49 protein-coding genes and 1 riboswitch (2 of these 50 running past the window's edge) are annotated in these 57,671 nt (G+C 53.7%); of the genes, 18 read left to right on the forward strand and 31 right to left on the reverse strand.

Annotated features, from left to right (window positions below; genetic code table 11):
- The 3 genes in view from coaE to yacG are tightly spaced (at most 9 nt apart) and all read left to right on the forward strand, a layout consistent with a single transcriptional unit that may run on beyond the window.
- Nucleotides 1-607, forward strand: partial view of a dephospho-CoA kinase gene (coaE, locus tag OGX89_RS03170; protein WP_003829511.1) — the 3' portion only. 14 nt of this gene lie to the left of the window's left edge; 607 of the gene's 621 nt are visible here — the last part of the coding sequence; its start codon lies beyond the left edge, outside the window; it ends in the stop codon at nucleotides 605-607.
- Nucleotides 607-1,350 (forward strand): cell division protein ZapD, encoded by a 744-nt coding sequence (gene zapD / locus OGX89_RS03175; protein WP_003829513.1) that lies wholly within the window; start codon nucleotides 607-609, stop codon nucleotides 1,348-1,350. The genes coaE and zapD overlap by 1 nt, the downstream gene beginning before the upstream one ends.
- A gap of 9 nt (nucleotides 1,351-1,359) precedes the next feature.
- The gene (yacG, locus tag OGX89_RS03180; protein WP_003018740.1) at nucleotides 1,360-1,554 is read left to right on the forward strand and encodes a DNA gyrase inhibitor YacG; all 195 of its coding nucleotides are present in this window, start codon (nucleotides 1,360-1,362) and stop codon (nucleotides 1,552-1,554) included.
- A gap of 173 nt (nucleotides 1,555-1,727) precedes the next feature.
- On the opposite strand, the gene mutT is transcribed toward yacG, so the two are convergent.
- The 23 genes from mutT to leuO all read right to left on the reverse strand — a co-directional run bounded on the left by mutT (nucleotide 1,728) and on the right by leuO (nucleotide 28,940).
- Nucleotides 1,728-2,117, reverse strand: coding sequence for an 8-oxo-dGTP diphosphatase MutT (gene mutT, locus OGX89_RS03185; protein ID WP_063941107.1), 390 nt, complete (start codon nucleotides 2,115-2,117; stop codon nucleotides 1,728-1,730).
- A 56-nt stretch (nucleotides 2,118-2,173) separates the two neighbouring features.
- Nucleotides 2,174-4,879, reverse strand: coding sequence for a preprotein translocase subunit SecA (gene secA, locus OGX89_RS03190; protein ID WP_008786199.1), 2,706 nt, complete (start codon nucleotides 4,877-4,879; stop codon nucleotides 2,174-2,176).
- A 60-nt stretch (nucleotides 4,880-4,939) separates the two neighbouring features.
- Complete coding sequence (secM, locus tag OGX89_RS03195) at nucleotides 4,940-5,446, reverse strand: secA translation cis-regulator SecM (protein WP_126956890.1); 507 nt, start codon at nucleotides 5,444-5,446, stop codon at nucleotides 4,940-4,942.
- A 283-nt stretch (nucleotides 5,447-5,729) separates the two neighbouring features.
- Entirely contained in the window at nucleotides 5,730-6,647 is a 918-nt protein-coding gene (lpxC, locus tag OGX89_RS03200) for a UDP-3-O-acyl-N-acetylglucosamine deacetylase (RefSeq protein WP_006686706.1), read from the reverse strand.
- Nucleotides 6,648-6,747: 100 nt separating this feature from the next.
- Nucleotides 6,748-7,899, reverse strand: coding sequence for a cell division protein FtsZ (gene ftsZ / locus OGX89_RS03205; protein ID WP_003018753.1), 1,152 nt, complete (start codon nucleotides 7,897-7,899; stop codon nucleotides 6,748-6,750).
- Nucleotides 7,900-7,961: 62 nt separating this feature from the next.
- A complete protein-coding gene (gene ftsA, locus OGX89_RS03210) occupies nucleotides 7,962-9,224 on the reverse strand; it encodes a cell division protein FtsA (RefSeq protein WP_003018755.1) in 1,263 nt (420 codons plus the stop codon).
- The gene (gene ftsQ / locus OGX89_RS03215; RefSeq protein ID WP_003018758.1) at nucleotides 9,221-10,054 is read right to left on the reverse strand and encodes a cell division protein FtsQ; all 834 of its coding nucleotides are present in this window, start codon (nucleotides 10,052-10,054) and stop codon (nucleotides 9,221-9,223) included. The genes ftsA and ftsQ overlap by 4 nt, the downstream gene beginning before the upstream one ends.
- Nucleotide 10,055: 1 nt before the next feature.
- Nucleotides 10,056-10,976, reverse strand: coding sequence for a D-alanine--D-alanine ligase (locus tag OGX89_RS03220; protein WP_003829526.1), 921 nt, complete (start codon nucleotides 10,974-10,976; stop codon nucleotides 10,056-10,058).
- Nucleotides 10,969-12,444 (reverse strand): UDP-N-acetylmuramate--L-alanine ligase, encoded by a 1,476-nt coding sequence (murC, locus tag OGX89_RS03225; protein WP_003018763.1) that lies wholly within the window; start codon nucleotides 12,442-12,444, stop codon nucleotides 10,969-10,971. The genes OGX89_RS03220 and murC overlap by 8 nt, the downstream gene beginning before the upstream one ends.
- Before the next feature lie 51 nt (nucleotides 12,445-12,495).
- Complete coding sequence (murG, locus tag OGX89_RS03230; protein ID WP_003829528.1) at nucleotides 12,496-13,563, reverse strand: undecaprenyldiphospho-muramoylpentapeptide beta-N-acetylglucosaminyltransferase; 1,068 nt, start codon at nucleotides 13,561-13,563, stop codon at nucleotides 12,496-12,498.
- Nucleotides 13,560-14,804: a cell division protein FtsW gene (ftsW, locus tag OGX89_RS03235; RefSeq protein ID WP_003829529.1), complete on the reverse strand. Its 1,245-nt coding sequence runs from the start codon at nucleotides 14,802-14,804 to the stop codon at nucleotides 13,560-13,562. The genes murG and ftsW overlap by 4 nt, the downstream gene beginning before the upstream one ends.
- Entirely contained in the window at nucleotides 14,804-16,120 is a 1,317-nt protein-coding gene (murD, locus tag OGX89_RS03240; RefSeq protein ID WP_003829532.1) for a UDP-N-acetylmuramoyl-L-alanine--D-glutamate ligase, read from the reverse strand. The genes ftsW and murD overlap by 1 nt, the downstream gene beginning before the upstream one ends.
- A 2-nt stretch (nucleotides 16,121-16,122) precedes the next feature.
- Entirely contained in the window at nucleotides 16,123-17,205 is a 1,083-nt protein-coding gene (gene mraY / locus OGX89_RS03245; RefSeq protein WP_003018774.1) for a phospho-N-acetylmuramoyl-pentapeptide-transferase, read from the reverse strand.
- Nucleotides 17,199-18,557, reverse strand: coding sequence for a UDP-N-acetylmuramoyl-tripeptide--D-alanyl-D-alanine ligase (gene murF, locus OGX89_RS03250; RefSeq protein ID WP_126956892.1), 1,359 nt, complete (start codon nucleotides 18,555-18,557; stop codon nucleotides 17,199-17,201). Before murF ends, mraY begins: the two co-directional genes overlap by 7 nt.
- A complete protein-coding gene (gene murE, locus OGX89_RS03255; protein WP_126956894.1) occupies nucleotides 18,554-20,041 on the reverse strand; it encodes a UDP-N-acetylmuramoyl-L-alanyl-D-glutamate--2,6-diaminopimelate ligase in 1,488 nt (495 codons plus the stop codon). The genes murF and murE overlap by 4 nt, the downstream gene beginning before the upstream one ends.
- Complete coding sequence (gene ftsI / locus OGX89_RS03260; RefSeq protein WP_003829538.1) at nucleotides 20,028-21,794, reverse strand: peptidoglycan glycosyltransferase FtsI; 1,767 nt, start codon at nucleotides 21,792-21,794, stop codon at nucleotides 20,028-20,030. The genes murE and ftsI overlap by 14 nt, the downstream gene beginning before the upstream one ends.
- A 15-nt stretch (nucleotides 21,795-21,809) precedes the next feature.
- Nucleotides 21,810-22,175, reverse strand: coding sequence for a cell division protein FtsL (gene ftsL, locus OGX89_RS03265; protein ID WP_000625651.1), 366 nt, complete (start codon nucleotides 22,173-22,175; stop codon nucleotides 21,810-21,812).
- Nucleotides 22,172-23,113, reverse strand: coding sequence for a 16S rRNA (cytosine(1402)-N(4))-methyltransferase RsmH (gene rsmH, locus OGX89_RS03270; protein WP_003018789.1), 942 nt, complete (start codon nucleotides 23,111-23,113; stop codon nucleotides 22,172-22,174). The genes ftsL and rsmH overlap by 4 nt, the downstream gene beginning before the upstream one ends.
- Nucleotide 23,114: 1 nt before the next feature.
- A complete protein-coding gene (gene mraZ, locus OGX89_RS03275) occupies nucleotides 23,115-23,573 on the reverse strand; it encodes a division/cell wall cluster transcriptional repressor MraZ (protein ID WP_003018792.1) in 459 nt (152 codons plus the stop codon).
- A 613-nt stretch (nucleotides 23,574-24,186) separates the two neighbouring features.
- Entirely contained in the window at nucleotides 24,187-25,191 is a 1,005-nt protein-coding gene (gene cra, locus OGX89_RS03280) for a catabolite repressor/activator (protein ID WP_003018794.1), read from the reverse strand.
- A 264-nt stretch (nucleotides 25,192-25,455) separates the two neighbouring features.
- Entirely contained in the window at nucleotides 25,456-25,947 is a 492-nt protein-coding gene (gene ilvN, locus OGX89_RS03285; protein WP_003829566.1) for an acetolactate synthase small subunit, read from the reverse strand.
- A 2-nt stretch (nucleotides 25,948-25,949) separates the two neighbouring features.
- The gene (gene ilvI / locus OGX89_RS03290; RefSeq protein ID WP_126956896.1) at nucleotides 25,950-27,674 is read right to left on the reverse strand and encodes an acetolactate synthase 3 large subunit; all 1,725 of its coding nucleotides are present in this window, start codon (nucleotides 27,672-27,674) and stop codon (nucleotides 25,950-25,952) included.
- Between the two features lie 318 nt (nucleotides 27,675-27,992).
- Nucleotides 27,993-28,940, reverse strand: a complete 948-nt coding sequence (gene leuO, locus OGX89_RS03295) for a transcriptional regulator LeuO (RefSeq protein ID WP_020996231.1) — start codon at nucleotides 28,938-28,940, stop codon at nucleotides 27,993-27,995.
- Nucleotides 28,941-29,594: 654 nt separating this feature from the next.
- Here leuO and leuL point away from each other — a divergent pair.
- From leuL to leuD, 5 genes are all read left to right on the forward strand, one after another.
- Nucleotides 29,595-29,681: a leu operon leader peptide gene (leuL, locus tag OGX89_RS03300; protein WP_048998978.1), complete on the forward strand. Its 87-nt coding sequence runs from the start codon at nucleotides 29,595-29,597 to the stop codon at nucleotides 29,679-29,681.
- Nucleotides 29,682-29,771: 90 nt separating this feature from the next.
- Nucleotides 29,772-31,343, forward strand: coding sequence for a 2-isopropylmalate synthase (gene leuA, locus OGX89_RS03305; protein WP_003829569.1), 1,572 nt, complete (start codon nucleotides 29,772-29,774; stop codon nucleotides 31,341-31,343).
- A complete protein-coding gene (gene leuB, locus OGX89_RS03310) occupies nucleotides 31,343-32,434 on the forward strand; it encodes a 3-isopropylmalate dehydrogenase (RefSeq protein WP_003829570.1) in 1,092 nt (363 codons plus the stop codon). The genes leuA and leuB overlap by 1 nt, the downstream gene beginning before the upstream one ends.
- Nucleotides 32,435-32,436: 2 nt before the next feature.
- Nucleotides 32,437-33,837 carry a 3-isopropylmalate dehydratase large subunit gene (leuC, locus tag OGX89_RS03315; protein WP_063941101.1) on the forward strand — a complete coding sequence of 467 codons (1,401 nt, stop codon included), beginning with the start codon at nucleotides 32,437-32,439 and terminating at the stop codon, nucleotides 33,835-33,837.
- Nucleotides 33,838-33,847: 10 nt separating this feature from the next.
- Complete coding sequence (gene leuD, locus OGX89_RS03320; protein ID WP_003829572.1) at nucleotides 33,848-34,453, forward strand: 3-isopropylmalate dehydratase small subunit; 606 nt, start codon at nucleotides 33,848-33,850, stop codon at nucleotides 34,451-34,453.
- Between the two features lie 45 nt (nucleotides 34,454-34,498).
- Here the strand turns inward: leuD and idnR are convergent, their stop codons facing one another.
- The 5 genes from idnR to sgrT all read right to left on the reverse strand — a co-directional run bounded on the left by idnR (nucleotide 34,499) and on the right by sgrT (nucleotide 39,373).
- A complete protein-coding gene (gene idnR / locus OGX89_RS03325; RefSeq protein WP_126956898.1) occupies nucleotides 34,499-35,491 on the reverse strand; it encodes a DNA-binding transcriptional regulator IdnR in 993 nt (330 codons plus the stop codon).
- A gap of 82 nt (nucleotides 35,492-35,573) precedes the next feature.
- Complete coding sequence (locus OGX89_RS03330) at nucleotides 35,574-36,857, reverse strand: MFS transporter (RefSeq protein WP_003829574.1); 1,284 nt, start codon at nucleotides 36,855-36,857, stop codon at nucleotides 35,574-35,576.
- Nucleotides 36,858-36,914: 57 nt separating this feature from the next.
- Nucleotides 36,915-37,679, reverse strand: coding sequence for a gluconate 5-dehydrogenase (idnO, locus tag OGX89_RS03335; protein ID WP_003829575.1), 765 nt, complete (start codon nucleotides 37,677-37,679; stop codon nucleotides 36,915-36,917).
- 278 nt (nucleotides 37,680-37,957) lie between these two features.
- Nucleotides 37,958-39,136, reverse strand: a complete 1,179-nt coding sequence (locus tag OGX89_RS03340; protein WP_003829576.1) for a sugar efflux transporter — start codon at nucleotides 39,134-39,136, stop codon at nucleotides 37,958-37,960.
- Between the two features lie 108 nt (nucleotides 39,137-39,244).
- Entirely contained in the window at nucleotides 39,245-39,373 is a 129-nt protein-coding gene (gene sgrT / locus OGX89_RS03345; protein ID WP_003829577.1) for a glucose uptake inhibitor SgrT, read from the reverse strand.
- Nucleotides 39,374-39,472: 99 nt separating this feature from the next.
- On the opposite strand from sgrT, the gene sgrR reads away from it, so the two are divergent.
- The 4 genes from sgrR (at nucleotide 39,473) to thiQ (ending at nucleotide 44,555) form a co-directional block, all read left to right on the forward strand.
- Nucleotides 39,473-41,128 carry an HTH-type transcriptional regulator SgrR gene (sgrR, locus tag OGX89_RS03350; protein ID WP_148362453.1) on the forward strand — a complete coding sequence of 552 codons (1,656 nt, stop codon included), beginning with the start codon at nucleotides 39,473-39,475 and terminating at the stop codon, nucleotides 41,126-41,128.
- Nucleotides 41,129-41,175: 47 nt separating this feature from the next.
- A riboswitch (TPP riboswitch) is annotated at nucleotides 41,176-41,273 on the forward strand.
- 30 nt (nucleotides 41,274-41,303) lie between these two features.
- The gene (gene thiB, locus OGX89_RS03355; RefSeq protein ID WP_063941099.1) at nucleotides 41,304-42,287 is read left to right on the forward strand and encodes a thiamine ABC transporter substrate binding subunit; all 984 of its coding nucleotides are present in this window, start codon (nucleotides 41,304-41,306) and stop codon (nucleotides 42,285-42,287) included.
- Entirely contained in the window at nucleotides 42,263-43,873 is a 1,611-nt protein-coding gene (gene thiP, locus OGX89_RS03360) for a thiamine/thiamine pyrophosphate ABC transporter permease ThiP (RefSeq protein ID WP_003829581.1), read from the forward strand. The genes thiB and thiP overlap by 25 nt, the downstream gene beginning before the upstream one ends.
- Entirely contained in the window at nucleotides 43,857-44,555 is a 699-nt protein-coding gene (gene thiQ, locus OGX89_RS03365) for a thiamine ABC transporter ATP-binding protein ThiQ (protein ID WP_003829583.1), read from the forward strand. The genes thiP and thiQ overlap by 17 nt, the downstream gene beginning before the upstream one ends.
- Before the next feature lie 85 nt (nucleotides 44,556-44,640).
- Here the strand turns inward: thiQ and OGX89_RS03370 are convergent, their stop codons facing one another.
- Together OGX89_RS03370 and araC are read right to left on the reverse strand one after the other, a co-directional pair.
- Nucleotides 44,641-45,408, reverse strand: coding sequence for a DedA family protein (locus OGX89_RS03370; RefSeq protein ID WP_003829584.1), 768 nt, complete (start codon nucleotides 45,406-45,408; stop codon nucleotides 44,641-44,643).
- Nucleotides 45,409-45,527: 119 nt separating this feature from the next.
- Nucleotides 45,528-46,373, reverse strand: a complete 846-nt coding sequence (gene araC, locus OGX89_RS03375) for an arabinose operon transcriptional regulator AraC (RefSeq protein ID WP_126956902.1) — start codon at nucleotides 46,371-46,373, stop codon at nucleotides 45,528-45,530.
- 339 nt (nucleotides 46,374-46,712) lie between these two features.
- Here araC and araB point away from each other — a divergent pair, with 339 nt between their 5' ends.
- The 6 genes from araB (at nucleotide 46,713) to rluA (ending at nucleotide 56,933) form a co-directional block, all read left to right on the forward strand.
- Nucleotides 46,713-48,422 carry a ribulokinase gene (gene araB / locus OGX89_RS03380; protein ID WP_003829588.1) on the forward strand — a complete coding sequence of 570 codons (1,710 nt, stop codon included), beginning with the start codon at nucleotides 46,713-46,715 and terminating at the stop codon, nucleotides 48,420-48,422.
- A 10-nt stretch (nucleotides 48,423-48,432) separates the two neighbouring features.
- Complete coding sequence (araA, locus tag OGX89_RS03385; RefSeq protein WP_126956904.1) at nucleotides 48,433-49,935, forward strand: L-arabinose isomerase; 1,503 nt, start codon at nucleotides 48,433-48,435, stop codon at nucleotides 49,933-49,935.
- Between the two features lie 105 nt (nucleotides 49,936-50,040).
- A complete protein-coding gene (gene araD / locus OGX89_RS03390) occupies nucleotides 50,041-50,736 on the forward strand; it encodes an L-ribulose-5-phosphate 4-epimerase (RefSeq protein ID WP_003829593.1) in 696 nt (231 codons plus the stop codon).
- Nucleotides 50,737-50,826: 90 nt separating this feature from the next.
- Nucleotides 50,827-53,178, forward strand: a complete 2,352-nt coding sequence (polB, locus tag OGX89_RS03395) for a DNA polymerase II (RefSeq protein ID WP_126956906.1) — start codon at nucleotides 50,827-50,829, stop codon at nucleotides 53,176-53,178.
- A gap of 177 nt (nucleotides 53,179-53,355) precedes the next feature.
- Nucleotides 53,356-56,262 carry an RNA polymerase-associated protein RapA gene (rapA, locus tag OGX89_RS03400; RefSeq protein WP_063941096.1) on the forward strand — a complete coding sequence of 969 codons (2,907 nt, stop codon included), beginning with the start codon at nucleotides 53,356-53,358 and terminating at the stop codon, nucleotides 56,260-56,262.
- Between the two features lie 11 nt (nucleotides 56,263-56,273).
- Nucleotides 56,274-56,933: a bifunctional tRNA pseudouridine(32) synthase/23S rRNA pseudouridine(746) synthase RluA gene (gene rluA, locus OGX89_RS03405; RefSeq protein ID WP_003829598.1), complete on the forward strand. Its 660-nt coding sequence runs from the start codon at nucleotides 56,274-56,276 to the stop codon at nucleotides 56,931-56,933.
- Between the two features lie 95 nt (nucleotides 56,934-57,028).
- Here rluA and djlA read toward each other — a convergent pair whose 3' ends face one another.
- Nucleotides 57,029-57,671: the 3' portion of a co-chaperone DjlA gene (djlA, locus tag OGX89_RS03410; RefSeq protein ID WP_008786173.1), read on the reverse strand. The gene runs 173 nt beyond the window's last position; 643 of the gene's 816 nt are visible here — the last part of the coding sequence; the start codon falls outside the window, past its right edge; it ends in the stop codon at nucleotides 57,029-57,031.

The raw sequence follows: 57,671 nt of genomic DNA on the forward strand, positions 1-57,671 counted from the left end.
AGCCTTAACCGGCGGCATTGGCAGTGGTAAAAGCACCGTTGCAAATGCGTTCGCTGACCTCGGAATAAACGTCATTGATGCAGATATTATTGCGCGCCAGGTGGTTGAACCCGGCACACCTGCTCTTAAGGCGATCGAAGAACATTTTGGTTCCGACGTTATAGCCGCAGACGGATCGTTGCAGCGACGCATTTTACGCGAACGCATTTTTTCCAATCCTGAGGAGAAAAGCTGGCTGAATGCCCTGCTCCATCCGCTTATTCAGCAGGAAACGCAGCGTCAGTTTCAGCAAGCAACCTCTCCTTATCTGCTATGGGTTGTCCCTTTGCTGGTGGAAAATTCGCTGTATAAAAAAGCCGACCGCGTACTCGTGGTGGATGTCACCCCCGAAACCCAGCTCAGACGCACCATGCAGCGTGATGACGTCACGCGTGAGCATGTTGAACAAATTCTTGCTGCCCAGGCAACGCGTGAAGCGCGGCTGGCCGTGGCAGACGATGTTATTGATAATAATGGCGCACCGGAAGCCATCGCCTCGGATGTCGCCCGCCTGCACGCGCTCTATTTGCAATGCGCGTCGCAGTTTGTCTCACAGGAAAAACCGTAATGCACACCCAGGTCCTTTTTGAACACCCTCTCAATGAGAAGATGCGCACATGGCTGCGCATTGAGTTTTTAATCCAACAGCTCTCCGTTAATTTGCCCATTGCTGACCATGCCGGCGCTCTGCATTTTTTCCGCAATATCGGAGATTTACTGGATGTATTTGAACGCGGCGAAGTCCGCACCGAACTCCTCAAGGAACTGGAGCGACAGCAGCGTAAACTCCAGGCCTGGGTCGAAGTTCCCGGCGTCGATCAAAGCAGAATCGACTCTTTGCGTCAGCAGTTAAAAAGTGCAGGCAGCATTCTGATTTCTGCCCCGCGTATTGGACAGACGCTGCGCGAAGATCGTCTGATTGGTCTCGTCCGTCAGCGTTTAAGTATTCCTGGCGGGTGCTGCAGTTTCGATCTGCCGACCCTGCATATCTGGTTACACCTGGCACAGTCGCATCGTGACGCGCAGGTTGAAACCTGGCTTGCCAGCCTGAATCCGCTCAATCAGGCGCTGTCGCTGGTACTGGATTTAATTCGCAACTCAGCGCCGTTTCGTAAGCAAACCAGCCTGAATGGTTTTTATCAGGACAACGGCGAAGATGCAGATCTGCTACGCTTGCAGCTGCCGCTTGATTCGCTGCTTTATCCGCAAATTTCTGGTCATAAGAGCCGTTTTGCCATCCGTTTTATGCCGCTGGATAGCGAGAATGGTCAGGTGCCTGAGCGCCTCGATTTTGAACTGGCGTGCTGTTAAGGAGTCAACATGTCTGAACAAACCATCGTCAACTGCCCAACCTGCGGCAAGCCTGTAGTATGGGCTGAGGTCAGTCCGTTTCGCCCATTCTGCAGCAAGCGCTGCCAGTTAATCGATCTGGGAGAGTGGGCCGCAGAAGAGAAACGCATCCCAAGCTCTGGCGATCTGTCAGAAAGCGACGACTGGAGTGAAGAGCAGAAGTAATTCTGCTAAAACGGTAGGTCGGATTAGGCAACGCCGCATCCGGCATTTTATGTTGTTTTGCCTGATGGCGCTGCGCTTATCAGGCCTACGAACTAAAACGTTGGGCGGGCAAGCGTAGCGCCCCCGCCATAATTTGCCGGATGCGGCGTTGCCTAATCCGGCCTACAGCACCATTAGCCAGCTATCAGCTTTTCAATGACCGGTGCATTCGCGGGCGGGAAATCCTGCGCATTCAGAGCATCTTGCGCAATCCACTGCGCCGGTTGCCCCTCTTTTCCCCACGGCTCGCCTTCCCAGCTTTCAACCAGCCAGAACCACAGAGTGATATGCCTGTCCGGAAACTGATACTCCAGCTTTTCGAACAATGAGCTTTGAGTCGGCGTGATCCCCACTTCTTCCTGTAGCTCGCGAATCAGCGCCTGCTCCGGTGTTTCGCCCGCTTCAATTTTCCCGCCGGGGAACTCCAGCTTATTGGCCATGTGGGCATCAGCCGCACGCTGGGTGATAAAAATTTCATGTTGATGATTACGAATAATCCCGACGGCGATTTGCAGTATTTTCATCTTTATCGTCCATAAAAAAGGCGCAGAATTCTGCGCCTTTTCAGTAAGTTATTTTCTTAGCTCAGACGGCCGTGGCACTGTTTGTATTTTTTGCCAGAGCCGCAAGGACACGGATCGTTACGACCCACTTTACGATCGCCAGTTTGTGCTGCCAGCTCTTCTGCCGCGGCAGAATCGTCGCCTTTATGGCTCAATTGCTGCATCTGCGCTAAGCGCTCAGCTTCTTCACGACGCTGCTGCTCCATGGCTTCGACTTCTTCAGGCATACGCACCTGAACTTTGCTCAGGGTGCTGATCACTTCGTATTTCAGTGATTCCAGCATTGACGCAAACATAGAGAAAGATTCACGCTTGTATTCCTGCTTCGGATCTTTTTGCGCATAACCACGCAGGTGGATACCCTGGCGCAGATAGTCCATCGCAGCAAGGTGCTCTTTCCACAGGGAGTCGAGAGTTTGCAGCATCACGCCTTTTTCGAAGTGACGCATCATCTCCGCGCCCACAACTTCCTCTTTACGCTGATAAACTTCGATGGCGTTTGCCAGGATACGTTCACGCAGCGTTTCTTCGTGCAGCTCAGGCTCTTTATCCAGCCACTCTGAAATCGGCATCTCAAGATCGAAGTCGTTTTTCAGACGTTCCTGCAGACCCGGGATATCCCACATTTCCTCCAGAGACTGCGGCGGAATATAGGCATCAATAGTTGCTTTGAAGACATCTTCACGGATGCTGTTGATGGTTTCGCTAACATCAGTTACGTCCAGCAGTTCGTTACGCTGGGTGTAGATAGCACGACGCTGATCGTTGGCAACGTCATCATATTCCAGCAGCTGCTTACGAATATCGAAGTTGCGGCTTTCCACTTTACGCTGCGCGTTAGCAATTGCTTTGGTCACCCATGGGTGTTCAATGGCTTCGCCAGGCTTCATACCCAGTTTACGCATCATGCCTGACACGCGGTCAGAGGCAAAAATACGCATCAGCGCATCTTCCATCGACAGATAGAAACGGGAAGAGCCCGCATCACCCTGACGACCCGAACGACCACGCAGCTGGTTATCGATACGGCGAGATTCGTGACGCTCGGTACCGATAATATGCAAGCCACCGGCAGCTAATACCGCGTCATGGCGAACCTGCCAATCGGCTTTAATCTGCGCGATTTGTTCCGGAGTTGGGTTTTCCAGCTCGGCAACTTCCGCCTGCCAGCTACCGCCCAGCACGATATCGGTACCACGACCTGCCATGTTCGTCGCGATAGTCACGGCTGACGGATAACCCGCCTGGGCGACGATTGCAGCTTCGTTGGCGTGGAACTTGGCGTTCAGAACGTTGTGTTTGATACCCGCTTTGCTCAGCTCGTTAGACACTACTTCCGATTTTTCAATGGAGATAGTACCTACCAGTACCGGCTGGCCATTTGCAGTACGCTCTTTAATATCTTCAATGATCGCCTGAATTTTTTCCGCTTCGGTCATGTACACCAGATCCGGTAAATCCTTACGGATCATCGGACGGTTGGTCGGCACAACCACGGTATCCAGTTTGTAGATGGAGCTAAATTCAAACGCTTCAGTGTCGGCTGTACCGGTCATACCGGCCAGTTTTTCGTACAAACGGAAGTAGTTCTGGAAGGTAATAGATGCCAGCGTCTGGTTCTCGTTCTGGATCTCTACGCCTTCTTTAGCTTCAACAGCCTGGTGCAGACCATCGGACCAGCGACGCCCCTGCATGGTACGACCGGTGTGTTCATCGACGATGATAACTTCGCCGTCTTTCACGATGTAATCTACGTCGCGGGTAAACAGCACGTGCGCACGCAGTGCGGCAGTCACGTGGTGCATCAGCATAATGTTACCAGGAGAGTACAGTGACTCGCCCTCGTCCATAATGCCTTCGTTAACCAGCAGCTCTTCAATCAGTACCAGACCACGCTCGGTCAGGTTAACCTGGCGCGCTTTCTCATCAACAGAGAAGTGGCCTTCGCCCTGGAACGTGTCGGAATCTTCCTTCTCCTGACGGATCAGGTGCGGGATGATTTTATTAACTTTTTTGTACATTTCCGAGCTGTCTTCAGCCGGGCCGGAAATGATCAGCGGCGTACGCGCTTCATCGATCAGGATGGAGTCGACTTCATCGACCAGCGCATAGTGCAGTTTACGTTGAACACGCTCTTCCGGACTAAACGCCATGTTGTCACGCAGGTAGTCAAAGCCGTATTCGTTATTGGTACCGTAAGTAATATCGGCGTTATAGGCTTCACGCTTGGCTGGCGCAGGCAGGCCAGACATGTTGATACCAACGGTCATGCCGAGGAATTCAAACAGCGGGCGGTTATTTTCGGCATCACGCTGAGCCAGATAGTCGTTCACGGTAACCACGTGTACGCCCTTCCCGCTTAATGCGTTCAGGTAGGCTGGCAGCGTCGCGGTCAGGGTTTTACCTTCACCAGTACGCATTTCCGCGATGCAGCGATCGTTAAGCACCATACCGCCCAGCAGCTGAACGTCGAAGTGACGCATACCGAACACGCGCTTACTCGCTTCACGCACTACTGCGAACGCTTCCGGGATCAGGCTCTCAACGCTGGCACCTTTTTCCAGACGGGCGCGGAATTCAGCGGTCTTCGCTTTCAGTTCATCATCGGAGAGTTTTTCCATCTCCGGTTCCATCGCATTGATGACATTGACCACTTTACGCATACGACGCAGCGTACGCTCGTTACGGCTACCGAATACTTTCGTTAATAATTTGATTAGCATAATAAAATCTCAAACGCCCCGCGGTGCGGAGTCAAAAATTATAAGTTGGAAGGTTCTTTTTTAGCTGAGGCGTTGAGGACCAGCGCGGATACCCTGCTGCTGGCTAATCCAGACCGGAACGCTAAACGCGGCCTGAGAGGTAAAGTGTGCGTATGTCACGCGACTTACTGTCGCGGGCGGAGTGCCTTCTTGCGTCAGCATCGCGCTGAGCGTATTCAGTAACGCAAGATGGTGCGCCTGGATTGGCAATGGCTCTTCGGCAACGGGCAACGCCTGAGGTGCCATGGCAAAAGAAAGATGGCGGATAACCGTACGAATGGCATGTTGATGCCAGTAATCGACGGTAAAATTTGGGCGCCGATTGGTCGCTTCCAGCAAAGCAAGCTGGCTAAAGTTAACTTTAGCACCTTGATCGTGATTGCTGGCGGTCGCCTTCGCGGGAGTATTAGGTTCAGCAGCATTACCGAGCGCGGGCAGGCCAAAACTAGCCGCGACCATCCCCAACAGGAGATGCGGCCAGAAGTACCGTCTGCCTAACTGTCGCCAGCGCGTCAGTATTCCACTCACGTTATTGCCACCTGATATACCCTGCGTTTGGGGTTACAAATGCAAAACCATTTTTTGCGCACAAATCTTACCATTAATGCGTTCGCACCACAGCAGTAATGACAGCAAGTCGCGGGTAAATATGCTTAAGAAAGCAGCGATCGAACGGTATTTTAATCTACCTGTGGGGAAAAAGTCGCTTCAGATAAGGTGGTTTGCACTCGGAAGATAAAAAAACGACTGGCTCACCTGGCCGGAGAGAGTGCCAGATTTACCAGTCGAATTTATGCGACAGCGTATGTCGTTATGCCAGTACGGTCGATGGTGCTTTGAACGCCAACGGCAGTTCTGCATCGTCCTGGAAGGTCACATATTCCCAGGCTTCCTGTTTTGCCAGGACCGCCTGCAGCAGTTTGTTATTCAATGCATGACCGGATTTATATGCGGTAAATGCACCAATAATGTTGTGACCACACATGAACAAGTCACCGATCGCGTCGAGCATTTTGTGACGAACGAATTCATCTTCAAAACGCAGGCCGTCTTCGTTCAATACGCGATAATCGTCAACAACGATGGCACAATCGAAGCTGCCGCCCAGGCACAGGCCGCGGGACTGCAGATATTCGATATCACGCATGAAGCCGAAAGTACGCGCACGGCTGATCTGACGCATGAACGCATCCGCAGAGAAGTTCATCGCGTAGCGCTGCGTGCTGGAGTCGATCGCCGGATGGTTAAAGTCGATGGTGAAATCCAACGTAAAACCATTATACGGCTTAAACTCAGCCCACTTATCGCCATCTTCGACACGAACGGTCTCTTTAATGCGAACAAATTTTTTGGCGCTGCTCAGTTCTTCAATACCTGCATCAAGCAGCAGATAAACGAACGGAGCGGCACTGCCATCCATGATCGGGATTTCCGGTGCGTTAACTTCAATAACGATGTTATCGATACCTAAACCCGCCAGAGCAGCATTAAGGTGCTCTACGGTTGAAATCCGTACATCATGCTCATTGACCAGACACGTACAGAGCATGGTATCACGCACAGATTTGGCATCGGCCGGGAAATCTACCGGAGGATTCAAGTCGGTGCGACGATAGATGACCCCGGTGTTGGCCGGCGCAGGGCGTAATGTCAGGGTGACTTTTTTGCCGGTATGCAAACCGACGCCAGTCGCCTGAACGATACGTTTAAGAGTCCTTTGTTTGATCATCGTATAATCTCGCCAAATTACCTATCCAACCGAAGTGTACTATACATTCGGTGGGCCAGTTTAGCACAAAGAGCCACAATTCCCAAATTCCAGCTAATTCTTAATCAGCTTGCTTACGCAGGAATGCTGGGATATCCAGATAATCCGGCTCTTTGGTGGTTTGCGGCGTATTGTCGTTAACCACTTTCGCTACCGGTTTCTGCTCTTGCGTCAACGGCGCCATGCCGTGCTGCTGGTAACGATCCATTACCGGCTGCTGTACCTGCTTGTTGGTCACCAGAGTGATTTCAGGACGTTTGTCCATACCAATTCCAGTCGCAACAACGGTGACGCGCAGTTCGTCGTTCATATCCGGGTCCAGGGAGGTACCGATAACCACGGTCGCATTATCCGATGCAAAGGCACGAATCGTGTTACCGACGGTTTCGAACTCATCCAGACGCAGGTCGAAGCCCGCAGTAATGTTGACCAGCACGCCGCGCGCGCCAGACAGATCGATGTCTTCCAGCAGCGGAGAAGAGATAGCCATTTCAGCCGCTTCTTCTGCACGGTCTTCACCGCTTGCCACGCCTGAACCCATCATCGCGTAGCCCATTTCGGACATCACGGTGCGCACGTCTGCAAAGTCGACGTTCATCAGGCCCGGACGAGTAATCAGTTCAGCGATACCCTGGACTGCGCCTTTCAGCACGTCGTTCGCTGCGCCAAACGCATCCAGCAGGGAGATTCCGCGACCCAGCACTTTCAGCAGCTTGTCATTCGGAATAGTGATCAGAGAGTCCACATGTTTGGACAGCTCGGTGATACCCTGCTCCGCGAATGCCATACGCTTCTTACCTTCAAAGTTGAAAGGCTTAGTCACTACAGCTACGGTCAGAATACCTAAATCTTTTGCTACTTCAGCAACCACTGGCGCTGCACCGGTACCGGTACCGCCGCCCATGCCTGCTGCGATAAACACCATGTCTGCGCCGTCAAGCGCTGCACGCAGAGCTTCACGGTCTTCGTCTGCCGCATTACGGCCTACTTCCGGGTTTGCACCCGCGCCCAGACCTTTGGTGATGCCGCTACCAATCTGAATGGTCTGTCCAACCGCCGTTTTACGCAACGCCTGAGCGTCGGTATTCACCGCGAAGAATTCAACACCTTCGATGCGCTCGCGCACCATGTGTTCAACGGCATTACCGCCGCCGCCGCCGACGCCGATGACTTTAATCACCGCGTCATTGGTTAGTTCCATAGGTTCAAACATAGTTTCTCTCTCCGTTGTGCCTGTCGCCTGAGACCGTTAATGTGCGTTGGTCTCTTTAAAAATTAAAACTCTTTTCGCAGCCAGCTATTGAGTCGTTTGATCCACGAGCCAACTGATGCCGTAACGCGTTTTTCAACTTCAGCCTCACCACTCAAATGGGATTCTTTCCCGTAGTGAAGCAGCCCCACTGCCGTTGAATAATAAGGCTCCTGGGCATAATCCGTCAGACCAGTGATATTCAGCGGTGCGCCAATACGTACTTGCGTATGGAACACGCGCTGTGCGCAGGCCGCAAGACCTTCAATTTGCGCAGCGCCACCGGTTAACACAATCCCCGCCGCCAGATGATGTTTCACACCCTGCTGGCGAAGCTGTTCTTGTAATTGCAAAATTTCTTCGTTGACCAGGTTGAGCAGCTCGGTATAACGCGGCTCAATGACCTCTGCCAGGGTCTGACGTTGCAGGCTACGCGGTGGACGACCACCTACGCTTGGCACTTCAACGCTTTCGTCTTTACCCACGATGGAGCCCAGCGCGCATCCATGACGCACTTTGATGGCTTCAGCATCGCTCGGCGGCGTACCAAAGGCATACGCGATATCGCTGGTCACTACATTCCCTGCATAAGGGATCACTTTAGTGTGGCGCAACGCCCCGCCAGTATAAACGGCGATGTCCATTGTACCACCACCAATATCTACCACGCAGACACCCAGCTCACGTTCATCTTCCGTCAACACGGAATAACTGGCTGCCAACCCGGCAAAAATCAGTTGGTCAACTTTCAGACCACAACGTTCAACGGCTTTGACAATGTTCTTCGCCATGTCGTTGTGGCAGGTAATAAGATGGACTTTTGCCTGCATACGCACGCCGGAAAGACCGACCGGATTTTTAATACCTTCCTGGTAGTCGATGGCGTATTCCTGCGGAATAACGTGCAGAACACGATGTTCATCGCGAACGCGTACGGATTTTGCCGTATGTACTACGTTTTCCACATCTTCCTGCGTCACTTCCTCTTCGGAAATGGGCACCATACCAATTTCATTTTGACAGCTAATATGTTTACCGGAAAGTGCCAGATACACCGAGGAAATCTGGCAATCTGCCATCAGTTCAGCCTGGTCAATGGCGCGCTGTACGCACTTCACCACTGACTCAAGGTCATTCACCCCGCCTTTATCCATACCTCGCGATGGGCAACTGCCCACGCCAATGATATTGACCATACCGTCGGGCAGAACTTCCCCTACTAAAGCGGCTACCTTCGCGGTGCCAATCTCCAGTCCAACTACCAGTTTTCTGTCCGTCGCCTTGATCATTGTTGTTCTGCCTGTGCCTGATTCTGTTGCTGATTAGATTCCTCAGGAGGCAAGGGAACCCAGCCTACTGCCGCTCCTGAGTCATAACGCAAATCAACGTAGCTAATCCGTTTGCCATCGGTTTGCGCCTGCTGCTGTAAAACCGGGTAGAGTTCCACAAAGCGAGCCAAACGTTTTATCGTATCGCCCCTGCCCAGATTCAGCTTAATATCGTTATTCAGCGTCAACTGCCAGGAACGACGAGCGGTCATCGCCGCTTCCTTCAGGGTGAATCTATCCTTAGCCAGCACCTGCCCCATATCGCGGAACCCTTGCAACACTTCACTTGCGCTGCCTTCCGGTCCATACAACATGGGTAATACCTGCTTATTGGCCCGACCGGTTGGAACACTGAACGTATTTCCTTCAGCATCCACCATATGTTGGTCATTCCAACGCGCAATGGGCACATATTCAACCAGATGAATCTTCAATTCATCGGGCCATTGCTTTCTGACGCTCGCCTGTTTAATCCAGGGGAGGCGTTCAATTTGACTCTGAATGATGTTCACATCCTGAGTCATAAAGGTTCCCGGAGCGCCCAGCGCCAGAATGGACTGACGAATATCGTCATTGCGCGTGTAATGCCGTTCGCCGGTTAACACCAGTTTCGATAAAGGCAAACGTTGCGCATCTTCCATCCATCCCAACACTACCCAGCCGCTGACAAACACGGTGCACAGCACTGTCAGCAGGAATAATATTCCTGCAAGACGCGTTCCATTATTGCGGCGTGAGGAGTTTACTTCTTCTTCATCACCGTTTCGCGTGTTCAGCGCAGCCTGCGACATATCAGTCCGCCAACTCCAGAATTCTTACCACCAACTGCGAGAAGCTCAGCCCCGCCTGACGCGCCGCCATCGGCACCAGACTGTGGCTGGTCATACCCGGAGAGGTATTCGCTTCCAGCAGATAAAACTGGCCATCGCTGTCCAGCATGACGTCAATGCGACCCCAACCTTTACAGCCCAATGTGGTCCACGCTTTCAGGACTAATTCCTGTAAACGTGCCTCTTGTTCGACTTCCAGACCGGCAGGGCAGAAATATTGTGTCTCATCAGAGAGATACTTCGCCTCATAATCATAGAAGGTTCCCGCGGGTTGGATACGTATTGACGGTAAAATTTCTTCACCAAGCATCGCAACTGTAAATTCCGGGCCACTGAGCCATTTTTCGATCAGTACTTCTTCATCATGCTGAAAAGCCAATGCTAATGCACCATGCAAAGCATTTTCTTCTTCAACTTTTGACATCCCTACGCTTGAGCCTTCACGGCTTGGCTTCACAATCAGCGGCAAACCTAACGCAGAAATCTCCGTAACCACCTCATCGCTAAGACCTTTTTCGAATTCAGCGCGAGTCAATGCGACCCAAGGCGCGACCGGTAAACCAGCCCCCTGCCACAACAGTTTGCTGCGCAGTTTGTCCATCGAAATGGCAGAAGCCATGACGCCACTACCGGTATACGGCAGACCAATCAGCTCCAGCATGCCCTGCAACGTGCCATCTTCACCACCACGACCGTGCAGCGCAATAAACACCTTTTGAAAACCCATCGATTTCAAAAGCGTGACATCAACCTCTTTTGGGTCAATTGGATGAGCATCCACACCACCTTCGCGTAACCCTGCCAGTACGGCCGCGCCGGAATTCAGCGAAACGTCACGCTCTGCGGAGGTTCCCCCTAACAGGACCGCGATTTTATCAGCCATGTTGTTCTTCCTCCGGGTTTTGCGGCTTCAGTTTGATTTCAGCTAAGGAACGCGCGATTTTGCCGATATTTCCAGCGCCCTGCACCAAAATCAGATCGTTGCCGGTTAATACCGGCGCCAACATGTCTGCCACCTGAGCCGGATCTGATACCAGAATCGGGTCGATCTTACCGCGACCACGGATCGTACGGCACAGCGAGCGGCTGTCAGCCCCCGGAATCGCAGCTTCACCCGCGGCGTATACATCCAGCATCAACAGCGCATCGACCTGAGTCAGCACGTTGGCAAAGTCGTCATACAAATCGCGTGTACGCGTAAAGCGGTGCGGCTGGAACAGCATTACCAGATTTTTGTCCGGCCAGCCCGCGCGAGCAGCTTTAATCGTGGCATCCACTTCCGTTGGGTGATGACCATAATCATCCACCAGCATCGCCGTCCCGGCTTTACCGTTTACCGGCTCCAGCGGGAATTCGCCGAGGAAGTCAAAACGGCGCCCGGTGCCCTGGAAACTTTCCAGCGCGCGCAGAATTGCGTCGTCTTCAATGCCTTCTTCTGTTGCCACTGCCACCGCCGCCGCCGCGTTCAGCGCATTGTGACGGCCCGGTGCGTTCAACGTCACGCGTAAATCGGCCATCCCCTGACGCAGCAGCGTGAAGTGCCCTTGTGGACCAATCTGCTGGTAATCTTCGACGCGCACATCAGCATCATCGCTGAAACCATAGGTTGTGGTTTGACGACCAACTCGCGGCAACAACTCGCGGATCACCGGGTCGTCAACGCACATAACCGCACGACCATAAAACGGCAAGTTATGCAGGAAATTAATAAACGTCTGCTTTAAATTTTCGAAGTCGCCATGGTAGGTATCCATATGATCGGCTTCGATATTGGTAACAATCGCTACCATCGGCTGCAAATGCAGGAACGACGCATCGCTCTCATCCGCCTCCGCAATTAAATAACGGCTATGACCCAGACGCGCATGGACGCCTGCGGCCTTCACCAGACCGCCGTTGACAAACGTCGGATCCAGCCCCGCTTCTGCGTAGATACTGGAGACCATCGCTGTGGTCGTGGTTTTACCGTGCGTCCCGGCAATGGCGATACCGTGACGAAAACGCATTAACTCCGCCAGCATTTCAGCACGACGGATCACCGGAATACGCGCTTCATGCGCCGCAACAATTTCCGGGTTATCCGCAGAAATCGCGCTGGATACCACCACCACGCTCGCATCACGCACATTTTCAGGGCGATGGTTGAAGAAAATCGTGGCGCCCAGATTCGTCAACTGCTGCGTCACCGGGTTCGGCGCCAGGTCAGAACCACTGATCTGATAACCTTCGTTGGCCAAAACTTCGGCAATACCGCCCATACCAGCACCACCGATGCCGACAAAGTGAATGTGCCGAACGCGACGCATTTCGGGCACGATGGAACGCAGTTTTGCCAGTTGTTGTGTATTCATTCTTTAGCCATTAACTTCTTAGTTCATGCGATGCAAAAGGCATCACCACAATTACGCCCGGGCAGCCCGGCTCACTTCATTAGCAACACGCTCTGTGGCATCCGGTATGGATGCGGCGCGCGCACGTTCTGCCATGGTTAATAAGGTTTCTCGCGACCACCCGGAAAGGGTGTTCGCGACGGCATCCACAGTAAACTGCGGCTGCTCAAGAATTTTAGCGGCGCCCGCTTTCTCAAGCGGCAGCGCATTCCAGTACTGCTGTCGGTCTTTGTGCTGGAAAGGCACAAACAGCGCAGGCAAACCCGCAGCGGCAATTTCGCTTACCGTCAGCGCGCCGGAGCGACAAACTACGACATCCGCCCACGCGTAGGCGGCTGCCATATCATCAATAAACTCAGTGACCTTGTGCTGCGGTTGTCCCGCGTCGGCATACGCCTGTTCAACGGTTTGCTGCGCGCCTTTGCCACTCTGATGCCAGATAGTCACCGCGTCACCAAGCTTTGCGGCAACCTGCGGCATCGTCTGGTTCAATACGCGTGCGCCCTGAGATCCCCCGACGACCAGCACGCGAACCGGGCCTTCACGCCCCGCCAGACGCGCTTCGGGCAACGGCAGCGCCAGAACGTCGGTGCGTACCGGGTTACCCACCACTTCCGCATTCGGGAAAGCGCCAGGAAAAGCCTGCATCACCTTCGTTGCAATCTTCGCCAGCCACTTGTTGGTTAATCCCGCAATGCCGTTCTGCTCATGCAGGACAACCGGGATGCCTAATGACCAGGCAGCCAGACCGCCAGGGCCGGACACATAGCCGCCCATCCCCAGCACCACATCAGGCTTAAACTGCTTCATAATGGCGCGCGCCTGACGCCAGGCATTAAAAATACGCACGGGGGCGGCAAGCAGCGCGTTGACACCTTTGCCACGCAAACCGGAGATGCGAATAAAGTCAATTTCAATGCCATGCTTCGGCACTAAGTCCGCTTCCATACGATCGGCGGTGCCCAGCCAACGAACCTGCCAGCCCTGGGCCATTAAATGGTGCGCGACCGCCAGCCCAGGGAACACATGCCCACCGGTACCGCCTGCCATCACCATTAACCGCTTCGGTTGACCACTCATCGTGCACCTCGTGTAAACGCCTGGGCTTTTTCCAGACGCGTTTCATAATCAATACGTAACAAAAACATGATGGCCGTCGACATAATCAACAAACTGGAACCACCATAACTGATCAGCGGTAACGTCAGACCTTTTGTTGGCAGCATACCTGCTGCCGCGCCGACGTTTACCAGGGCCTGGAAGCTGAACCAAATCCCGATGGAGCAGGCTAAAAAGCCTGAAAAACGGTGGTCAATTTCCAGTGCTTTGCGACCGATCGACATCGCGCGAAAAGCGACGAAGAATACCATTAAAAGTGCCAATACCACACCGATATAACCCAGTTCTTCCCCAATGATGGCGAAGATGAAGTCGGTGTGCGCTTCCGGTAAATACTCCAGTTTTTGCACTGAATTACCTAACCCCTGACCCCAAACCTCACCGCGACCAAAAGCCATCAGCGATTGCGTTAACTGGTAGCCGCTGCCAAACGGATCTTCCCATGGGTTCCAGAAGGAGGTTACGCGGCGAATACGATACGGTTCGGCAAGGATCAGCAGCACCACCGCCGAAATCCCCATGCCGATAATGGCAATGAACTGCCACAGTTTCGCACCAGCGAGAAACAGCATCGCCAGCGTCGTGACAAACAGCACCACTACAGTACCAAGGTCAGGCTGCGCCAGCAGTAAGACTGCCAGCACCAGAATCACACCCATCGGTTTTAAGAAGCCGCGCAGGTTGTTACGCACTTCATCGACTTTACGCACCAGGTAGTTAGCGAGATAACAGAACAGCGACAGCTTGGTGAATTCCGCAGGCTGAATACGCAGCGGCCCCAGCGCGATCCAGCGCGATGCCCCGTTAACGGAGCTCCCCACCACCAGAACGATCAACAACATGATGATCGAGGCGATCAGCATCGTCGTGCTGTACTTCTGCCAGAACTCCATCGGCAGACGCAGCGTCACCATCGCCAGACAGAACGCGAGGAAGATATACAGCGCGTCACGCTTAGCAAACAGGAAGGGATCGCCTGCCAGACGTTGCCCTACGGGCATTGATGCCGATGTCACCATCACAAAACCGATCGCTGCCAGACCAAAAGTCAGCCACAGCAGCATGCGGTCATACATGATCAGGCTGTCCGCGTCTTTATCACGCGAAGCCATCACCCAGCCTTTAAGTGCCGCGAAGATCCACGCCAGGACACCCAGTCCCGGTACGCGCGGCATTTTCAGACGAGGGAGAGAGAATCGCATCAACCCAACTCCTTCGCTAAACGGGTAAAGACGTCACCGCGTTGCTCAAAGTTCTTGAACTGGTCAAGGCTGGCGCAGGCTGGCGACAGCAGCACCATATCACCCGACTTCACACGCGGTGCGAGCAGACGCATTGCCTGCTCCATGGTTTCAGTGTGTTCCGCAACCTCAGGACGCAGAGCGGCAAGCTGCGCGCCATCGCGACCAAAGCAGTACAGACGAATGTTGTTGCCAGTCAGGTAGCGTTGCAGCGGCGTAAAGTCGGCCGATTTCCCATCGCCGCCCAGCAGCAGGTGCAACGTACCGTCAACGTGCAGACCATTCAGTGCCGCTTCTGTGCTGCCAACGTTGGTGGCTTTTGAATCGTTAATCCAACGCACACCGTTATGATTCAGTACCAACTGGAAACGATGCGCCAGACCGGTAAAGGTAGTCAGCGCTTTCAGGCTGGATGCCCGCGGCAGACCCGCAGCATCCGCCAGCGCCAGCGCAGCCAGTGCGTTGGTATAGTTATGCTGGCCGGTAAGCGTCATCTCTTTCACGTTCAGGACTTTTTCGCCCTTCACCCGCAGCCAGGTTTCACCCTGCTGACGATTGAGATGATAGTCACCCATGTTGATGCCAAAGCTCACGCAGCGCTCATCCGCCCCGCGAATCGGCATGGTCAGCGCATCATCGGCATTAACCACACACACTTTCGCATTCTCATAGACGCGCAGTTTGGCCGCACGGTACTGCTGCAAGCCAAACGGATACCTGTCCATATGATCTTCGGTGACGTTCAAAATGGTGGCGGCTACAGCCTGTAAGCTGGAGGTTGTCTCCAGCTGGAAGCTCGACAGCTCCAGTACATACAGCTCACGTTCGTCATCCAGCAGCATCAGCGCGGGCAGGCCGATATTTCCGCCAACACCCACGTTCACACCAGCCGCTTTCGCCATTTCTCCCACCAACGTGGTGACGGTGCTTTTCCCGTTGGAACCGGTGATCGCGACGATCGGCGCCTGCGCTTCACGACAGAACAGCTCGATGTCACCGACAATTTCGATCCCTGCATCAGCAGCGGCGCTCAGCGAAGGATGCGCCAGGGCAATACCAGGGCTGGCGACGATGAGATCGGCGGCCAGCAGCCAATCATCATTCAGGCTGCCAACATGACGCTCAACCGCTTCCGGCAATTTATCCAGGCCAGGTGGCGTTGCGCGGGTATCCATCACACGCGGCGTCACACCACGCGCCAGAAAGAAATCCACGCATGACAGCCCGGTCAATCCCAGACCGATAATGACGACTTTTTTACCCTGGTAATCAGCCATGATTAACGTACCTTCAGCGTTGCCAGGCCAATCAGCACCAGCATCAGCGAAATAATCCAGAAGCGCACAATTACGCGCGGTTCCGGCCAGCCTTTCAGTTCATAGTGATGGTGAATCGGCGCCATACGGAAGATGCGCTGTCCGCGCAGCTTAAAGGAGCCAACCTGCAAAATGACCGACAGCGTTTCCACAACAAATACGCCGCCCATGATTACCAGCAGGAACTCCTGACGCAGCAGCACGGCAATAATGCCCAGCGCGCCGCCCAGCGCCAGCGAACCGACGTCGCCCATAAAGACCTGCGCCGGATAGGTGTTAAACCACAGGAAGCCTAACCCCGCGCCGACAATCGCCGTACAGACGATCACCAACTCACCGGCATGGCGTAAATAGGGAATGTGCAGATAGTTGGCAAAGTTCATGTTACCGGTCGCCCATGCCACCAGCGCAAAACCCGCTGCCACGAACACGGTCGGCATAATCGCCAGACCATCCAGGCCATCAGTGAGGTTTACCGCGTTGCCAGTACCCACAATCACGAAGTACGCCAGCAGCACGTAGAACAGCCCCAACTGCGGCATGACATCTTTAAAGAACGGCACCACCAGCTCGGTAGCCGGGGTATCTTTACCGGCGAGGTACAGCGCAAAGGCTACACCCAGCGCAATCACCGACATCCAGAAGTACTTCCAGCGGGCAATCAGGCCCTTGGTATCTTTTCGCACCACTTTGCGGTAGTCATCGACAAAACCGATAATGCCGTAGCCAATCAATACCACCAGCACGCACCATACGTACGGGTTCGACGGATATGCCCACAACAGAACGGAGATAACAATCGCGGTGAGGATCATGATCCCGCCCATGGTTGGCGTACCACGTTTACTAAAGTGCGATTCAGGACCGTCGTTACGTACAACCTGTCCAAAGGACATTTTTTGCAAGCGGGCAATCATGCGCGGGCCCATCCACAAAGAGATGAACAGCGCGGTCAGCAGGCTGACGATGGCGCGAAACGTCAGATAGGAAAAGACGTTAAAGCCGGAATAATATTTGACCAAATGTTCGGCCAGCCAAACTAACATGTCCCATTCTCCTGTAATGCGCGTACTACCTCTTCCATGGCGGCACTACGTGAACCCTTCACTAAAATCGTCATGACCTGATGTTCTGCAATCAATGCTTTAAGATGCGCGGCCAGCACGCTTTTATCCGCAAAATGTTCGCCAACGCCACTGGCGTCGCTAATTGCCTGACTCAGTTTTCCTGTACTCAGTACACGGTCGATACCTGCTGCTTTCGCAGCAACACCTACCTGTACATGGCATGCTTCACTTTCTGCGCCAAGCTCAGCCATATCGCCAACGACCAGTACGCGATAGCCCGGCATTTCAGACAGCACCTGCACCGCTGCGGTCATCGAACCGACGTTCGCGTTATAGGAGTCGTCCAGCAGCAGCTGATTTTCTGCGAGTTGAATCGGGAACAGACGTCCTGGTACCGCCTGCAGATCTTTCAAACCCGCTTTGATCGCCTCGTGCGTCGCGCCTACCGCTATAGAAAGCGCCGCCGCCGCAAGGGCGTTAGCGATATTGTGGCGACCCGGCAACGGCAGCAGGACATCAATGCTTCCGGTCGGCGTTTGCAGAGAAAATTCCGTGCCATGCGAGGTCACATGAACGTTGGTCGCAGAAAAGTCGCTGTTGGCCGCATTCGGGGAGAAGCGCCAGACTTTGCGATCGCCGATGATGCTTTGCCAGTTCAACCAGTCGTTGTTGTCGGCATTCATAATGGCGATACCGTTCGCAGACAGGCCGGTAAAAATCTCACCTTTTGCCTTCGCAACGCCCGCCAGAGAGCCGAAGCCTTCCAGGTGCGCGGCGGCCAGGTTGTTCACCAGCGCCGCTTCCGGACGCGTCAGGCCGACGGTCCAGGCGATTTCGCCCTGATGGTTGGCGCCGAGCTCAATCACGGCATAGTCGTAATCGTTGTTTAAGCGCAGCAGCGTCATCGGTACGCCGATGTCGTTATTCAGATTGCCCGCGGTATATAGGGTGTTACCACACTGGCTAAGAATGGCAGCCGTCATCTCTTTGACGGACGTTTTACCGGATGAGCCGGTCAGCGCGACAACGCGCGCCGGAACCTGAGCGCGAACCCACGCCGCCAGTTCACCAAACGCCAGACGCGTATCTTTAACAATCAGCTGCGGCAGGTTGGTGTCCAACGGGCGGCTGACCAGCAGCGCACCCGCCCCGCTCTCTTGCGCTTTGTCTGCAAAATCATGGGCATCAAAGCGTTCGCCTTTCAGCGCCACAAACAGGCAGCCCGGCGTCACTTTACGCGTATCGGTTGTTACGGCATCAAGGGTCAGATCGGCCCCTTTCAGTTCGCCACGGAGGATCTCCGCCAGTTGGCTGAGCGTTACGCTAATCATGCGATAACCCCCAGCAGACGCGCTGCGGTCACGCGGTCAGAATAGTCGAGACGCTGCGAGCCAACGATCTGGTAATCTTCGTGACCTTTCCCGGCCACCAGCACCACGTCGTTTTCTTTCGCCTGCATAATGGCGTTTGTCACGGCTTCTGCGCGCCCTTCCATCACCTTCGCCTGTCCGGCATCCAGCATACCCGCCAGAATGTCGTTAATAATGGCGCGTGGCTCTTCGGTACGTGGGTTGTCATCAGTCACCACGACAACATCTGCAAACTGCTCGGCGATTGCGCCCATCAAAGGACGTTTGCCTTTGTCGCGATCGCCGCCGCAGCCAAAGACGCACCACAGTTTGCCTGTACAGTGCAAACGTGCCGCCTGCAGCGCTTTTTCCAGCGCATCTGGCGTATGGGCGTAATCAACCACCACGGTGGTTTTACCCGGCGCGCTGAACACTTCCATACGTCCGCAAACCGGCTGCAATTGTGTCGCCGTTTTCAGTAAATCAGCTAACGGATAGCCCAGTGCCAACAGCGTTGCCAGCGCCAGCAGAAGATTGCTGACGTTAAACGCCCCCATCAGGCGGCTTTCAATTTCGCCGTCGCCCCATGAGGAGGTAAAACGAATCGTTGCCCCGCTGTCGTGATACTTCACGTCAACCGCTTTTAACCAACGACCATGACAGTTCGGGTTGATGTGGTCTTCCATCGAAACGGCAACCGCATCCGGGAGTTTCACCAGCCAGCGACGACCGACGTCATCATCCGCATTGACGATGGCCTGACCGCAATGGTGCGTGGAATACAGCAGCCATTTCGCGGCTTCGTAATGTTCCATGTCGCCGTGGTAGTCGAGATGGTCACGGCTTAAGTTAGTAAATACTGATGCGGCAAACTTCAGCGCCGCCACGCGATGCTGAACCAGACCGTGTGAAGAGACTTCCATCGCGCCAACCGTTGCGCCCTGCGCTGCCAGCCCCGCCAGCACATGCTGGACATCAACTGCTGAACCGGTGGTATTTTCCGTCGGGATCACTTTGCCCAGCAGGCCATTGCCTACTGTTCCCATTACCGCGCTGGTTTCGCCAAGCAGTTGGCTCCACTGTGCCAGCAATTGGGTGGTGGTAGTTTTACCGTTGGTCCCGGTCACACCGACCAGACGCATTTTCTCAGAAGGCTCGTGGTAAAAACGGCCTGCCAGTGCAGATAAACGTTCGTTAAGCTGACTGAGATAGATGACCGGAACGCCGTGCATTTCACGGATTTCACCATCAGTAGCTTCATCTTTTGCTTCTGCAATAATGGCAGCCACACCTTGCGCTATCGCCTGCGGGATATACCGACGCCCGTCCGCCTGATGACCCAATACTGCGACAAAGAGATCGCCCGATGCAGCCACACGGCTGTCAAGCGTCATCTCCCGCAGTGCTCGCTCCGGTGCACCCGGCACCCATGGAGCAAGAAGGTCGCGCAAATTACGATCTGCCACCTGTTGCCTCGCCTTGATTATTCACAAATTCATTTTTATCGCCCGTTGTCAGCGCATCCGGCTCGATGTTCATGGTACGCAGTACGCCGCCCATGATGGCACCAAAGACCGGCGCGGAAACGGCGCCACCGTAGTATTTACCCGCCTGCGGATCGTTGATAACAACAACCAGCGCGAAGCGCGGCTGACTCGCAGGCGCAACACCTGCGGTATAAGCAATGTATTTGTTGATGTAGCGGCCATCTGGCCCTACTTTTTTCGCTGTACCGGTTTTAATGGCGATACGATAGCCTTTAATCGCCGCCTTCACGCCGCCGCCGCCGGGCAGCGCCACGCTTTCCATCATATGCACGACGGTACGCACGGTATCTTCCGGGAAGATACGCTCGCCCGGAACAGGAGGGTCAACTTTGGTAATCGACAGTGGACGATAAACGCCGTAGCTGCCGATCGTTGCATAGACTCGCGCTAACTGTAACGGTGTTACCATTAGCCCGTAGCCGAAAGAGAAGGTGGCCCTCTCTATGTCAGACCACCGTTGTTTTTGAGGATATAAGCCACTGCGTTCTCCGACCAACCCCAAATTGGTCGCTTTTCCCAGCCCAAAACGTGAGTAAGTATCTACTAACGCTGAGGACGGCATCGCTAACGCCAGCTTGGAAACACCGACGTTACTCGACTTCTGCAAAACCCCGGTGAGGGTTAATTCGCTATAACGCGCCACGTCTTTGATTTCGTGACCATTAATTCGGTAAGGGATAGTGTTGAGGACGGTATTTTCGCGTACCACGCCACGCTGCAGCGCGGTCATCACCACCATCGGTTTAACGGTAGAACCCGGTTCAAACACGTCGGTGATGGTACGGTTACGCATCGCGTCTTTTGGCGTACCGGTGAGATTGTTCGGGTTGTAGGACGGACTGTTGGCCATGGCCAACACTTCACCGGTGTTTACATCCACCAGTACCGCACTGCCTGACTCCGCCTTGTTGAACGCCACGGCGTTATTCAGTTCGCGGTAAACCAGCGCCTGTAAACGCTCATCAATGCTCAATGCGAGGTTATGCGCCGCCTGGCTGTCGGTAGAGGAGATATCTTCAATGACGCGGCCATAACGGTCTTTACGTACAATACGTTCACCCGGTTGTCCGGTGAGCCACTTATCGAAGCTCTTCTCAACACCTTCAATCCCCTGGCTGTCAACGTTAGTAAAGCCTATGAGGTGAGCAGTCACTTCTCCGGAAGGATAGTAACGGCGGGATTCTTCGCGCAGGTGGATACCCGGCAGCTTCAGTTTTTTGATGTAGTCAGCCATGTCAGGGTTTACCTGACGCGCCAGATAGATAAAGCGCCCTTTCGGGTTGGCGTTAATGCGGGAAGCCAGTTGATCGAGCGGGAGATTCAGCGCGGTTGACAGCGCTCTCCAGCGTTCGCCAACGCTCACGCCGCCTGCATCATGTACTTCTTTCGGGTCGGCCCATATAGCTTTAACCGGAACGCTCACCGCCAACGGGCGACCAGAGCGGTCGGTAATCATTCCGCGTGATGTAGACACTTCCTGGACGCGTAGAGAGCGCATATCACCCTGACGCACCAGCATGTCTGGCGCGATGATTTGCAGCCAGGCAACGCGACCCAGCAGAAAACCCAGTGCCAGCAAAATACAGCCGCACAGTAACGCAAAACGCCAACTGATAAAGTTGGCTTGTTCTTCCTGGCGTTTTGGTTTGTGCGTTTTTGCCGCTGCTTTCATGCGTCGCGTTTATCCTTATTTTTGTACTACGATATTTTCTTGTGAGGGATCGACATGCTGCATTTGCAGCTTTTCCGTTGCGATCCGTTCAACACGGCTATGGTCGCCGAGCGCGTTCTCCTCAAGGATCAAGTTACGCCATTCGATATCCAGCGCATCTCGCTCCAGAACCAGCTGCTCACGCTGCGCGGTCAGTAACCGCGTATGGTGGGCTGTTGTCACGACGGTAACCGCCGTCAAAATAATGCAAATGAACAGGCAGAGTGGCAGCTTCCCAAACCGCAAAAGATCGTCACCGATCACGCCAGGCAAGGCATGGCGCTCGTTGCTTCCTATCGATCCTTTAACTTTGCTTAGGGCTTCTGTCACTCTGCTGATCATGCGTTCGTCCTCTCTGCAATACGCAGAACTGAACTACGGGCACGAGGATTCTCAGCTACCTCTTCTTCACCCGGCATCATCTTGCCTAGTGCTCTTAACTCACGGCCGCCCAGCTTTTTGATCTGCGCTTCGGTCATCGGTATTCCAGCCGGTACCTGAGGGCCACGGCTTTGTTCACGCATAAAGCGTTTCACAATGCGGTCTTCAAGCGAATGGAAACTGATGATCGAAAGGCGACCACCTGGAGCCAGCACGCTGAGCGAGCTTTTTAGCGCCTGCTCTATCTCCTCCAGTTCACTGTTCACCCAAATGCGCACCGCCTGGAAGGTACGGGTCGCGGGATGTTTGAATTTGTCCTTCACCGGCATTGCCGCCGCAATGACTTCCGCCAGTTCTTTGGTGCGGGTCATCGGTTCGATGCGGTTGCGCTCGACGATGGCGCGCGCAATGCGTTTGCCGAAGCGCTCTTCGCCAAAGGTTTTAATCACCCAGGCAATGTCTGCTTCATCGGCGGTTTGCAGCCATTCGGCCGCTGACTGACCGCGTGTTGGGTCCATACGCATGTCTAACGGACCGTCACGCATAAACGAGAAACCGCGCTCTGCGTCATCGAGCTGCGGTGAAGAAACGCCCAGATCGAGTAGAATCCCGTCGATCTTACCGGTCAGTCCACGCTCGGCGACATAGTCAGCCAGCGCAGAGAAAGGTCCATGTACGATGGAGAAACGGGGATCGGTAATCGTTTTTGCAACGGCAATAGCCTGCGGATCGCGATCGATTGCCAGTAAACGTCCCTCTTCGCCAAGCTGGGAGAGGATCAGACGTGAGTGACCACCGCGACCAAATGTCCCGTCAATGTAGATGCCGTCTGGACGAATATTCAGGCCGTTTACGGCTTCATCCAGCAACACCGTTGTATGTTTATAATTTTCCGTCATTTTATAGAGACAAATCCTGCAATCGTTCCGACAACGCGCCAGTAACAGACTGCTCAGCGTCGATATCTTCCTTGACCTGTTGATACCAGGTCGTTTCATCCCACAGCTCAAACTTATTGAACTGCCCAACCAGCATCACTTCTTTCGTTAGCCCTGCGTGTTGCCGCAGAATGGGTGCTATCAGTAATCGACCAGCGTTATCCATCTGACATTCGCTGGCATGACCCAACAATAAGCGCTGTACGCGACGCTCAACTGGATTCATGCTCGACAGACGCGATAGCTTCTGCTCGATTATTTCCCATTCAGGCAGGGGGTACAGCAGCAGGCACGGGTGATGGATGTCAATGGTGCAAACCATTTGACCGGTAGCGCTCTCAAGCAGTTGATCCCGATAACGGGTAGGCACGGATAAGCGCCCTTTACTGTCGAGATTAACTAACGTTGCTCCCCGGAACATGCCAGCCTCACCCCCAATTACCACTTTATCCCACAAATTCCCACTTAAAGGAGTTTACGGAGCGGAGGAAAACCTTGTCAAGCAAGTCACGGCGCTTAGCGGAGCAAAAAACCCATTGTTTACGGCTAATATCAGCGTTGAACAAATTCCGTACAGCAAACGAAGCAAATTAACGTCATGAATATTTGTAAGAAAAAAATCCAACAACTCATCATTGTTTAAAACAACTGAATATCATCCAAAGAAAATATAAAGTGTCAGTTTGCGACGCGAGCGGCATTTTAGGACAATATGCAGCGAGTTAACAGTACCAGTTAATCGGTCTGTACGCCGCGCAGAGTCGAGGTAAGCACCAGATGGCCGCAATACGAGAGCAAAGTGTTTGTTAATTCGGCAAATCCATACAAGCATGTAACAAAATAATACAAGCGTAACGCGTCGTTACGTATCAATAACCCAAAAATGGATAGTTGCATTTTTAATTCGGGGTATTTCAAGAATGAATTTCAGATAATTCTAAAGAATATTCTTAAATATAATGCGGTTATTTCTGAGAATAGAAAAATTGAAGACGTCAGAGGCTTATCCCGCCGACGTCATCAATTGAGGAAACTTAGTTACGGCTGAGAATACCACGACGGTACAGATTACGCCGTATACGCGTTAAACCTGGTTTTGGTTTACGCGGTTCGTCCAGACTTGCCAGTACAATCTCCAGCACGCGTTCTGCGACATCGCGATGGCGCTGTGCCACTGCCAGTACCGGGCACTGTAGGAAGTCGAGCAGTTCGTGATCGCCAAAAGTCGCAATCGCTAAATCAGACGGCAGTTGCCCATCACGACGCAGGGTCACATCCATCACGCCCTGCAACAGGGCAAACGACGTGGTAAACAACGCCTGAGGCATTGGGTGCGTTTCCAGCCATTTATCAAACAACTGCGCAGCTGCTTCCCGCTCATAGCTGTTGGCGTACAGGAAATGGACTTCACGCGGATCGTCCTTCCACGCGGTACGAAAACCCTGCTCGCGCAGGAAACTGACGGATAATTCAGGAAGCGCGCCCAGATAGAGGACGGTTTCAGCAGGGAATTTGCGTAACTCCTCTGCCAGCATTTCCGCATCATCCTGATCCGCACCCACAACGCTGGTAAAATGTTCGCGGTCCAGTGCACGGTCCAGCGCCACAATCGGGAATGAACTGTTTGCCCAGCGTTGGTAGAACGGATGCTCAGGCGGCAAAGAAGTCGACACAATAATGGCATCGACCTGGCGCTGTAAAAGATGCTCAATACAGCGCATTTCGTTATCCGGCTGATCTTCAGAGCAGGCAATCAATAGCTGATACCCACGCTGACGCGCCTGGCGTTCCAGATAGTTTGCGATCCGGGTATAGCTTGTGTTCTCAAGATCCGGGATCACCAGCCCGATAGAACGTGTGCGTCCAGCACGCAGCCCGGCCGCCACGGCATTCGGGTGGTAATTATGCTCACGCACCACCGCCATGACTTTTTCAACCGTTTTGTCGCTTACGCGATATTGCTTTGCTTTGCCATTAATAACGTAGCTTGCAGTCGTTCGCGAAACGCCGGCCAACCGAGCGATTTCATCCAGTTTCACAATTGCCCCTTGCGTAAAATGTACAAACCATAACCTTTTAGATGGCATGGGTTAAACTTCTTAACATCTAAGCGCAGAATAATGACTGCGGCAACCGCTTTTGTCTCTGGTTACTGCTGATTTCGCAAAAAAAAACGCAGCAGGTAGCATCAGCGCAAACGGGTACGTTACATGGAGGCCGGATAAGACGTTTATGCCGCTATCCGGCATGACCTCCACGATGAGGTCTGATATCGCTGTGCTTACCAGGCCTACGGTTGACGATTAGCGCATAATTTTATCGCCACGGGAGAGTCCCACCACACCGGAACGAGCAACTTCCACAATTTTGGCGACTTCACGTAGGGTTGCCAGAAACGCATCCAGCTTGTCGCTGGTGCCCGCCAGTTGTACTGTGTAGATAGACGGCGTCACGTCGATGATTTGCCCGCGGAAAATCTCCGTGTTGCGTTTCACCTCCTCCCGGCCATAACCGCTGGCCTGGATTTTCACCAGCATGATTTCTCGTTCAACGTGGGCACCCTGCCCCAGCTCGCTAACGCGCAGAACATCCACCAGTTTGTGGAGCTGCTTTTCGATCTGCTCAAGGACTTTCTCGTCCCCTACCGTCTGAATCGTCATCCGCGATAAGGTCGGGTCATCGGTCGGCGCGACGGTCAGGCTTTCAATGTTGTAACCACGCTGGGCGAAGAGGCCAATCACCCGCGATAATGCACCCGACTCGTTTTCCAGCAATACTGATAATATCCGGCGCATAATCAGGTCCTCTCCGTTTTGCTTAGCCACATTTCATCCATCCCACCCCCACGAATCTGCATCGGGTAGACATGCTCACTGCCGTCGACGGTGACGTCGACAAACACCAGGCGATGGTTACGCACATGCTCCAGCGCTTCACCCAGCTTGCTCTCCAGTTCATCTGGATGATTAATCTGGATACCGATATGCCCATAAGCCTCAGCAAGGCGCACAAAATCGGGCAGCGACTGCATGTAAGACTGGGAGTGACGCCCGGAGTAGATCATGTCCTGCCATTGTTTGACCATGCCGAGATAACGGTTGTTAAGGTTGAGCACCAGCACCGGCAGTTCATACTGCAGCGCCGTCGACAGCTCCTGGATATTCATCTGAATGCTGCCATCCCCGGTGACGCACACTACCGTTTCATCCGGCAACGCCATTTTCACCCCTAACGCCGCGGGTAAACCGAATCCCATCGTGCCGAGGCCGCCTGAGTTAATCCAGCGACGCGGTTTATCGAACGGATAATAAAGTGCGGCAAACATCTGATGCTGGCCAACGTCAGAGGTCACATACGCCTCCCCTTTCGTCAGACGCCAGATGGCTTCAATCACCGCCTGCGGCTTAATGCTTTCGCTTTGCGTGTCATATTTCAGACACTGACGGGCGCGCCAGTGCTCAATCTGTTGCCACCAGTCACGGTTATCATCCAGTGGCTGCTGTGATTTCTCCTGCTCCAGCAGTTCGAGCATTTGATCCAGCACCAGACGGGCATCACCCACAATCGGAATATCCGCAGTAACGGTTTTAGAAATAGAGGTCGGATCGATGTCGATATGCAGCACGGTCGCATTCGGACAATATTTTGCCAAGTTATTCGTCGTTCGATCGTCAAAGCGAACGCCGACAGCAAAGATCACATCGGAATGATGCATGGTCATATTCGCTTCGTAGGTACCGTGCATCCCTAACATACCCAGCGCCTGACGATGTGTGGCCGGAAACGCGCCCAACCCCATTAGCGAGGAGACAACCGGCAGATTCAGCGCTTCAGCAATCTGAGTTAACTGCTCATGGCAAGCAGCATTGACCGCTCCACCGCCCACATAGACAACCGGTTTCTTCGCCGCGACCAGCGTCTGTAGCGCCCGTTTGATCTGTCCCTTATGTCCCGTCGTCGTCGGATTATACGAGCGCATACTCACCGAGTCCGGCCAGCTATAAGGCAGTTTCTTCGCCGGATTCAGAATATCCTTCGGCAAATCCACCACCACCGGTCCTGGGCGACCGCTTGCTGCCAGCCAGAAGGCTTTTTTCAGCACCTGTGGGATATCTTCCGTTTGTTTGACCAGGAAGCTGTGTTTTACCACCGGGCGGGATATACCTACCATGTCGCACTCCTGGAAGGCATCGTAGCCAATCAGCGACGTTGCGACCTGTCCGGAGAGGATCACCAGCGGAATGGAATCCATGTAAGCCGTTGCGATTCCGGTAATCGCGTTGGTCGCCCCCGGTCCGGAGGTAACTAATACAACACCCACTTCTCCCGTGGCGCGCGCAAGGCCATCAGCCATATGTACCGCAGCTTGTTCATGGCGAACCAGCACATGATCAATACCGCCGACCGTATGCAGCGCATCATAAATATCGAGAACGGCCCCCCCGGGATAACCGAATACCTGCTTCACACCCTGATCGATGAGCGATCGGACGACCATCTCGGCTCCAGACAACATCTCCATGGCTTGCCTCACTCTTATAATGAATTACGGTTTAACAACACATTAACCGCTGACGATGACGCATGGCAATTGACTCCGAAGGGGTGGCACTGGAGTAAATAAGAATAAAAAGGAGGAAAGACGCGAATAAACGGAGAATTAAACCAGCATAAGCAATCAGTATGATAAAAAATCGCTTAAAAATGGGAGCTTACAGCAATTACTCTATTTTTTGACACTTTTGGACAGACGTAAAAAATAGAGTTCAGCATAAAATTTCAGTTATAAACTTAAAAGCAGAATAAACAGGATGTACCGCCCGGTTTACTCTGCCAAATGCTACTGCTTACAAACGGAGACTAACAGCTCTTCCATCCATTGATGCCCTTTATCCCGGCCTGCGGCTTCATGCCATGAAAGATAGCATGTGCGGCTGTTCAATTTTAACGGTAAAGGCAAGATCTGTAGTTCTAAAGAATCGGCAAATTCTTCTGCTAACCAACGTGGCGCAATAGAAACCAAATGCGTTTGCGACACAATATTAAGAACGCTAATTAATGCCATGCCCTGATAAGCCACGCAGGATTGTTTATCCGGTGTGTCATACCACGGTTGGCTGAATGATGCGAAGCGATCAAGTGACACCACCGCATGCTGTTCATTATAGACATCACTTTCCAGTAAAGGGCCGCTAATGCGCGGATGCTTTTTACTTGCCACTAACACCATTTCGTCATTGAATAACGGAATACTAGTAAATTCAGGACGTCGGAACTCTTCATAGCTAATAACGAATTCAGTTTCCTGGTAACGTAATTGATGCTCTGTATTTTGATTGAGTGAAGATTTAAATACGACATGAATGTTTGGTGCAACTTGCTCAACCCGATTATAAATCAATGACGTCAGGATATTATCCAATGGGCTGCACACGCAAAGATTGAATACGCGTTCGCTGCTGGCTGGTTCAAAGCCCGATCCAGGCAGTTCATTTTGCACTAATTGCAATGCCTGGCGAACAGAACCAAATAGCTGGAAGGCTCTTGCTGTCGGCTGGATACCGCGTCCATAACGAACAAAAAGCTCATCATTAAACATCACTTTCAGGCGCGCGACCGCATTACTGACAGCGGGTTGCGACATCCCCAAAGTATGCGCGGCACGGGTAATGTTTTGTTCTTGCATCACCGCATCAAAGACGGTTAATAAATTAAGATCAACCATGCGAAGCTGTGGCTTCCCCATATCTATAATATTTGTTTTATCTATTATTTTTACTTCTGGCATATTTAACTCCACTGTCACTCTAAACTCCCTTTTCCCAGACGGAGTGAAGAAATAATCTCCGTTAATATGATTTACCATACATATAAGATGAGAAAAAGAAAAAACATTAAAATTAGGAAAACATAAAGGCACAAACCTAAATGAACAAAAGACCAATGCGAGCGCAGTGTGGCAGGTGTCACTGCACGGTGATTCATATGTTTAAATTTCAAAAACAATATAACCATAAGCGCGGCGAATACACAATCATACATACAGTGAATGTATATTTAAGTTTTAATTAAATGTTTATATTATTAATACATTAAAAGTTAACATTAATTTATCAATTATGTGGTATCACACCGTTCCAACCCATTCATAGTCACTATAAAAACAAATAAATCATGAGGATAAAAAATCCCAGAGGCGGAGTTTTCTCCAGTTCGCCGTTACAATAAATGCAAATAATTATGCTCAAATATGTCAAACCATGAAAAACATGTACAACCATCAACTGATTAATTTTATGTACCCCAAAAAATTCAGCACAATTCGCTTAAGTTTTGCCGAAACTTCCCCCCTCAAGTGAGGCATTTGCTAGGGTGAGGGTTGACATCAGTCTTCATATCCAGTACCACTAAAAGCATATCGCATTCGCCTGGAGCTTAATTGATGACTTACATTGCTCGTTTCAACGGTCTACTACTACTAAACGCATCTTCATTGCGCGGTAGACTGGTGGACGACATTCAGCATTAAGTCAGCTCCAGTTAAGACAAAAACCCGCGCCGTTGCGCGGGTTTTTTTATGCTCGAAGCAAGGCGCCCTAAGAAACCAAGGACCTAAACCATGAGCCAGCAAGTCATTATTTTCGATACCACCTTACGCGATGGTGAACAAGCGTTACAGGCAAGCCTGAGTGTGAAAGAAAAACTGCAGATTGCGCTGGCCCTTGAGCGTATGGGCGTTGACGTGATGGAAGTGGGTTTCCCCGTTTCTTCACCGGGCGACTTTGAGTCAGTTCAGACCATTGCTCGTCAGGTTAAAAACAGCCGCGTTTGCGCCTTAGCACGCTGCGTAGAAAAAGATATCGATGTTGCCGCAGAATCGCTGAAAGTTGCTGAAGCTTTCCGTATTCATACCTTTATCGCCACCTCGCCGATGCACATCGCGACGAAATTACGCAGTACGCTGGATGAGGTCATTGAGCGCGCGGTCTACATGGTTAAGCGTGCGCGTAATTATACCGATGACGTGGAGTTCTCCTGCGAAGATGCAGGCCGTACCCCTATCGCCGATCTGGCTCGCGTTGTTGAAGCTGCTATTAACGCGGGTGCCAAAACCATTAACATCCCCGATACCGTCGGTTACACCATGCCTTTCGAATTTGGGGCAATCATTTCTGGCCTGTATGAACGCGTACCAAATATCGATAAAGCCATCATCTCCGTACACACCCATGATGATTTAGGTTTGGGCGTCGGCAACGCGCTGGCAGCCGTTCACGCCGGAGCGCGTCAGGTGGAAGGCGCGATGAACGGTATCGGCGAACGCGCCGGTAACTGTTCACTGGAAGAAGTGATCATGGCGATCAAAGTGCGTAAAGATATCCTGAATGTACAGACCCGCATCAATCACCAGGAGATCTGGCGCACCAGTCAGTTAGTCAGCCAAATCTGCAACATGCCAATTCCGGCAAACAAAGCCATTGTCGGAAGCGGCGCCTTTGCCCACTCTTCCGGCATCCATCAGGACGGCGTACTGAAAAATCGTGAAAACTACGAAATCATGACGCCAGAATCCATCGGCCTGAACCAGGTACAGCTGAACCTGACCTCCCGTTCCGGACGCGCCGCGGTGAAACACCGTATGGACGAGATGGGATATAAAGAAAATGAATACAGCCTGGACAACCTGTATGACGCATTCCTGAAACTGGCGGATAAAAAAGGTCAGGTATTTGATTACGACCTGGAAGCGCTGGCCTTCATTAATAAACAGCAGGAAGAGCCAGAGCATTTCCGTCTGGATTACTTCAGCGTGCAGTCCGGCTCAAACGACATCGCCACCGCCTCCGTCAAGCTGGCCTGCGGTGAAGAAGTTAAAGCCGAAGCGGCGAACGGTAACGGTCCAGTCGATGCTATTTATCAGGCTATCAACCGTGTAACTGAGTACAACATCGAACTGGTGAAATACAGCCTGACCGCCAAAGGGCACGGTAAAGATGCTCTGGGTCAGGTGGATATCGTTGCCAACTATAACGGTCGTCGTTTCCACGGCGTCGGTCTGGCGACAGATATCGTCGAATCTTCTGCTAAAGCGATGGTGCATGTGCTGAACAACATCTGGCGCGCCGAAGAAGTCGAAAAAGAATTGCAACGCAAAGCTCAGAACAACGAGAACAACAAGGAAACCGTGTGATGTCGAAGAATTATCATATTGCTGTTTTGCCGGGTGACGGTATTGGCCCGGAAGTGATGGCGCAAGCCCTGAAGGTACTGGACGCAATCCGCAACCGTTTTAACATGCGCATTACCACCAGCCACTACGACGTGGGTGGTGCCGCGATCGATAACCACGGTCAGCCGCTGCCACCTGCAACGGTTGAAGGCTGTGAACAAGCTGACGCCATTCTGTTTGGCTCCGTTGGCGGCCCGAAATGGGAAAACCTGCCGCCAAACCAGCAGCCAGAGCGTGGCGCGCTGCTGCCATTGCGTAAGCACTTCAAATTATTCAGCAATCTGCGCCCAGCTAAGCTCTACCAGGGGCTGGAAGCGTTTTGCCCTCTGCGCGCAGATATTGCCGCGAACGGTTTCGACATCCTGTGCGTACGCGAACTGACTGGCGGGATTTACTTCGGTCAACCAAAAGGCCGCGAAGGCAGCGGACAACATGAAAAAGCCTTTGATACCGAGGTTTATCACCGTTTCGAGATCGAACGTATTGCACGTATCGCGTTTGAATCCGCTCGCAAACGTCGCCGTAAAGTTACGTCGATTGATAAAGCTAACGTACTGCAAACGTCTATTCTGTGGCGCGAAATCGTCAATGAAATTGCTAATGAATACCCAGACGTTGAACTGGCGCATATGTACATCGACAACGCGACAATGCAGTTGATTAAAGATCCATCCCAATTCGACGTGTTGCTGTGCTCTAACCTGTTTGGTGACATTCTGTCCGATGAGTGCGCCATGATCACCGGTTCGATGGGCATGTTACCGTCCGCCAGCCTGAATGAGCAGGGCTTCGGTTTGTACGAGCCTGCTGGCGGCTCCGCTCCGGACATCGCCGGGAAAAATATTGCCAACCCTATCGCCCAGATCCTGTCGCTGGCGCTGTTGCTGCGCTACAGCCTGGATGCCAATGATGCGGCAACCGCAATTGAGAGCGCCATCAACCGCGCATTAGAAGAAGGCATTCGCACCGGTGACTTAGCCCGTGGCGCTGCCGCAGTCAGTACCGATGAAATGGGCGACATCATTGCCCGTTACGTCGCAGAAGGGGTGTAATCATGGCCAAAACGTTGTACGAAAAATTGTTTGATGCGCACGTCGTCTTTGAGGCGCAAAACGAAACCCCACTGTTGTACATCGACAGGCATCTGGTGCATGAAGTGACCTCTCCGCAGGCGTTTGATGGTCTGCGCGCGCATGGCCGTCAGGTGCGCCAGCCAGGTAAAACCTTTGCCACCATGGATCACAACGTCTCTACCCAGACCAAAGATATCAACGCGTCGGGTGAGATGGCACGCATCCAGATGCAGGAGCTGATTAAGAACTGTAACGAATTTGGCGTCGAGCTGTACGACCTGAACCATCCGTATCAGGGTATCGTTCACGTGATGGGGCCAGAACAAGGCGTGACGTTGCCGGGTATGACCATCGTCTGCGGCGATTCCCACACCGCTACACACGGCGCGTTCGGCGCACTGGCATTTGGCATTGGCACCTCTGAAGTTGAACACGTTCTGGCGACGCAGACCCTGAAACAGGGGCGCGCCAAAACCATGAAGATTGAAGTCAACGGTAAAGCAGCCCCTGGCATTACCGCCAAAGATATTGTGCTGGCTATTATCGGTAAAACCGGTAGCGCAGGCGGTACCGGACACGTGGTTGAGTTTTGTGGCGAAGCCATCCGTGCATTGAGCATGGAAGGCCGGATGACCCTGTGCAATATGGCCATTGAAATGGGCGCCAAAGCGGGTCTGGTCGCACCGGATGAAACGACATTTAACTATGTTCAGGGTCGTTTACACGCACCGAAGGGCGAGGATTTTGACCACGCGGTTACATACTGGAAAACCCTGAAAACTGACGACAACGCGACGTTTGATACCGTCGTTACCCTGCAGGCAGAAGAGATCGCTCCGCAGGTCACCTGGGGAACAAACCCGGGTCAGGTCATCTCGGTGAACGATAATATTCCCGACCCGGCGTCATTTGCCGATCCCGTTGAGCGTGCATCAGCTGAAAAAGCGCTGGCGTATATGGGGCTGAAACCGGGTATTCCGTTAACGGAAGTGACTATCGATAAAGTGTTCATCGGTTCCTGCACCAACTCGCGTATCGAAGATTTACGCGCCGCGGCAGAAATCGCCAAAGGGCGCAAAGTTGCGCCGGGTGTGCAGGCACTGGTGGTGCCGGGCTCTGGTCCGGTGAAAGCGCAGGCGGAAGCAGAAGGTCTGGATAAGATCTTTATCGAAGCCGGTTTTGAATGGCGTTTACCGGGCTGTTCCATGTGCCTGGCGATGAACAATGACCGCCTGAACCCAGGCGAACGCTGTGCATCCACCAGCAACCGTAATTTTGAAGGTCGTCAGGGCCGCGGTGGTCGCACGCATTTAGTCAGCCCGGCCATGGCCGCCGCTGCCGCCGTAACCGGTCATTTTGCCGACATTCGCAGCATCAAATAAGGAAACTACCATGGCAGAGAAATTTACCCAGCATACCGGCCTGGTTGTCCCACTGGATGCCGCCAACGTTGATACCGACGCAATTATCCCTAAACAGTTTTTGCAGAAGGTTACGCGCACCGGTTTTGGCGCCCATCTGTTTAACGACTGGCGTTTCCTGGACGAAAAGGGCCAACAGCCGAATCCTGAGTTCGTTTTAAACTTCCCGGAATATAAAGGGGCATCAATTCTGCTCGCACGGGAAAACTTTGGCTGCGGCTCTTCACGCGAACATGCGCCGTGGGCACTGACCGATTACGGCTTTAAAGTTGTTATCGCACCAAGCTTCGCCGACATCTTCTACGGCAACAGTTTCAATAACCAACTGTTGCCGGTGACCCTGAGCGACGCGCAGGTAGATGAAATGTTCGCGCTGGTGAAAGCCAATCCGGGCATTAAATTTGAAGTGGATCTGGAAGCGCAGGTGGTGAAAGCAGGCGATAAGTCCTACAGCTTTAAAATTGACGACTTCCGCCGCCACTGCATGCTGAACGGTCTGGACAGCATCGGGCTGACGCTGCAGCATGAAGCGGCCATCACCGAGTACGAAGACAAGCAGCCAGCGTTTATGCAGTAATCTCTTCCGCTGGTCACCGCACTGTGGCCAGCCCTTTCTCTTCGCCTAAAGCGTATCGCCGTAATAGATTTGGTAGCCAAGATTGACGCTGCCCGGCGCAGCTTTCCCGTTCAAACGCTTAATCAGAATATCCGCCGCCGTTTTGCCAATCTCAAAGCGTGGCGTAATCACGCTGGCGATTTTTTGCAGCCGCGCACGGCCAATTTCCAGCCCGTGGAAACCGGCAATCGCCATTTTTCCCGGCACATCGTACTGCTGTGCCTGACACTCCAGCAGCGCGCCAACCGCCAGGTCATCGTTGGTACAGAAAATAGCGTCAATATCCGGCTTTTCCCCCATCGCCTGCTGGAACATCTTGCGTCCCAGCGCCACCGACGAAATAGTTTTTGGCGCCAGGTGGTACGCTTCCAGTCCCTGCGCCGCCAGCGCTTTCTCGGTGCCGCGAAAACGGCTGAGGTCTCGGGGGTCATCCATCGAGCCAAAGAAAGCAATGCTGCGTTTACCGCTGTCAATAAAAGCCTGCGTCATTTCAAACGCGGCTTTTTCGTTATCAAACCCAACCTGTATATCAAGATACTGGCCGCTAATATCCATCAGTTCCGCCACCGGTACGCCGCTGGCGCGCACGTACTGGATCATCCGCTCGGTATGCAGCTTTCCCGTGAGGATCAGGCCGTCGATATTGTAAGAGAGCAAGTTCAGCACCTCACGTTCTTCACGCTCGGCATCATATTCGTAGTTGGCGATCAGCGTCTGGTACTGGCAGGCCGAGGTGACGGATTCAATCCCAGCCAGCACGTCGGCAAAGATCTGATTACGAAACGAGGGGATCAGCACACCAATGGTTTTGCTGCGTGCGTTGAGCAGAATTTCCGGGGCGCGGTTGGGGATGTAGTTGTTCTCTTCCATCACTTTCGAAATCAATTCGCGGCTGCGTTGCGACACCTGATTCGGGTCACGCAGATAACGGCTGACCGTCATCTTATTCAGCCCGGCCAGATTAGCGATATCCTGTAATGTCATCCGATTGTTTTTCATGAGGTTCTCTACGACCAACAGCCCATTATGCTCGCAGAGAACCTTATCACAGCCGGTTAGCGACTGCACTCCTCGCTCAACCTTAACGCGTAGCCATCTCAGCCGACGGCGACGTGGTTTCATTTTGCGCACGAACGCAGTACATCAGCACCACCGACGCCAGCAGAGCAATCGCCATGAAGGTGTAGGAGACGCCCGGCCCGCCGGTCACGCCGTTGAGGTAACCCACCAGCCACGCGCCGAGGAATGCCCCTAACGCGCCAAAACTGTTGATCATCCCCATCGACACGCCGGAGACGTTGCGTGGCAGCAGTTCGGGGATCAGCGCAAAGAACGGCCCGTAAGGCGCATACATACAGGCGGCGGCCACAACCAGCAGCGCGTAGGAGAGCCAGAAGGACTGGTTGCCCAACAGCCACGAGGCAAAGAACGCGATAGCGGCAATCAACAGCAGCGGCCAGATAAACAGTTTACGGTTCTGGAACTTATCGGACAGCCAGGAGACAGTCAGCATCAGGCAAATCGCCGCCAGATACGGCACCGCTGCCAGCCAGCCCACCGCCACGATGTCCATCTGAGCTGCATTTTTGAGGATTGACGGCATCCACATCATGAAGCCATACACCCCGATGCTCCACAGCGCATGCACCGCGCAAAGCATAATGACGCTGCGTGAACGCATCGCTTCACCGTAGTTACGCATCGGTTTGATGTCGCGCTGCTCGCGATCCATCGCCTGCTGTAATGCCTGTTTCTCCTGCTCGCTCAACCAGCCCGCATCCGCCGGTTTGTCGCGTACCAGAATCACCCAGCAGAACGCCCAGATCACCGCCGGGATACCTTCGATAATAAACATTTCGCGCCAGCCCCAGGCTTCAATCAGGTAGCCGGAGACTATCGACATCCACAGCACTGTGACCGGGTTGCCGAGAATTAAAAAGGTGTTGGCGCGCGAGCGTTCAGTTTTGGTAAACCAGTTGCTGATATAAATCAGCATCGCGGGCATCACTGCCGCTTCGACGATGCCGAGAATAAAGCGGATCGCCATCAGCGTTGGGATATTGCTGACAAAGCCGGTCGCCGCGGCACAAAGCCCCCAGAGGATAAGGCTGTAAAAAATCATTTTGCGCACGCTATGCTTAACGGCGTACATCGCGCCCGGCACCTGGAAAAAGAAGTAGCCCAGGAAGAATAACGCGCCAATTAACGATGCAGTTCCCTGAGTAATCCCCAAGTCATGTTCAATACCCGCGGCAGCGGCAAAGCCGTAATTGGCGCGGTCAAGATAAGCTAAGCTGTAGGTAATAAAAATAATCGGCATTAAATACCACCAGCGACGTGCTGGCAGTTTTGCGAGCATATTCATACTCACTCCTTGGATTATTGTTTTCGCTGGCAAGCCACGACTGCGGCCCATTATTTATCAGACCGCGGCGAGCATGCCGCCGTCCACAAACAGAAGATGCCCATTCACAAAGTCAGAAGCGGGCGCGGCAAGATAAACCGCCGCGCCGATCAGCTCCTCCGGGTTACCCCAGCGAGCGGCGGGCGTGCGCTGGAACAGCCAGGCGGAGAATGCTTCATCGTTGACCAGCGCGGTGGTCATGTCGGTTGCGAAATAGCCGGGAGCAATGCCGTTGACCTGAATATTGTATTCCGCCAGTTCCACGCACATGCCACGGGTTAACATTTTGACCGCGCCTTTTGACGCCGCGTATGGGGTAATGGTTTTACGACCTAATTCGCTTTGCATTGAGCAGATATTAATAATCTTCCCGCGGCGGCGTTGCACCATGTAGCGGGAAACCTGCTGCGACACCAGAAAGACCGATTTCTGGTTTACATCAATCACTTTGTCCCATTCAGCCTCCGGGAATTCGGTGAAGGGATAACGACGCTGAATTCCGGCGTTGTTAATTAAAATATCAATGGCCCCAACTTCCTTTTCGATTTGCGCGATGGCGCGCGCCACCTCTTCCCCGTTGGTGACATCAAATCCATAGCCAACGGCGCGATAGCCTTCGGCCACCAGTTTGTCCGCCGCCGCCTGAGCACGCTGCTGGGTAATATCGTTAATCACAATCTCAGCACCGTGCGCCGCCAGACCGTTGGCCAGCAGGTTACCAATGCCCTGGGCGGAACCGGTAATCAGCGCGCGTTTACCGGTCAGGTCGAATAGGTTTTTCATAAAAAACTCCTTTTTTAATAACTGTTACGCGTAACTGTATATGCGTAACAGTAGAAAAAAGAAGATCCAGGAAGAGGAAAATGATCGTTATGTGATCAACATTACATTTACGTGCAAGATGAAAAAAAGAGGGATAGACCTGATAAGCGTAACGCGATCAGGCCGTAAGGAGAGGTTACCGGATGGCGGCGTAAACGCCTTATCCGGCCTACAAAAACGACAAAAGCGAATACGAAATGTCGTCCGGTCGAGCACAGCGACGCCGGGATTGCACCGGACTAAACATCCTTCACCCGCCCGGTCATCCACAGCGTCACCACCGAAATCACCGCAATTACCCAATAGACGGCATAGTGACCGTAGCTTTGCGCAACAGCCCCCTGAATCACCCCTGCCAGAATGACTCCCGTTGAAATACTGTTGGTAAATAATGTGGTCGCTGATCCCGCACGTCCGGGCATCAGATCCTGAAACCACAGCATGCCTATCCCGGCGATAATACCGATAAATACCGCGTTAAACAGTTGCAGCACCAGCAGCGCCGTACGGCTGTGAAAGAAGATCAAACCAAGATAAAACAGCACGCCTGCCGCGACGGCCGCGATCATCATTCGCCGTTTGCCAAAGCGCTTCACGTAATAGCCCGCAAGAATCATCGCCGGAATTTCCAGTCCAGCTGCCGTCCCCATTAGAATCCCGGCCAGCTTGTCCGGCAAGCCCAGTTCGAGGCTTATCCACAGCGGCATATCGATGATGTACATGGTGTTGCAGGTCCACATCAGCGTGGAGGCAATAAACAACATACGCACATTTTTGTCCTGCCAACCGCCGGTCTGTTCCAGCGGCACGTCTACAGGCTGCTCCACCCGGGCAACTGACGGCAGTATCAGCGCAATCAGCACCAGGCTAATGGCAAAAATCCCTGCGGCAATGGAAAACATCGCCGTAAAGCCGTAATTCAGCGCCAGCATAAAAGCCAGCGGAGGGCCAATTACCCAGGCCAGTGAAAGCTGCGCACGCATCACCGAGCTAAACATCACCACTTCACGCGCGGAGTTATCAGCATATTCCCGCGCCAGCGCAAACAGCTGCGGCATGGCGGTATTCGCCAGCGAGGCCAGCAGCACACCGCAGGTGATCAGCGTAAGATAGTGACGATTAAAGGCAAACAGCAACGCATTGCCAATTGCCATCAGGCAGCAGAACATGATCAACTTACGTCGATCGCCCTGGCTGTCAGATCGTTTCGCAAGGCCAAGGCTGACGACGATCCCGACAATCGCATTGACGGTGTAAAACAGCCCGACCCAAAATGGCTGCGCCCCGACTTCACGGCTCAGGAACAGACTCAGCGTGGGTGCCTGCAATGCCCCCGCCACGCCCATCATAAAAGCGACCAGCATAAATGCCGCGTAAACGCCGTTGAGGCGCCGTCCCATGGTCATAATCCAGAGCATATCTTTCCTTTTAAGCGCAGCTGAAACGAAAAAAGCCAGCAGATAATACCTGCTGGCGCGGCGATTAACACCAATACTCAGTCACACATGATGTCTGCAATTTCCAATTCAGGAGTCAGATGTCATCTCCCACTGCATCAGCTCTTCGAGCATCTTTAAGCGCTGCGGGGCACTCGGGCAAGCCAACCAGGACGATTTTTCTGTCGCGGTAAAGTACTTCAACCAGAACTGACGCATAGATGACCCCTTCGTTGTCTCATCGCTTCATCGGAATCTATTATTGGCTTAATATAGGGATTATAAAATTGCTGAGTTTTCCGCAGGAGTTCCCCTTTTATGTCTTCTGGTCGTTTGCAACAACAGTTCATCCGTCTGTGGCAATGCTGTGACGGTAAGACGCAAGACACGACGCTCAACGAGCTGGCGGATCTACTGAGCTGCTCGCGTCGCCATATGCGTACGCTGCTTAATACCATGCAGGATCGTGGCTGGTTGACGTGGGAAGCTGAAGTTGGACGAGGTAAACGCTCGCGACTGACATTCCTCTATACCGGGCTGGCGCTCCAGCAGCAGCGCGCGGAAGACCTACTGGAACAGGATCGTATCGATCAACTGGTGCAGCTTGTCGGTGACAAAACGGCCGTCCGGCAAATGCTGGTCTCCCACCTTGGCCGCAGCTTTCGCCAAGGTCGGCATATCATGCGCGTTCTCTATTATCGCCCGATGCACAACCTGCTCCCCGGTACGGCATTACGCCGCTCCGAAACCCATATCGCCCGCCAAATCTTCAGTGCCTTAATTCGGGTAAATGAGGAAAATGGGGAACTGGAAGCGGACATTGCCCATCACTGGCAGCAAATTTCACCTTTGCATTGGCGATTCTTCCTGCGCCCGGGGATCCATTTTCATCATGGCCGCGAGCTGGAAATGGAAGATGTTATCGCCTCGCTGAGGCGCATTAACACCCTGCCACTGTACTCACACATCACGCAAATAGTTTCTCCCACGGCCTGGACGCTGGATATCCATCTGGCCCAGCCAGACCGCTGGCTTCCCTGGCTATTGGGGCAGGTCCCGGCCATGATCCTGCCGCGAGAATGGGAAACGCTAAACAACTTTTCCAGCCACCCGATTGGTACCGGTCCGTATGCGGTAATGCGCAATACCAATAACCAACTGAAAATTCATGCATTTGATGATTACTTTGGCTACCGGGCGCTGATCGACGAAGTTAACGTTTGGGTATTACCCGACATCGGAGAAGAGCCTGGCGGCGGGTTGACGCTAAAAGGTCCCACAGAGGATGAAAAGGCGATCGAAAGCCGCCTCGAAGAAGGCTGCTACTACCTGCTGTTTGATGCGCGTAGCCACCGTGGCGCTAATCAGGAGGTCCGTGAGTGGGCAAGCCGCGTTCTCTCGCCAACGAATTTAATCTGCCACGCCGATGAACAGTACCAGCGGTTGTGGTTTCCCGCCTACGGTTTGCTTCCCCGCTGGCACCACGCCAAACCTGGCCATGGTGAAAAACCCGCCGGGCTGGAAACGCTGACGATCACCTACTATCGCGATCATATCGAACACCGGATTATCGCGCAGATCATGAAAACGTTGCTGGCGCAGCATCAGGTACAGTTGAATATTCAGGAGATCGACTACGATCAATGGCATGCAGGTGAAATCGTCAGCGATATCTGGCTCAACAGCGCCAACTTTACCCTCCCGCTGGACTTCTCACTGTTCGCCCATTTGTGCGAAGTCCCTTTGCTGCAAAACTGTATCTCGCGGGACTGGGAAAACGATGCGGCTCGCTGGCGAACGGGCGAAATGAGCCTGGCAGCATGGTGCCAACAGTTGCTCGCCACAAAGGCCATTGTGCCATTAATCCACCACTGGCTGATCATTCAGGGACAGCGCAGTATGCGCGGGCTGCGCATGAATACCCTCGGCTGGTTTGATTTTAAATCGGCGTGGTTTGCGCCGCCGGATCCATAAGAGCCAGCTCTTAATTGCTGCCCGGCAACAAAATCACTACACTAACGCCGTTCTCAACGGGGTGCTATGCAATATGCTGGCTGAGAGATACCCGTCGAACCTGATCCGGATAATGCCGGCGAAGGGATTTGAGGCTTATCTCAAGTCCTTTGCCACCCAACTCTTGAGGTGCAAAGTGTTTAAAAAATGTCTTCCGCTTTTACTGCTGTGCGCAGCGCCTGCCTTCGCTAAACCTGTACTGACCGTCTATACCTACGACTCGTTCGCAGCTGACTGGGGCCCGGGCCCGACAATCAAAAAAGCCTTTGAAGCTGACTGCAACTGCGAGCTAAAACTGGTCGCGCTGGAAGATGGCGTCTCGCTGCTTAACCGCTTGCGCATGGAAGGAAAAAACAGCAAAGCCGACGTCGTACTGGGTCTGGATAACAACCTTCTGGAAGCCGCCACACAAACCAAACTGTTTGCCAAAAGTGGTGTTGCAAACGACGCCGTTAACGTACCCGGCGGCTGGAAAAACGATACCTTCGTTCCGTTTGACTACGGCTATTTCGCCTTCGTTTATGATAAGAACAAGCTGAAGAATCCGCCCAAAAGCCTGAAAGAACTGGTAGAGAGCGACCAAAAATGGCGCGTCATTTATCAGGATCCGCGCACCAGCACGCCTGGATTGGGTCTGCTGCTATGGATGCAGAAAGTCTATGGCGATAAAGCGCCAGAGGCGTGGCAGAAACTGGCAGCCAAAACCGTCACCGTCACCAAGGGCTGGAGCGAAGCCTACGGCCTGTTCCTGAAAGGTGAAAGCGATCTGGTGCTCAGCTACACCACCTCTCCGGCCTATCACATCATCGCCGATAAAAAAGACAACTACGCCGCAGCCGACTTTAGCGAAGGCCACTATTTGCAGGTGGAAGTCGCCGCCCGTACTGCGGCCAGCAAGCAGCCGGAACTGGCCGAGAAATTCCTGAAGTTTATGGTGTCCCCGGCATTCCAGAATGCGATTCCGACCGGCAACTGGATGTATCCCGTGACGCAAGTCGCCCTGCCGCCAGGATTCGAGCAACTGAATAAACCGGCCACCGCGCTGGAATTTACGCCGCAGCAGGTTGCGACTCAACGTCAGGCATGGATTAGCGAATGGCAACGCGCCGTCAGCCGTTAATCCCCGGCTGGTTGGTTCCAGGGCTTACCGCCGCCACGCTGATGGTGGCCGTTGCCCTGGCCGCATTTCTGGCACTGTGGTTTAACGCCCCGCAGGGAGAGTGGCTCTTGCTGTGGCAAGACGACTACCTGTGGCACGTGGTGCGCTTTTCTTTCTGGCAGGCTTTTTTATCCGCTGTGCTGTCGGTTGTCCCGGCGATTTTCCTCGCCAGAGCGCTCTATCGTCGTCGTTTTCCAGGACGTCTGGCGCTACTGCGTCTGTGCGCGATGACGTTAATCCTGCCGGTGCTGGTCGCGGTATTCGGTATTCTTAGCGTCTACGGCCGCCAGGGTTGGCTGGCTTCGCTCTGGCATACATTCGGGCTGGAGTGGACGTTTTCGCCATACGGTTTGCAGGGCATTCTGCTGGCGCATGTCTTTTTCAATCTACCGATGGCCAGCCGCCTGCTGTTACAGTCGCTGGAGAATATTCCCGGCGAACAGCGGCAGTTAGCCGCTCAGTTGGGTATGCGTGGCTGGCATTTTTTCCGTTTTGTTGAATGGCCGTGGCTGCGTCGTCAGATCCTGCCCGTCGCGGCACTCATCTTTATGCTGTGCTTCGCCAGCTTCGCCACCGTTCTGTCGCTTGGCGGCGGGCCACAGGCCACCACCATCGAGCTGGCTATCTACCAGGCGCTGAATTTTGATTACGATCCTGCCCGCGCAGCCATGCTGGCGTTGATCCAGATGGTTTGTTGTTTGGCGCTGGTGCTCCTCAGTCAACGTCTGAGCCGGGCAATTGCTCCCGGTGCTACCCTGGTACAAGGCTGGCGCGATCCCGACGATCGCCTGCACAGCCGACTGGCTGACGCAATCCTGATTATTCTTGCCCTGTTGCTGTTACTGCCGCCGTTGCTGGCGGTGATTATCGATGGCTTAAACCGCCATGTTCTGGATGTACTGATGCAGCCAGTGCTGTGGCAGGCGCTGGGAACCTCGCTGCGCATCGCATTAGCAGCAGGAGCGTTATGCGTCGTACTCACCATGATGCTGTTATGGAGCAGTCGTGAACTTCGTGCCCGACAGCAACTGCTGGCAGGTCAGATGCTGGAGTTGAGCGGCATGATGATCCTCGCCATGCCGGGCATCGTGTTAGCTACCGGCTTCTTTCTGCTGCTCAATAACACCATTGGGCTTCCCGAATCTGCCGACGGTATTGTTATTTTTACCAATGCGTTGATGGCGATCCCTTACGCGCTGAAAGTGCTGGAAAACCCAATGCGTGACGTCACTGCGCGCTATAGTATGTTGTGCCAGTCGTTGGGCATTGAGGGATGGTCGCGCCTGAAAGTGGTTGAACTGCGCGCCCTGAAGCGCCCGCTGGCGCAGGCGATGGCGTTTGCCTGCGTCCTGTCGATTGGCGATTTTGGCGTAGTGGCGTTATTTGGTAATGAGGATTTCCGTACCCTGCCATTTTATTTATATCAGCAGATTGGCTCTTATCGCAGTCAGGATGGCGCGGTTACGGCGTTATTACTGCTGATCCTGTGCTTTACGCTGTTTACCGTTATTGAGAAATTGCCGGGTCGAAATGTTAAAACTGATTGATATCACATGGCTTTATCACCATCTGCCCATGCGCTTTACGCTGTCGGTCGCGCGCGGCGAGCAGATTGCAGTGCTCGGCCCCAGCGGCGCCGGGAAAAGTACGCTTTTGAATCTGATTGCCGGCTTCCTCACGCCTGCCAGCGGTACCATGATGATTGACGGTGAAGATCACACCACCACTCCACCCTCACGCCGTCCCGTTTCCATGTTGTTTCAGGAAAATAACCTGTTCAGCCACCTGAGCGTACAGCAAAATATTGGCCTGGGCCTGAATCCGGGATTGAAGCTGAACGCATCGCAGCGGGAGAAAATGCACCACATCGCCCAACAAATGGGGATCGACTCACTGCTGGAGCGACTCCCCGGCGAGCTTTCCGGCGGGCAGAGACAGCGCGTGGCGCTGGCGCGTTGCCTGGTGCGGGAACAACCTATTTTACTGCTTGATGAACCATTCTCTGCGCTCGATCCTGCGCTGCGCCAGGAGATGCTAACGCTGGTCGCCGAGGTCTGTCGTGAGAAGCAGTTGACGTTACTGATGGTTTCTCACAGCGTAGAAGATGCGGCGCGAATTGCGTCCCGCTCGATTGTGGTCGCCGATGGGCGCATCGCGTGGCAGGGCAAAACGGACGATCTGTTAAGCGGCAACGCCAGCGCCTCGGCGCTATTGGGCATTAAAGCATAATGCGTTGCCGGATGACGGCGTGAACGCCTTATCCGGCCTGCAGGTCGCACATTTTGTAGGCCGGATAAGGCAAGCAAAGGTATCGTCAGTAACCCACCACTTTGCGCAGAATATCGATATACACCGGCATCAGCGGATGGCGCAGTAACGCCACCAGCGCGACCACGCCGATCCCGAGCGTTAACGGCGCCAGATACAGCAAACGGCTGCGGGGGAAATACGCCGTTAAGCGATCAACAGCCGCTTTGCCACTGCGCCACAACCGCCAGCAAAACCACCCGCCCACCCAGAGCAACACCGCCGTCGCCAGCAGCAACCATTTAAAATCCCCGCTCTGCATATCAGAAGGGATATCAATTGCCGCTCCCGCCAGGATCCCCGGCAGGAAGTAGAACGGTGGCCACAGCACGCAGCCAATAATATTCGGGACGATAAATTTAGCGACAGGCAGATCCAGCATGCCTGCAACCATCGGCACCAGCGGGCGCGTCGGTCCGACAAAACGCCCCACCAGAATAGTAAACATGCTGTGCTGATGCAGGGCATGCTCGGTTTTATCCAGCAACGCCTTGTTCTTTTTCATGAACGACCAACGGTGCAATGGCTTTTTAAAGCGCCAGCCCAACCAGAAGGAGATCCAGTCCCCCAACAGACAGCCGACGATGCCCGCAAGCCAGGCATGCCAGAAGTTCAGTTCGCCGCTGCCAATCAGCGCGCCCAACCCCGCCATCATCACGGTCCCGGGCAGAATCAGACCAACCAGCGCCAGCGACTCCAAAAAAGCCACCAGAAGTACGGCGATCAGAGAGTACAGGGCGGACTGGAGAATAAAGTGTTCCAGCAATGCTTGCATAATGTGTCCGTCAAATTTACGAAGCAGGGATTTTGATAACCCCTCTCAACTTCGTCAAGCCATCAATTGTCTGAATAGATTGCGAGTTATGACAACTTTCAGGATACATCATTCACTTTTTATTCACATCCTGCACGAAAATCGCTCGGACTGGCACCGGTACATTTTTTGAAAACACGAGAGAAATAGAGCTGATCGTCAAAGCCAACATTGCGACCTACGGTGGCGATAGGCATACGTGTGGTACTCAGCAGTAGCTTCGCCTGGCTGATGCGCTGGTCCTCGCGCCAGCTTAATACGCTGATCCCCAACTGCTGACGGAACAGATGCGACAAACGGGAAGGCGACAGGCAGACGTGCTGCGCGACGCTGGCGATATCAAAATTGCTGTCCGCCAGGTGATCGCTGATGTACTGGCAGGCATCGCGGACGCGGTTGTCCATGGGCGGGTGTAGCGATTCATTGATGGCTTCCATACGTCGGAGCAACAACTGCTCCAGTAAATTAATCGCCAGCAGTTCGGAATAACGACCCTCTCCCTGCCCAGCGTTAATTATTTGCCCAAACAGCTCGTTAAAATGCGGCTGATGTGCTTCATCCGGGCGGAAAAAACCGGTCTGGCCAAAAATGGCCGGCCAGGTCAGCCACTCCTGCCAGTAGGCGCGCGGGCGAAAGTAAACCCACTGGTGATACCACTCGCTGGCATCAGGATGGCGCCCGTAGTGGTGAATTTCTCCAGGTGGAAACAACAGAATATCGCCAGGCCGGCAGACAAACTGCTTGCCCTGATTATTGATAACCCCTTCGCCACGGATGGTGAGATTGAGGATATAACCCTTCATACCCAGCGGCCTGTCGATAAAAAAATCCAGGTATCCGTTCGCCTCGATGGGGGTTAATCCGGCCACCAAATGCGCGTTAAACGAATAACCTGGCAACAGGGGATCGTTTTGCGTTTCAGCCATAATTTCAATACTCCCTACGTCCTGCCAAGAAACAATTTGTCCATATTACGCCAGACATCATCGCTGTCGCCCCTGCGGGCCGCTGTATTTGCGGCAATGGACCACCAACCCCGCTTGTGAAAAGCTCTTTGTAAAAAACATGTACTACGCCAACGTCAAAATCGGCTAACAAAAGTGTCTATAACTACGGCAGAAATGTCCACATTGATTATTTGCACAGCGTCACACTTTGTGATGCCACAGCATTTTAGTCCATAAGATTAGCGGATCCTGCCTGACGGTTTTTATCGCTACTCACTACTGTTTATCCATACCCGTATTTTTGGATGGAGTAAGACGATGGCGATTGCAATTGGCCTCGATTTTGGTAGTGATTCAGTACGCGCTTTGGCGGTGGAATGTGCCACCGGCGAAGAGATCGCCACCAGCGTTGAGTGGTACCCACGTTGGCAGGAAGGGCAGTATTGCGATGGCCCAAACAACCAGTTTCGCCATCATCCGCGCGACTACATTGAATCCATGGAAGCGGCGCTGAAAACCGTACTGGCCGAACTGAGCGCTGAGCAGCGCGCGGAAGTGGTCGGTATTGGCGTTGACAGTACCGGCTCAACCCCGGCCCCCATCGATGCAGACGGTAATGTACTGGCGCTGCGTCCGGAGTTCGCGGAAAACCCGAATGCGATGTTTGTCCTGTGGAAAGATCACACCTCAGTAGAAGAAGCCGAAGAAATCACCCGCCTGTGCCATACACCGGGCAAGATCGATTACTCCCGCTATATCGGCGGCATTTATTCCAGCGAATGGTTCTGGGCCAAAATCCTGCATGTAACTCGTCAGGACCACGCAGTTGCCGAAGCTGCGGTTTCGTGGATTGAGCTATGCGACTGGGTTCCGGCCCTGCTCTCCAACACCGTACGCCCACAGGATATTCGTCGCGGTCGCTGCAGCGCCGGGCATAAATCTCTGTGGCATGAAAGCTGGGGTGGTCTGCCGCCAGCCAGTTTCTTTGACGAACTCGACCCCATCCTCAACCGCCATCTGCAATACCCAATGTTTACCGATACCTTCACCGCGGATCTGCCGGTTGGCACCCTGTGCGCCGAGTGGGCACAGCGTCTTGGACTACCGGAAAGTGTGGTGATTGCAGGCGGTGCTTTTGACTGTCATATGGGCGCGGTCGGCGCAGGTGCACAGCCTAACACGCTGGTGAAAGTCATCGGCACGTCAACCTGCGACATTCTGATTGCCGATAAGCAAAGCGTTGGCGAGCGTGCGGTGAAAGGCATTTGCGGCCAGGTTGATGGCAGCGTGGTGCCGAATTTTATTGGCCTCGAAGCTGGTCAGTCTGCATTCGGTGATATCTATGCCTGGTTTAGCCGCGTGCTGAGCTGGCCGCTGGAACAGCTTGCCGTACAGCATCCGGAACTGCAGACCCAGATTAAAGCCAGTCAAAAACAGCTGCTGCCTGCACTCACCGAAGCATGGGCGAAAAATCCATCACTGGAGCATCTGCCGGTCGTGCTCGACTGGTTCAACGGTCGCCGTACGCCCAATGCCAACCAGCGTTTGAAAGGGGTGATTACCGATCTGAACCTGGCAACCGACGCGCCAGCGCTGTTCGGTGGTCTGATTGCCGCCACCGCCTTTGGCGCTCGCGCCATTATGGAATGCTTCACCGAACAAGGCATTGCGGTTAACAACGTGATGGCGCTTGGCGGTATCGCGCGCAAGAACCCGGTCATCATGCAGGCCTGCTGTGACGTGCTGAACCGCCCGCTACAGATTGTCGCTTCAGACCAGTGCTGCGCTCTCGGTGCGGCTATCTTCGCCGCCGTTGCCGCGAAAGTACACGCCGATATCCCTGCCGCTCAACAGCAGATGGCAAGCGCCGTGGAAAACACGCTGCAACCTCGCCCAGAGCAGGCTCAACGTTTTGAACAGCTTTACCGCCGCTATCAGCAGTGGGCAGTAAGCGCTGAACAGCAATACCTTCCGACTGCCGCTCCGGCGCAACAAGCCCCGGTAGACCTGGCAACCCTGACACATTAAGGACACGACAATGACGATTTTTGATAACTATGAAGTGTGGTTTGTGATTGGTAGCCAGCATCTGTATGGCCCTGAAACCCTGCGTCAGGTAACCCAACATGCCGAGCACGTCGTTAACGCACTGAATACTGAAGCCAAACTGCCCTGCAAGCTGGTATTAAAACCGCTAGGCACTTCCCCTGATGAGATTACCGCTATCTGTCGTGACGCGAATTACGACGATCGCTGTGCAGGGATGGTGGTCTGGCTGCATACCTTCTCCCCGGCAAAAATGTGGATTAACGGCCTGACTATTCTCAACAAGCCGCTGATGCAGTTCCACACCCAGTTCAACGCCGCCCTGCCGTGGGACAGCATTGATATGGACTTTATGAACCTGAACCAGACTGCGCACGGCGGTCGTGAGTTCGGCTTCATCGGCGCGCGTATGCGTCAGCAGCATGCCGTGGTCACCGGTCACTGGCAGGATAAACAAGCGCACGAACGCATTGGCTCCTGGATGCGCCAGGCCGTGTCCAAACAGGATACCCGCCACCTTAAAGTCTGCCGTTTTGGCGACAACATGCGTGAAGTTGCGGTCACCGATGGCGATAAAGTCGCTGCGCAGATCAAGTTCGGCTTCTCGGTAAACACCTGGGCCGTGGGCGATCTGGTGCAGGTAGTGAACGCAATTAGCGACGGCGAAATCAACGCGCTGATCGATGAGTACGAAAGCACCTACACCATGACTGCGGCGACGCAAGTCCACGGTGAAAAACGTCAGAACGTCCTGGAAGCGGCCCGTATTGAACTGGGGATGAAGCGCTTCCTGGAACAGGGCGGATTCCACGCCTTCACTACCACATTTGAAGATTTACACGGCCTGAAACAGCTCCCGGGTCTGGCCGTACAGCGTCTGATGCAGCAAGGCTACGGCTTTGCGGGCGAAGGCGACTGGAAAACCGCCGCTCTGCTTCGCATCATGAAGGTGATGTCAACCGGTCTGCAGGGCGGCACCTCATTTATGGAGGATTACACCTACCACTTCGAGAAAGGCAACGATCTGGTGCTCGGCTCGCACATGCTGGAAGTGTGCCCGTCCATCGCGGTGGAAGAGAAACCGATCCTCGACGTACAGCACCTCGGCATTGGTGGTAAAGACGATCCTGCCCGTCTGATCTTCAACACCAAAACCGGCCCGGCAGTGGTTGCCAGCCTGATCGATCTCGGCGATCGCTATCGCCTGCTGGTTAACTGCATCGACACGGTACAAACGCCGTACTCCCTGCCAAAACTGCCTGTCGCTAACGCGCTGTGGAAAGCTCAACCGGATCTGCCAACCGCTTCTGAAGCCTGGATCCTGGCCGGTGGCGCGCACCACACCGTGTTCAGCCACGCGCTGGATCTGAACGATATGCGCCAGTTTGCTGAAATGCACGATATCGAGATCGCGGTGATCGATAACGATACCCGCCTGCCGGCCTTTAAGGACGCGCTGCGCTGGAACGAAGTGTATTACGGCTTCAAACGTTAACAACTGCCGGATGACGGCGTAAACACCTTATCCGGCCTACAAGAATGTGCGATTTGTAGGCCGGATAAGCGTAGCGCCATCCGGCAAGATTCATCGGAGAGCATCATGTTAGAAGATCTCAAACGTCAGGTACTGGAAGCCAATCTGGCGTTGCCTAAGCACAATCTGGTCACCCTGACCTGGGGGAATGTCAGCGCCGTCGATCGCGAGCGCGGCGTGTTTGTGATTAAACCTTCGGGAGTCGATTACAGCGTAATGACCGCCGACGATATGGTGGTAGTCAGTATCGCCACGGGTGAAGTTGTAGAAGGTACGAAGAAACCTTCCTCAGATACCCCAACACACCGTTTGCTGTATCAGGCATTCCCGACCATTGGCGGTATTGTTCACACCCATTCGCGTCATGCAACCATCTGGGCGCAGGCGGGTCAGTCGATTCCGGCAACGGGGACCACCCATGCGGACTATTTCTACGGTTCGATTCCCTGCACACGGAAAATGATCGACGAAGAAATCAACGGCGAATATGAATGGGAAACCGGCAACGTGATCGTTGAAACCTTTGAGAAACAAGGTATTGACGCCGCGCAGATGCCTGGCGTGCTGGTGCACTCTCACGGTCCGTTTGCCTGGGGAAAAAATGCCGAAGACGCGGTGCATAACGCCATCGTGCTGGAAGAAGTCGCCTATATGGGGATCTTCTGTCGCCAGCTCGCGCCGCAATTGCCGAATATGCAGCAAACCCTGTTAGATAAACATTATCTGCGTAAACACGGTGCTAAAGCGTATTACGGGCAGTAACCTCTTCTGAGCATGACAACTGTATAAAATCACAGCTAATCTATCAGAACCAGGCTATAATAATGCCTGGTTTTTTGATGGATACGCAGCGTGGCGCAAGCAGGTTTTATTTTAACCCGGCACTGGCGGGACACCCCACAGGGAACTGAGGTCTCATTCTGGCTGGCTACAGACAATGGGCCGCTGCAGGTCACGCTCGCGCCTCAGGAGTCGGTCGCGTTTATTCCCACCAGTCAGGTTCCTCGCGTGACGTCATTATTACGCACTGAAAACGGCTATCGCCTGACGCCGCTGCAATTGCAAGACTTCCACCGCCAACCCGTTTCCGGACTGTATTGCCGCTCACATCGCCAGCTCATGCGGTTGGAAAAATTGCTGCGCGAAAACGCAGTCACCGTCTATGAGGGCGACGTACGCCCACCTGAGCGGTATCTCATGGAGCGCTTTATCACCTCCCCTGTTTGGGTCGAAGGCGACAGACATAATGACATGCTGGTCAATGCCCGCCTGAAGCCGAACCCTGACTATCGACCACCGCTAAAATGGGTATCGCTGGATATCGAAACCACGCGCCACGGCGAACTCTATTGCATCGGTCTGGAAGGCTGCGGGCAGCGTATTGTCTACATGCTCGGCCCGGCAAACGGCGACGCCTCTACGCTGGATTTTGAACTTGAGTACGTTGCAAGCCGCCCGCAGTTGCTGGAAAAACTCAATGACTGGATTGCCCGTCACGATCCTGATGTGATAATCGGCTGGAACGTCGTGCAATTCGATTTACGCGTCCTGCAACAGCACGCCGAACGTTACCGCATTCCCCTGCGTTTTGGCCGTGATAGCAGCGAGCTTGAGTGGCGCGAGCATGGCTTCAAAAACGGCGTATTCTTCGCTCAGGCTAAGGGCCGCCTGATTATCGACGGTATTGAAGCGCTAAAATCCGCGTTCTGGAATTTCTCGTCATTTTCACTGGAAACGGTGTCACAGGAGCTGCTGGGCGAAGGGAAGTCGATTGATAATCCGTGGGACAGAATGGACGAAATCGACCGTCGATTTGCCCAGGATAAGCCCGCGCTTGCCACCTACAATCTCAAAGACTGTGAACTGGTCACGCGCATTTTTCACAAAACCGAGATCATGCCATTTCTGCTGGAACGATCGACGGTCAACGGTCTGCCGGTCGACCGGCACGGTGGTTCAGTTGCCGCCTTCGGACATCTCTACCTGCCACGAATGCACCGGGCGGGTTATGTGGCGCCGAATCTGGGTGAAGTCCCCGCGCACGCCAGTCCCGGCGGCTACGTGATGGACTCACGCCCAGGCTTATACGACTCGGTACTGGTGCTGGATTACAAAAGCCTGTATCCCTCAATAATTCGTACTTTTTTAATCGATCCGGTGGGGCTTATCGAAGGGATGGCGCAGCCGGATCCGGAACACAGCACCGAAGGTTTCCTTGACGCCTGGTTTTCACGCGAAAAGCACTGCCTGCCTGAAATCGTTACTCAGATCTGGCACGGGCGCGAAGAAGCAAAACGCCGTGGCAATAAGCCACTCTCTCAGGCGTTGAAAATCATCATGAACGCATTTTACGGCGTGCTGGGCACCACTGCCTGTCGCTTTTTCGACCCGAGACTGGCCTCGTCCATTACCATGCGCGGCCATGCGATCATGCGCCAGACCAAAGCGTTAATTGAGACTCAGGGTTACGATGTCATTTATGGCGATACCGACTCGACCTTTGTCTGGCTGAAAAAGGCGCACTCAGAAGACGATGCAGCCCGAATTGGTCGGGAACTGGTGAGCTATGTCAACACCTGGTGGGCGCAATCGCTGAAGCAACAAAATCTGACCAGCGCGCTGGAACTGGAATTTGAAACCCATTTTTGTCGCTTTCTGATGCCGACCATTCGCGGTGCAGATACCGGCAGTAAAAAACGCTATGCGGGGATGATTCAGGACGGTGCTGAGCAACGTATGGTGTTTAAGGGACTGGAAACGGTACGAACCGACTGGACGCCGCTGGCCCAACAGTTTCAGCAGGAGCTATACCTGCGAATTTTTCGTAACGAACCTTATCAGGAGTTTGTTCGCGAGACTATTGACCGTCTGATGGCCGGTGAAATGGATGAACAACTGGTGTACCGCAAGCGCCTGCGTCGCCCGTTAAGTGAATACCAGCGAAATGTTCCACCACACGTTCGCGCTGCGCGGTTAGCCGATGAGCAGAATGTAAAACTGGGGCGTCCGCCACAGTATCAGAATCGCGGAACCATAAAATATGTCTGGACGGTCAATGGCCCAGAACCTGTTGATTATCAGCTATCTGCGCTCGATTACGAGCATTATCTGACCCGCCAGATCCAACCCGTTGCCGAGGGAATTCTTCCCTTTATTGACGATAATTTTGCTACACTACTCACAGGACAACTGGGGTTATTTTGACGCGTGACGAAACCGCCGCCATCCAGTACCATAGCGCCCTTTCCATTCTTGGACCCATTTAACACCACTACCACTGATTTATTAGCCTGGTAGCGGGGTCGTATGCTCTCAATAACGGGGACTAGCCCGGAAAATGACGAGTATTGCCTGCAATTAAAGATATAGAGCCGAACATATATGCCTTTTACACTTGGTCAACGCTGGATCAGCGATACAGAAAGCGAATTGGGACTTGGTACTGTTGTCGCCATGGATGCGCGAACCGTCACTTTACTTTTCTCATCGACGGGCGAAAACCGTCTGTATGCGCGCAGTGATTCCCCCGTGACCCGCGTGATGTTCAATCCTGGCGATACGATAACAAGCCATGAAGGCTGGCAACTGCATGTCGATGAAGTAAAAGAAGAAAACGGCCTGCTTGCCTATATCGGAACCCGCCTGGATACCGAAGAAACCGGTGTCACGCTGCGTGAAGTACTGCTCGACAGCAAACTGGTATTCAGTAAACCACAAGATCGCCTGTTTGCCGGCCAGATTGACCGTATGGATCGCTTTGCTCTGCGCTATCGCGCACGTAAATTTCAGAGCGAACAATACCGTATGCCGTGGAGTGGTTTGCGTGGTCAACGTACCAGCCTGATTCCTCACCAGCTGAACATTGCCCATGATGTTGGCCGTCGTCATGCCCCTCGCGTTTTACTGGCAGATGAAGTGGGTTTAGGTAAAACCATTGAAGCCGGGATGATCCTGCATCAACAACTGCTTTCCGGCGCCGCAGAGCGCGTGCTGATCATCGTCCCAGAGACATTACAGCACCAGTGGCTGGTCGAAATGCTGCGCCGCTTCAACCTGCGTTTTGCACTGTTTGATGATGAGCGTTATGCAGAAGCGCAGCACGACGCCTACAACCCGTTTGAAACCGAACAACTGGTCATCTGCTCGCTGGACTTTGCCCGTCGTAATAAACAGCGTCTGGAGCACCTGTGTGACGCCGAGTGGGATCTGCTGATTGTCGATGAAGCCCATCACCTGGTATGGAGCGAAGACGCGCCCAGCCGCGAATATATGGCCATTGAACAACTGGCAGAACGTGTGCCGGGCATCCTGCTGCTAACCGCTACACCGGAACAGCTGGGTATGGAAAGTCACTTCGCGCGCCTGCGCCTGCTGGACCCGAGCCGTTTCCACGATTTCGCCCAGTTTGTTGAAGAGCAAAAAAATTATCGTCCGGTCGCCGACGCCGTCGCGATGCTACTGGCAGGCAACAAGCTGAGTAACAATGAGCTGAACATGTTAGGCGACATGATTGGCGAGCAGGACATTGAGCCGCTATTGCAGGCGGCAAACAGCGACAGCGAAGACGCACAGAGCGCGCGTCAGGAGCTGGTTTCGATGCTGATGGACCGCCACGGCACCAGCCGCGTCCTGTTCCGTAACACCCGTAACGGCGTGAAAGGCTTCCCGAAACGCGAACTGCATACCATCAAGCTGCCGCTGCCGACCCAATACCAGACGGCGATTAAAGTCTCCGGCATTATGGGCGCGCGTAAAAGTGCAGAAGACCGGGCGCGCGACATGCTCTACCCGGAACAGATTTATCAGGAATTCGAAGGCGACACCGGCACCTGGTGGAACTTTGACCCGCGCGTGGAATGGCTGATGGGCTACCTGACCAGCCACCGCTCGCAAAAAGTGCTGGTTATCTGCGCGAAAGCCACTACCGCGCTTCAGCTGGAGCAGGTTCTGCGCGAGCGCGAAGGTATCCGCGCCGCCGTATTCCATGAAGGGATGTCGATCATTGAGCGTGACCGCGCCGCAGCATGGTTTAGCGAAGAAGATAGCGGCGCCCAGGTAATGCTGTGCTCTGAAATCGGCTCCGAAGGGCGTAACTTCCAGTTCGCCAGCAATCTGGTGATGTTTGACCTGCCGTTCAACCCGGATCTGCTGGAACAGCGTATTGGCCGTCTGGACCGTATTGGTCAGGCGCATGATATTCAGATTCACGTTCCGTACCTGGAAAAAACCGCGCAATCTGTGCTGGTGCGCTGGTACCACGAAGGTCTGGATGCGTTCGAACACACCTGCCCGACCGGCCGTACCATCTATGACACGGTCTATAACAATCTGATCGGCTACCTGGCTGAACCAGAAAATACCGAGGGCTTTGACGATCTGATCAAAACCTGCCGCGAACAGCATGACGCGCTGAAAGCACAGCTGGAGCAAGGTCGCGATCGCCTGCTGGAGATCCACTCTAACGGCGGCGAAAAAGCGCTGGCACTGGCTGAGAGTATTGAAGAACAGGACGACGATACCAGCCTGATCGCCTTCGCCATGAACCTGTTTGATATCGTCGGTATTAATCAGGATGACCGTGGCGACAATTTGATCGTGCTGACGCCGTCCGATCATATGCTGGTGCCGGATTTCCCTGGGCTGCCGGAAGATGGCTGCACCATTACGTTCGAGCGCGATGTCGCCCTGTCGCGTGAAGATGCACAATTTATTACCTGGGAGCATCCGCTGATCCGCAATGGTCTGGATCTGATCCTCTCCGGCGACACCGGAAGCAGCACTATTTCGTTGTTGAAAAACAAAGCATTACCTGTTGGTACGCTGCTGGTTGAGCTGGTCTATGTGGTTGAAGCGCAAGCGCCGAAACAACTGCAGCTAAACCGCTTCCTGCCACCAACGCCGGTACGCATGCTGCTGGATAAAAACGGCAATAACCTTGCTGCACAGGTGGAGTTCGAAACCTTTAACCGTCAGCTCAGCGCCGTTAACCGCCACACCGGCAGCAAACTGGTCAACGCCGTGCAGCAGGATGTTCATGCCATTCTGCAACTCGGTGAAGCGCAGGTGGAAAAATCAGCCCGCGCGCTGATCGACGCAGCGCGTAAAGAAGCTGACGAGAAGCTGACGGCAGAACTTTCCCGTCTCGAAGCGCTGCGTGCCGTTAACCCGAACATCCGTGATGACGAACTTAGCGCAATCGAAAGCAACCGTCAGCAGGTGATGGAAAGCCTGGATCAGGCGGGCTGGCGTCTCGATGCCCTGCGCTTGATCGTCGTGACGCATCAGTAACGGAGCCATACATGGGGATGGAAAACTACAATCCGCCGCAGGAACCCTGGCTGGTCATCCTGTATCAGGATGAACACATTATGGTGGTCAACAAGCCGAGCGGCTTGTTGTCTGTGCCAGGTCGTCTGGATGAGCACAAAGACAGCGTGATGACGCGTATTCAGCGCGATTATCCGCAGGCTGAATCCGTGCATCGTCTGGATATGGCCACCAGCGGCGTGATTGTAGTCGCGCTAACCAAAGCGGCAGAGCGCGAGCTAAAACGCCAGTTTCGCGAGCGCGAACCGAAAAAGCAGTATGTTGCACGCGTCTGGGGGCATCCCGCTCCGGCCGAGGGTCTGGTTGATTTGCCGCTGATTTGCGACTGGCCAAACAGGCCAAAGCAAAAAGTGTGTTATGAGACCGGGAAATCGGCGCAGACAGAGTATGAAGTCGTGGAGTTCGCAGCGGATAACACCGCCCGGGTGGTGCTCAAACCCATTACCGGACGCTCCCACCAGCTGCGTGTGCATATGCTGGCTTTAGGGCATCCGATCCTGGGCGACCGCTTCTATGCTCCGCCGGAAGCTCTGGTGTTAGCGCCGCGCCTGTTGCTGCATGCAGAGATGTTAACCATCACGCATCCCGAATACGGCAACAGTATGACGTTTAAAGTCCCGGCGGATTTTTAAATTCTGAGCCAATTTATGCCGGGGGCGCTTCGCTTGCCCGGCCTACATTCATTAACGTAGGCCGGATAAGGCGCTAGCCGCATCCGGCAATTCAATCACTTGAATCCTTTTTGATCCTTAATCAGCTCGTAAGCTTTTTGGATTTCCTGCGCTTTTTGCTTCGCCATTTCCATCATCTCTGGCGGCAGACCTTTCGCAACCAGTTTGTCCGGATGGTGCTCGCTCATCAGCTTACGGTAAGCCCGTTTTATGGTAGTCGCATCGTCGGTCGTTTTCACACCCAGTACATTACAGGCGTCTTCCAGCGTCGGGCCACGTTGCGCCTGCTGCCAGCCACCGCCGCCAGACTGCTGCTGATATCCGCCGCCAAACTGTGCGCCGCCCTGCATCATGCGCAGGAACTGATCAAATTGGGTGCGTGAGATCCCCAACTCTTCAGCAATCACATACAGCACTTCACGTTCGTTAGGATGCAACGACCCATCGGCAAATGCCGCCTGGATCTGAATCTCCAGAAACATGCGGATCAGATCGAATCGACCAAAACAGACGCTGCGAAACTGACGCATCTTTTCACGTAATGGGTAATTATCCGATTTTCCTACCCGGAAGGCATGTTGTGCTGCCGTTCGCGAGTCACCGTGCAAATTCATCCGATCCATCAACTGGCTGGCGATATGAATATCGGCTTCCGTGACGCGACCTTTGGATTTGGTCAGATGTCCCATCACCTCAAAA

Origin of the sequence: Citrobacter sp. Cpo103, assembly GCF_030332605.1 — a bacterium.
In the GTDB taxonomy this organism is placed as follows: domain Bacteria; phylum Pseudomonadota; class Gammaproteobacteria; order Enterobacterales; family Enterobacteriaceae; genus Citrobacter; species Citrobacter portucalensis.

Coding starts and splice junctions, on each gene's coding strand:
- zapD (WP_003829513.1), top strand. CDS start 607: ATGCACACCCAGGTCCTTTTTGAACACCCTCTCAATGAGAAGATGCGC.
- yacG (WP_003018740.1), top strand. CDS start 1,360: ATGTCTGAACAAACCATCGTCAACTGCCCAACCTGCGGCAAGCCTGTA.
- mutT (WP_063941107.1), bottom strand. CDS start 2,117: ATGAAAATACTGCAAATCGCCGTCGGGATTATTCGTAATCATCAACAT.
- secA (WP_008786199.1), bottom strand. CDS start 4,879: ATGCTAATCAAATTATTAACGAAAGTATTCGGTAGCCGTAACGAGCGT.
- lpxC (WP_006686706.1), bottom strand. CDS start 6,647: ATGATCAAACAAAGGACTCTTAAACGTATCGTTCAGGCGACTGGCGTC.
- ftsZ (WP_003018753.1), bottom strand. CDS start 7,899: ATGTTTGAACCTATGGAACTAACCAATGACGCGGTGATTAAAGTCATC.
- ftsA (WP_003018755.1), bottom strand. CDS start 9,224: ATGATCAAGGCGACGGACAGAAAACTGGTAGTTGGACTGGAGATTGGC.
- ftsQ (WP_003018758.1), bottom strand. CDS start 10,054: ATGTCGCAGGCTGCGCTGAACACGCGAAACGGTGATGAAGAAGAAGTA.
- OGX89_RS03220 (WP_003829526.1), bottom strand. CDS start 10,976: ATGGCTGATAAAATCGCGGTCCTGTTAGGGGGAACCTCCGCAGAGCGT.
- murC (WP_003018763.1), bottom strand. CDS start 12,444: ATGAATACACAACAACTGGCAAAACTGCGTTCCATCGTGCCCGAAATG.
- murG (WP_003829528.1), bottom strand. CDS start 13,563: ATGAGTGGTCAACCGAAGCGGTTAATGGTGATGGCAGGCGGTACCGGT.
- ftsW (WP_003829529.1), bottom strand. CDS start 14,804: ATGCGATTCTCTCTCCCTCGTCTGAAAATGCCGCGCGTACCGGGACTG.
- murD (WP_003829532.1), bottom strand. CDS start 16,120: ATGGCTGATTACCAGGGTAAAAAAGTCGTCATTATCGGTCTGGGATTG.
- mraY (WP_003018774.1), bottom strand. CDS start 17,205: ATGTTAGTTTGGCTGGCCGAACATTTGGTCAAATATTATTCCGGCTTT.
- murF (WP_126956892.1), bottom strand. CDS start 18,557: ATGATTAGCGTAACGCTCAGCCAACTGGCGGAGATCCTCCGTGGCGAA.
- ftsI (WP_003829538.1), bottom strand. CDS start 21,794: ATGAAAGCAGCGGCAAAAACGCACAAACCAAAACGCCAGGAAGAACAA.
- ftsL (WP_000625651.1), bottom strand. CDS start 22,175: ATGATCAGCAGAGTGACAGAAGCCCTAAGCAAAGTTAAAGGATCGATA.
- rsmH (WP_003018789.1), bottom strand. CDS start 23,113: ATGACGGAAAATTATAAACATACAACGGTGTTGCTGGATGAAGCCGTA.
- mraZ (WP_003018792.1), bottom strand. CDS start 23,573: ATGTTCCGGGGAGCAACGTTAGTTAATCTCGACAGTAAAGGGCGCTTA.
- ilvN (WP_003829566.1), bottom strand. CDS start 25,947: ATGCGCCGGATATTATCAGTATTGCTGGAAAACGAGTCGGGTGCATTA.
- ilvI (WP_126956896.1), bottom strand. CDS start 27,674: ATGGAGATGTTGTCTGGAGCCGAGATGGTCGTCCGATCGCTCATCGAT.
- leuO (WP_020996231.1), bottom strand. CDS start 28,940: ATGCCAGAAGTAAAAATAATAGATAAAACAAATATTATAGATATGGGG.
- leuL (WP_048998978.1), top strand. CDS start 29,595: ATGACTTACATTGCTCGTTTCAACGGTCTACTACTACTAAACGCATCT.
- leuA (WP_003829569.1), top strand. CDS start 29,772: ATGAGCCAGCAAGTCATTATTTTCGATACCACCTTACGCGATGGTGAA.
- leuB (WP_003829570.1), top strand. CDS start 31,343: ATGTCGAAGAATTATCATATTGCTGTTTTGCCGGGTGACGGTATTGGC.
- leuC (WP_063941101.1), top strand. CDS start 32,437: ATGGCCAAAACGTTGTACGAAAAATTGTTTGATGCGCACGTCGTCTTT.
- leuD (WP_003829572.1), top strand. CDS start 33,848: ATGGCAGAGAAATTTACCCAGCATACCGGCCTGGTTGTCCCACTGGAT.
- idnR (WP_126956898.1), bottom strand. CDS start 35,491: ATGAAAAACAATCGGATGACATTACAGGATATCGCTAATCTGGCCGGG.
- OGX89_RS03330 (WP_003829574.1), bottom strand. CDS start 36,857: ATGAATATGCTCGCAAAACTGCCAGCACGTCGCTGGTGGTATTTAATG.
- idnO (WP_003829575.1), bottom strand. CDS start 37,679: ATGAAAAACCTATTCGACCTGACCGGTAAACGCGCGCTGATTACCGGT.
- OGX89_RS03340 (WP_003829576.1), bottom strand. CDS start 39,136: ATGCTCTGGATTATGACCATGGGACGGCGCCTCAACGGCGTTTACGCG.
- sgrT (WP_003829577.1), bottom strand. CDS start 39,373: ATGCGTCAGTTCTGGTTGAAGTACTTTACCGCGACAGAAAAATCGTCC.
- sgrR (WP_148362453.1), top strand. CDS start 39,473: ATGTCTTCTGGTCGTTTGCAACAACAGTTCATCCGTCTGTGGCAATGC.
- thiP (WP_003829581.1), top strand. CDS start 42,263: ATGGCAACGCGCCGTCAGCCGTTAATCCCCGGCTGGTTGGTTCCAGGG.
- thiQ (WP_003829583.1), top strand. CDS start 43,857: ATGTTAAAACTGATTGATATCACATGGCTTTATCACCATCTGCCCATG.
- OGX89_RS03370 (WP_003829584.1), bottom strand. CDS start 45,408: ATGCAAGCATTGCTGGAACACTTTATTCTCCAGTCCGCCCTGTACTCT.
- araC (WP_126956902.1), bottom strand. CDS start 46,373: ATGGCTGAAACGCAAAACGATCCCCTGTTGCCAGGTTATTCGTTTAAC.
- araB (WP_003829588.1), top strand. CDS start 46,713: ATGGCGATTGCAATTGGCCTCGATTTTGGTAGTGATTCAGTACGCGCT.
- araA (WP_126956904.1), top strand. CDS start 48,433: ATGACGATTTTTGATAACTATGAAGTGTGGTTTGTGATTGGTAGCCAG.
- araD (WP_003829593.1), top strand. CDS start 50,041: ATGTTAGAAGATCTCAAACGTCAGGTACTGGAAGCCAATCTGGCGTTG.
- rapA (WP_063941096.1), top strand. CDS start 53,356: ATGCCTTTTACACTTGGTCAACGCTGGATCAGCGATACAGAAAGCGAA.
- rluA (WP_003829598.1), top strand. CDS start 56,274: ATGGGGATGGAAAACTACAATCCGCCGCAGGAACCCTGGCTGGTCATC.